Origin of the sequence: Tsuneonella deserti (assembly GCF_014644315.1) — a bacterium.
Classification (GTDB): domain Bacteria; phylum Pseudomonadota; class Alphaproteobacteria; order Sphingomonadales; family Sphingomonadaceae; genus Tsuneonella; species Tsuneonella deserti.
In genome coordinates, this window is record NZ_BMKL01000001.1 from 2175551 (window position 1) to 2231614 (window position 56064).

At 63.8% G+C, this 56064-nt stretch carries 54 protein-coding genes, 1 tRNA gene and 3 pseudogenes (2 of these 58 only partly in view); 32 read left to right on the plus strand and 26 right to left on the minus strand.

Features of this window, described 5'->3' with window-relative positions:
- From IEW58_RS10720 to IEW58_RS10740, 5 genes are all read left to right on the plus strand, one after another.
- Positions 1 to 1454 carry the 3' portion of a DUF305 domain-containing protein gene (locus IEW58_RS10720; protein WP_188645109.1) on the plus strand. 790 nt of this gene lie to the left of the window's left edge, so 1454 of the gene's 2244 nt are visible here — the last part of the coding sequence; its start codon lies off the left edge, out of view; the stop codon is at positions 1452 to 1454.
- Positions 1455 to 1597: 143 nt separating this feature from the next.
- The gene (locus IEW58_RS10725; protein WP_188645110.1) at positions 1598 to 3094 is read left to right on the plus strand and encodes a flavin-containing monooxygenase; all 1497 of its coding nucleotides are present in this window, start codon (positions 1598 to 1600) and stop codon (positions 3092 to 3094) included.
- An 81-nt stretch (positions 3095 to 3175) separates the two neighbouring features.
- Complete coding sequence (locus IEW58_RS10730) at positions 3176 to 3448, plus strand: hypothetical protein (protein ID WP_188645111.1); 273 nt, start codon at positions 3176 to 3178, stop codon at positions 3446 to 3448.
- 52 nt (positions 3449 to 3500) lie between these two features.
- Positions 3501 to 4265: a competence/damage-inducible protein A gene (locus tag IEW58_RS10735; protein WP_188645112.1), complete on the plus strand. Its 765-nt coding sequence runs from the start codon at positions 3501 to 3503 to the stop codon at positions 4263 to 4265.
- A gap of 69 nt (positions 4266 to 4334) precedes the next feature.
- Complete coding sequence (locus IEW58_RS10740; protein WP_188645113.1) at positions 4335 to 5363, plus strand: polysaccharide deacetylase family protein; 1029 nt, start codon at positions 4335 to 4337, stop codon at positions 5361 to 5363.
- A 77-nt stretch (positions 5364 to 5440) separates the two neighbouring features.
- Here IEW58_RS10740 and rplA read toward each other — a convergent pair whose 3' ends face one another.
- Both rplA and rplK read right to left on the minus strand, forming a co-directional pair.
- Complete coding sequence (gene rplA, locus IEW58_RS10745; protein ID WP_188645114.1) at positions 5441 to 6136, minus strand: 50S ribosomal protein L1; 696 nt, start codon at positions 6134 to 6136, stop codon at positions 5441 to 5443.
- 4 nt (positions 6137 to 6140) lie between these two features.
- Positions 6141 to 6572 carry a 50S ribosomal protein L11 gene (rplK, locus tag IEW58_RS10750; RefSeq protein ID WP_188645115.1) on the minus strand — a complete coding sequence of 144 codons (432 nt, stop codon included), beginning with the start codon at positions 6570 to 6572 and terminating at the stop codon, positions 6141 to 6143.
- A 299-nt stretch (positions 6573 to 6871) separates the two neighbouring features.
- Between rplK and IEW58_RS10755 the strand changes: the two genes are divergently transcribed.
- Complete coding sequence (locus IEW58_RS10755; protein WP_188645116.1) at positions 6872 to 7927, plus strand: aspartyl protease family protein; 1056 nt, start codon at positions 6872 to 6874, stop codon at positions 7925 to 7927.
- A 13-nt stretch (positions 7928 to 7940) separates the two neighbouring features.
- Here the strand turns inward: IEW58_RS10755 and nusG are convergent, their stop codons facing one another.
- From nusG to IEW58_RS10770, 3 genes are all read right to left on the minus strand, one after another.
- On the minus strand, positions 7941 to 8477 hold the full coding sequence (nusG, locus tag IEW58_RS10760; protein ID WP_188645117.1) for a transcription termination/antitermination protein NusG: 537 nt from the start codon (positions 8475 to 8477) through the stop codon (positions 7941 to 7943).
- Positions 8478 to 8502: 25 nt separating this feature from the next.
- Positions 8503 to 8697, minus strand: a complete 195-nt coding sequence (gene secE / locus IEW58_RS10765) for a preprotein translocase subunit SecE (protein ID WP_188645118.1) — start codon at positions 8695 to 8697, stop codon at positions 8503 to 8505.
- 560 nt (positions 8698 to 9257) lie between these two features.
- A tRNA-Trp gene (locus IEW58_RS10770) sits at positions 9258 to 9333 on the minus strand.
- Positions 9334 to 9409: 76 nt separating this feature from the next.
- Here IEW58_RS10770 and aat point away from each other — a divergent pair.
- Positions 9410 to 10108 carry a leucyl/phenylalanyl-tRNA--protein transferase gene (gene aat, locus IEW58_RS10775; RefSeq protein ID WP_188645119.1) on the plus strand — a complete coding sequence of 233 codons (699 nt, stop codon included), beginning with the start codon at positions 9410 to 9412 and terminating at the stop codon, positions 10106 to 10108.
- Positions 10109 to 10143: 35 nt separating this feature from the next.
- Here aat and IEW58_RS14035 read toward each other — a convergent pair.
- The 4 genes and pseudogenes from IEW58_RS14035 to IEW58_RS10795 form a co-directional block, all read right to left on the minus strand.
- Positions 10144 to 10539 (minus strand): annotated as a pseudogene (locus IEW58_RS14035) (DUF2155 domain-containing protein); the annotation flags it as partial.
- Positions 10540 to 10541: 2 nt separating this feature from the next.
- Complete coding sequence (locus IEW58_RS10785; RefSeq protein ID WP_188645120.1) at positions 10542 to 10955, minus strand: NADH:ubiquinone oxidoreductase subunit NDUFA12; 414 nt, start codon at positions 10953 to 10955, stop codon at positions 10542 to 10544.
- A gap of 40 nt (positions 10956 to 10995) precedes the next feature.
- Positions 10996 to 11496 (minus strand): DUF192 domain-containing protein, encoded by a 501-nt coding sequence (locus tag IEW58_RS10790; protein ID WP_188645121.1) that lies wholly within the window; start codon positions 11494 to 11496, stop codon positions 10996 to 10998.
- A complete protein-coding gene (locus IEW58_RS10795; RefSeq protein ID WP_188645122.1) occupies positions 11497 to 12057 on the minus strand; it encodes a regulatory protein RecX in 561 nt (186 codons plus the stop codon).
- 133 nt (positions 12058 to 12190) lie between these two features.
- Between IEW58_RS10795 and IEW58_RS10800 the strand changes: the two genes are divergently transcribed.
- The 4 genes from IEW58_RS10800 (at position 12191) to IEW58_RS10815 (ending at position 16597) form a co-directional block, all read left to right on the plus strand.
- Positions 12191 to 13930 carry a fatty acyl-AMP ligase gene (locus tag IEW58_RS10800; RefSeq protein WP_188645123.1) on the plus strand — a complete coding sequence of 580 codons (1740 nt, stop codon included), beginning with the start codon at positions 12191 to 12193 and terminating at the stop codon, positions 13928 to 13930.
- A gap of 378 nt (positions 13931 to 14308) precedes the next feature.
- On the plus strand, positions 14309 to 15511 hold the full coding sequence (locus IEW58_RS10805) for a toxic anion resistance protein (RefSeq protein ID WP_188645124.1): 1203 nt from the start codon (positions 14309 to 14311) through the stop codon (positions 15509 to 15511).
- 10 nt (positions 15512 to 15521) lie between these two features.
- Positions 15522 to 16292 (plus strand): hypothetical protein, encoded by a 771-nt coding sequence (locus IEW58_RS10810; protein WP_188645125.1) that lies wholly within the window; start codon positions 15522 to 15524, stop codon positions 16290 to 16292.
- Entirely contained in the window at positions 16292 to 16597 is a 306-nt protein-coding gene (locus IEW58_RS10815; RefSeq protein WP_188645126.1) for a polyhydroxyalkanoic acid system family protein, read from the plus strand. Before IEW58_RS10810 ends, IEW58_RS10815 begins: the two co-directional genes overlap by 1 nt.
- 21 nt (positions 16598 to 16618) lie before the next feature.
- On the opposite strand, the gene IEW58_RS10820 is transcribed toward IEW58_RS10815, so the two are convergent.
- Complete coding sequence (locus tag IEW58_RS10820) at positions 16619 to 17059, minus strand: DUF2721 domain-containing protein (RefSeq protein ID WP_188645127.1); 441 nt, start codon at positions 17057 to 17059, stop codon at positions 16619 to 16621.
- An 87-nt stretch (positions 17060 to 17146) separates the two neighbouring features.
- Between IEW58_RS10820 and ku the strand changes: the two genes are divergently transcribed.
- From ku to ligD, 3 genes are read left to right on the plus strand one after another with little or no spacing between them, the layout of a single operon-like run.
- Complete coding sequence (ku, locus tag IEW58_RS10825; protein WP_188645128.1) at positions 17147 to 18019, plus strand: non-homologous end joining protein Ku; 873 nt, start codon at positions 17147 to 17149, stop codon at positions 18017 to 18019.
- Positions 18019 to 18489, plus strand: a complete 471-nt coding sequence (locus IEW58_RS10830) for an MgtC/SapB family protein (RefSeq protein ID WP_188645129.1) — start codon at positions 18019 to 18021, stop codon at positions 18487 to 18489. The genes ku and IEW58_RS10830 overlap by 1 nt, the downstream gene beginning before the upstream one ends.
- Positions 18486 to 21047 (plus strand): DNA ligase D, encoded by a 2562-nt coding sequence (ligD, locus tag IEW58_RS10835; RefSeq protein WP_188645130.1) that lies wholly within the window; start codon positions 18486 to 18488, stop codon positions 21045 to 21047. The genes IEW58_RS10830 and ligD overlap by 4 nt, the downstream gene beginning before the upstream one ends.
- A 4-nt stretch (positions 21048 to 21051) precedes the next feature.
- Here ligD and IEW58_RS10840 read toward each other — a convergent pair whose 3' ends face one another.
- A complete protein-coding gene (locus IEW58_RS10840; RefSeq protein ID WP_188645131.1) occupies positions 21052 to 21843 on the minus strand; it encodes an SDR family oxidoreductase in 792 nt (263 codons plus the stop codon).
- 58 nt (positions 21844 to 21901) lie between these two features.
- Here IEW58_RS10840 and IEW58_RS10845 point away from each other — a divergent pair, with 58 nt between their 5' ends.
- Positions 21902 to 22648: an SDR family NAD(P)-dependent oxidoreductase gene (locus tag IEW58_RS10845; protein WP_188645132.1), complete on the plus strand. Its 747-nt coding sequence runs from the start codon at positions 21902 to 21904 to the stop codon at positions 22646 to 22648.
- 66 nt (positions 22649 to 22714) lie between these two features.
- Here the strand turns inward: IEW58_RS10845 and IEW58_RS10850 are convergent, their stop codons facing one another.
- Complete coding sequence (locus tag IEW58_RS10850) at positions 22715 to 23878, minus strand: acyl-CoA dehydrogenase family protein (protein WP_188645133.1); 1164 nt, start codon at positions 23876 to 23878, stop codon at positions 22715 to 22717.
- 93 nt (positions 23879 to 23971) lie between these two features.
- On the opposite strand from IEW58_RS10850, the gene IEW58_RS10855 reads away from it, so the two are divergent.
- Together IEW58_RS10855 and IEW58_RS10860 are read left to right on the plus strand one after the other, a co-directional pair.
- Positions 23972 to 24862 carry an alpha/beta fold hydrolase gene (locus IEW58_RS10855; protein ID WP_188645134.1) on the plus strand — a complete coding sequence of 297 codons (891 nt, stop codon included), beginning with the start codon at positions 23972 to 23974 and terminating at the stop codon, positions 24860 to 24862.
- A gap of 113 nt (positions 24863 to 24975) precedes the next feature.
- Positions 24976 to 26013, plus strand: coding sequence for a PAS domain-containing protein (locus tag IEW58_RS10860; protein ID WP_229658550.1), 1038 nt, complete (start codon positions 24976 to 24978; stop codon positions 26011 to 26013).
- Here the strand turns inward: IEW58_RS10860 and IEW58_RS10865 are convergent.
- Genes IEW58_RS10865 through IEW58_RS10875 form a run of 3 tightly spaced genes read right to left on the minus strand, consistent with a single transcriptional unit; the run spans position 25993 to position 28359 of the window.
- Complete coding sequence (locus tag IEW58_RS10865) at positions 25993 to 26394, minus strand: response regulator (RefSeq protein WP_188645135.1); 402 nt, start codon at positions 26392 to 26394, stop codon at positions 25993 to 25995. The two genes, IEW58_RS10860 and IEW58_RS10865, sit on opposite strands and share 21 nt — an antisense overlap.
- Before the next feature lie 53 nt (positions 26395 to 26447).
- Positions 26448 to 27596 carry a CaiB/BaiF CoA transferase family protein gene (locus tag IEW58_RS10870; RefSeq protein ID WP_188645136.1) on the minus strand — a complete coding sequence of 383 codons (1149 nt, stop codon included), beginning with the start codon at positions 27594 to 27596 and terminating at the stop codon, positions 26448 to 26450.
- Between the two features lies 1 nt (position 27597).
- Positions 27598 to 28359: a crotonase/enoyl-CoA hydratase family protein gene (locus IEW58_RS10875; RefSeq protein ID WP_188645137.1), complete on the minus strand. Its 762-nt coding sequence runs from the start codon at positions 28357 to 28359 to the stop codon at positions 27598 to 27600.
- Between the two features lie 100 nt (positions 28360 to 28459).
- Between IEW58_RS10875 and IEW58_RS10880 the strand changes: the two genes are divergently transcribed.
- The 3 genes from IEW58_RS10880 (at position 28460) to IEW58_RS14100 (ending at position 30832) form a co-directional block, all read left to right on the plus strand.
- A complete protein-coding gene (locus tag IEW58_RS10880) occupies positions 28460 to 29728 on the plus strand; it encodes an acetyl-CoA C-acetyltransferase (protein WP_188645138.1) in 1269 nt (422 codons plus the stop codon).
- 266 nt (positions 29729 to 29994) lie between these two features.
- Complete coding sequence (locus IEW58_RS10885) at positions 29995 to 30567, plus strand: hypothetical protein (RefSeq protein ID WP_188645139.1); 573 nt, start codon at positions 29995 to 29997, stop codon at positions 30565 to 30567.
- A 1-nt stretch (position 30568) separates the two neighbouring features.
- Positions 30569 to 30832 carry an HGGxSTG domain-containing protein gene (locus IEW58_RS14100; RefSeq protein ID WP_373284754.1) on the plus strand — a complete coding sequence of 88 codons (264 nt, stop codon included), beginning with the start codon at positions 30569 to 30571 and terminating at the stop codon, positions 30830 to 30832.
- 38 nt (positions 30833 to 30870) lie between these two features.
- On the opposite strand, the gene IEW58_RS10890 is transcribed toward IEW58_RS14100, so the two are convergent.
- Positions 30871 to 31092 (minus strand): hypothetical protein, encoded by a 222-nt coding sequence (locus IEW58_RS10890; RefSeq protein ID WP_188645140.1) that lies wholly within the window; start codon positions 31090 to 31092, stop codon positions 30871 to 30873.
- Between the two features lie 957 nt (positions 31093 to 32049).
- On the opposite strand from IEW58_RS10890, the gene IEW58_RS13970 reads away from it, so the two are divergent.
- Both IEW58_RS13970 and IEW58_RS14205 read left to right on the plus strand, forming a co-directional pair.
- A complete protein-coding gene (locus tag IEW58_RS13970) occupies positions 32050 to 32178 on the plus strand; it encodes a hypothetical protein (RefSeq protein ID WP_268237112.1) in 129 nt (42 codons plus the stop codon).
- A gap of 359 nt (positions 32179 to 32537) precedes the next feature.
- A pseudogene (locus IEW58_RS14205) lies at positions 32538 to 34532 on the plus strand (acyltransferase family protein).
- 115 nt (positions 34533 to 34647) lie between these two features.
- Here IEW58_RS14205 and IEW58_RS10905 read toward each other — a convergent pair.
- On the minus strand, positions 34648 to 36708 hold the full coding sequence (locus IEW58_RS10905) for a hypothetical protein (protein ID WP_188645142.1): 2061 nt from the start codon (positions 36706 to 36708) through the stop codon (positions 34648 to 34650).
- 167 nt (positions 36709 to 36875) lie between these two features.
- On the opposite strand from IEW58_RS10905, the gene IEW58_RS10910 reads away from it, so the two are divergent.
- The 5 genes and pseudogenes from IEW58_RS10910 to IEW58_RS10930 all read left to right on the plus strand — a co-directional run bounded on the left by IEW58_RS10910 (position 36876) and on the right by IEW58_RS10930 (position 41057).
- Positions 36876 to 38039 (plus strand): acyltransferase family protein, encoded by a 1164-nt coding sequence (locus IEW58_RS10910; RefSeq protein ID WP_268237113.1) that lies wholly within the window; start codon positions 36876 to 36878, stop codon positions 38037 to 38039.
- A 112-nt stretch (positions 38040 to 38151) separates the two neighbouring features.
- A complete protein-coding gene (hppD, locus tag IEW58_RS10915; protein WP_188645144.1) occupies positions 38152 to 39246 on the plus strand; it encodes a 4-hydroxyphenylpyruvate dioxygenase in 1095 nt (364 codons plus the stop codon).
- Positions 39243 to 39818 carry a VOC family protein gene (locus IEW58_RS10920; protein ID WP_188645145.1) on the plus strand — a complete coding sequence of 192 codons (576 nt, stop codon included), beginning with the start codon at positions 39243 to 39245 and terminating at the stop codon, positions 39816 to 39818. Before hppD ends, IEW58_RS10920 begins: the two co-directional genes overlap by 4 nt.
- Before the next feature lie 36 nt (positions 39819 to 39854).
- Positions 39855 to 40248, plus strand: a pseudogene (locus IEW58_RS10925) (UDP-N-acetylglucosamine 2-epimerase); the annotation flags it as partial.
- A 113-nt stretch (positions 40249 to 40361) separates the two neighbouring features.
- Complete coding sequence (locus IEW58_RS10930) at positions 40362 to 41057, plus strand: hypothetical protein (protein ID WP_188645146.1); 696 nt, start codon at positions 40362 to 40364, stop codon at positions 41055 to 41057.
- Between the two features lie 7 nt (positions 41058 to 41064).
- On the opposite strand, the gene IEW58_RS10935 is transcribed toward IEW58_RS10930, so the two are convergent.
- The 4 genes from IEW58_RS10935 to IEW58_RS10950 form a co-directional block, all read right to left on the minus strand.
- Entirely contained in the window at positions 41065 to 41214 is a 150-nt protein-coding gene (locus tag IEW58_RS10935; protein WP_188645147.1) for a hypothetical protein, read from the minus strand.
- A gap of 268 nt (positions 41215 to 41482) precedes the next feature.
- Positions 41483 to 41686, minus strand: coding sequence for a hypothetical protein (locus IEW58_RS10940; RefSeq protein ID WP_188645148.1), 204 nt, complete (start codon positions 41684 to 41686; stop codon positions 41483 to 41485).
- Between the two features lie 250 nt (positions 41687 to 41936).
- The gene (locus IEW58_RS10945; protein WP_188645149.1) at positions 41937 to 43124 is read right to left on the minus strand and encodes a L,D-transpeptidase family protein; all 1188 of its coding nucleotides are present in this window, start codon (positions 43122 to 43124) and stop codon (positions 41937 to 41939) included.
- A gap of 43 nt (positions 43125 to 43167) precedes the next feature.
- Complete coding sequence (locus IEW58_RS10950; RefSeq protein ID WP_188645150.1) at positions 43168 to 43980, minus strand: universal stress protein; 813 nt, start codon at positions 43978 to 43980, stop codon at positions 43168 to 43170.
- A 103-nt stretch (positions 43981 to 44083) separates the two neighbouring features.
- Here IEW58_RS10950 and IEW58_RS10955 point away from each other — a divergent pair, with 103 nt between their 5' ends.
- The gene (locus IEW58_RS10955) at positions 44084 to 44425 is read left to right on the plus strand and encodes a protein tyrosine phosphatase family protein (RefSeq protein WP_188645151.1); all 342 of its coding nucleotides are present in this window, start codon (positions 44084 to 44086) and stop codon (positions 44423 to 44425) included.
- Between the two features lie 31 nt (positions 44426 to 44456).
- Here IEW58_RS10955 and IEW58_RS10960 read toward each other — a convergent pair whose 3' ends face one another.
- From IEW58_RS10960 to IEW58_RS10970, 3 genes are read right to left on the minus strand one after another with little or no spacing between them, the layout of a single operon-like run.
- Positions 44457 to 44720, minus strand: a complete 264-nt coding sequence (locus IEW58_RS10960) for a DUF5985 family protein (RefSeq protein WP_188645780.1) — start codon at positions 44718 to 44720, stop codon at positions 44457 to 44459.
- Between the two features lies 1 nt (position 44721).
- Complete coding sequence (locus IEW58_RS10965) at positions 44722 to 44997, minus strand: DUF5985 family protein (protein ID WP_188645152.1); 276 nt, start codon at positions 44995 to 44997, stop codon at positions 44722 to 44724.
- Between the two features lie 2 nt (positions 44998 to 44999).
- Positions 45000 to 45371 (minus strand): hypothetical protein, encoded by a 372-nt coding sequence (locus tag IEW58_RS10970; RefSeq protein ID WP_188645153.1) that lies wholly within the window; start codon positions 45369 to 45371, stop codon positions 45000 to 45002.
- Positions 45372 to 45576: 205 nt separating this feature from the next.
- On the opposite strand from IEW58_RS10970, the gene IEW58_RS10975 reads away from it, so the two are divergent.
- From IEW58_RS10975 to IEW58_RS10990, 4 genes are all read left to right on the plus strand, one after another.
- Positions 45577 to 50382: a HAMP domain-containing protein gene (locus IEW58_RS10975; RefSeq protein WP_229658551.1), complete on the plus strand. Its 4806-nt coding sequence runs from the start codon at positions 45577 to 45579 to the stop codon at positions 50380 to 50382.
- The gene (locus IEW58_RS10980; protein WP_188645154.1) at positions 50379 to 52262 is read left to right on the plus strand and encodes a response regulator; all 1884 of its coding nucleotides are present in this window, start codon (positions 50379 to 50381) and stop codon (positions 52260 to 52262) included. Before IEW58_RS10975 ends, IEW58_RS10980 begins: the two co-directional genes overlap by 4 nt.
- 335 nt (positions 52263 to 52597) lie before the next feature.
- Positions 52598 to 54370: an SLC13 family permease gene (locus tag IEW58_RS10985; protein WP_229658552.1), complete on the plus strand. Its 1773-nt coding sequence runs from the start codon at positions 52598 to 52600 to the stop codon at positions 54368 to 54370.
- 141 nt (positions 54371 to 54511) lie between these two features.
- Positions 54512 to 54763 carry a hypothetical protein gene (locus IEW58_RS10990; RefSeq protein WP_188645156.1) on the plus strand — a complete coding sequence of 84 codons (252 nt, stop codon included), beginning with the start codon at positions 54512 to 54514 and terminating at the stop codon, positions 54761 to 54763.
- A gap of 103 nt (positions 54764 to 54866) precedes the next feature.
- On the opposite strand, the gene IEW58_RS10995 is transcribed toward IEW58_RS10990, so the two are convergent.
- Both IEW58_RS10995 and IEW58_RS11000 read right to left on the minus strand, forming a co-directional pair.
- Positions 54867 to 55244 (minus strand): hypothetical protein, encoded by a 378-nt coding sequence (locus IEW58_RS10995; protein WP_188645157.1) that lies wholly within the window; start codon positions 55242 to 55244, stop codon positions 54867 to 54869.
- 68 nt (positions 55245 to 55312) lie between these two features.
- Positions 55313 to 56064: the 3' end of an NADP-dependent malic enzyme gene (locus tag IEW58_RS11000; protein WP_188645158.1), read on the minus strand. It continues 1510 nt past the right edge of the window; only the last 752 of its 2262 coding nucleotides appear in the window; its start codon lies off the right edge, out of view; its stop codon occupies positions 55313 to 55315.

Below are 56064 nucleotides of genomic sequence, written 5' to 3' on the forward strand. Positions count from 1 at the left end.
AGGAAGCAGGCAAGGCCGGGGAGAAGCCGAAAGAAAAGGCCCAAAAGGCGGCCGATCCGCGTGACGAGGAAGGCGACGAAAAGGACAAGCCGCAATTCAGCGAGCGCGGTTCGCTGCTCGATTTCGGCATTACCGACATGGCGTTCTCGGGCGATCGCATGGTCGTCGGCAGCTACCACGGGTTCAACATCTACCGCCTCGGTGCGGACGGGGTGCCGGCGCTGGTAAGCTCCACGGTCTGCCCCGGCGGCCAGGGCGATGTGTCGGTCGTCGGCAATCTGCTGATCATGAGCGTCGAGGAAAACCGCGGACGCACCGATTGCGGGCTGCAGGGCGTTTCGGAAAAGATCAGTCCGGAGCGATTCCGCGGACTGCGTATTTTCGACATTTCGGACATCACCCGCCCCCGCCAGGTAGGCCAGGTCCAGACCTGCCGCGGCAGCCACACTCACTCGGTGGTCAGCGCGGATGACCGGCGCATCGTGGTCTATGGCTCGGGCACCAGCTACGTACGAGACGAGAAAGAACTTGCCGGCTGCGTCGATTCTCCCGGCGATAGCCGCACGGCCCTGTTCTCGATCGACGTAATCGAGATCCCGGTCGCCCATCCGGAACGCGCGACCCTGATCGATCGCCCCCGCGTGTTCGCTGCGGACGGCCAGATCGCCGGTCTATGGCGTGGAGGCGATCACGGCGATGGCACGCAGGAAACATACCGCACCGACATGTGCCACGACATCACCGTGTTTCCGGCGAAGAACATCGCCGCGGGAGCCTGTTCGGGCAACGGCATTGTCCTGGACATCTCCGATCCCCTGAAGCCGAAGCGCATCGACGACGTAACCGACAAGGGGTTCGCGTACTGGCATTCGGCAACTTTCAACAACGATGGCACCAAAGTCCTTTTCACCGACGAGTGGGGAGGCGGCATGCGTCCCCGCTGCCAGGCGGGCGACCCGTCGAACTGGGGCGCCGATGCGTTTTACGGCATCGAGGACGGCAAGCTGGTCTATCGCGGCCACTTCAAGCTTCCGGCCCCGCAAGGCTCGAAGGAGAATTGCGTGGCGCACAACGGTTCGATCATCCCGGTTCCGGGCCGCGATATCTTCGTCCAGGCGTGGTATCAGGGCGGTATCAGCGTGATCGACTTCACCGACCCTGCCAATGTGCGGGAGATCGCCTATTTCGATCGCGGACCGATCGACAAGGACCAGCTGGTCCTGGGCGGGTACTGGTCGGCGTATTGGTACAAGGGCCGCATCTACGGCACCGAGATCGCGCGCGGCGTGGACGTGTTCGAATTGCTGCCGAGCGGCGATCTCACGGCCGAGGAAATCGCAGCTGCTGCCAGCGCCCAGTATCCGGGAGACGGGTTCAACCCGCAGACGCAGACGCAGGTGACCTGGCCGGTCGCCGCGGTCCGGGCTGCCGAGGCCAGCCGCAAGGGCGGCTGATTCGCGGCCCCGTCGCCCGTACGGCGGCGCTCTCTCCCCTCGGCTATCGGCTCCGTTCGCGTCACCTCGCTGCCGTTGGAAAACTGGTTGCGGGGTGCAACGGAACTCCATAGGCTCGCACCCGGCTGGAGAGAGAGATTGCTATGGGCCTGACGGCTTGTGACCACGACGTATTGATCGTCGGTGCCGGAATTTCCGGCATCGGCATGGCGGCGCACCTGGAAATGATGTGCCCGCACCGCAGCTACGCGGTGCTTGAGCGCCGCGAGAACCTCGGCGGCACGTGGGACCTTTTCCGTTATCCTGGCATCCGCTCGGACAGCGACATGCACACCCTTGGCTTCAAGTTCGAGCCGTGGAAACACGAGAAGTCGATCGCCGATGGACCGTCGATCCTCGAATACCTCAACCGCATCGTCGACGAGCGCGGTATTCGCGACAAGATCGTATACGACACGAAGGTCATCTCGGCCGATTGGGACTCCGGCGAGGCATGCTGGCGAGTAACAGTAGAGCGCGCCGGCAAGCGGGAGACGAAGACCGCCAACTGGCTATATCTCGGCACTGGCTATTACGATTACGACGATCCCTACGATGCCGGGTTCGATCTGTCCGCATTCGAAGGCCAGGTCATCCATCCCCAGTTCTGGCCCAAGGATCTCGACTATCGCGGCAAGCGGGTGGTGGTCGTCGGCTCGGGCGCAACCGCGGTAACCATCGTCCCCGCCATGAGCGATCAGGCGGCCAAGGTCACCATGCTTCAGCGCACGCCGACCTGGATGTTCTCGCGCCCCGCGAAGGACGCGATCGCCAATACCTTGCGCAAGTACCTGCCGGAAGAGCTCGCTTACCGGATCACGCGCTGGAAGAACGTGCTGTTGCAGGACGTGGCCTTCAAGCGCGCGCGGTCGGCTCCGGAAAAGGTCAAGGAGGTGCTGCACAAGCGGATCAAAGACGCCCTTGGCGACCGATACGACGCGGCAACCTGGACCCCGCCCTACAATCCTTGGGACCAGCGTCTTTGCCTGGTGCCCGACAGCGATCTGTTCGAGGCGATCCGCCGCGACAAGGCGGATGTCGTCACGGGTCATATCAAAGCGTTCGACAAGGACGGCGTGGTGCTCGAGGACGGGCGTCACTTGCCGGCCGACATCATTGTGACGGCCACCGGCCTCAAGCTTGCGGTCGCGGGCAAGATCGCGGTCAGCCAGGACGGCGCGCCTGTCGCCTTCAACGAGCGGTTCTATTACAAGGGCTGCATGTTCTCGAACCTGCCGAACTTCTCGGTCGTGTTCGGATATCTCAATGCAAGCTGGACGCTGCGGGCCGACATCAACTCGGAATTCGTGTGCAAGGTCTTGAACCACATGGAAGCGATCGGCGCCAATGTGGCCGATCCCGTCCTGCCGGATAATCATGGGCTGGAGGAAGACGACCTGTTCGACTTCTCTTCGGGATATATCCAGCGCGGCAAGCATATCATGCCCAAGAGCGCGACGACCCTGCCGTGGCGGCTAAACCAGGATTACCGTTTCGATCGCAGGGCACTCGCCACCTCTCCGGTCGACGACGGAGTTCTCAAGTTCGATCGGGTCGACATCATGCCGCACCGGGTTGAGCAACTCGAGGCGGCGGAATAATAATTTTATGCCGCGGGTATCGCGGCCGCGCCCAACGGGTCTAGAACTGCTGGGACGAACAGAACCAGCGAGGACCGACCGATGCCGACACGCCGGGAAAAGGCGGCCCAGGACTTTCGCCGCATCATGCGGTGGATTTTCCTGATCGCCGTCCTGATGGTGATCGGCGCCCTGGTCTTCATCGGCAGCACGACTGAGCTCACGCCCCACATGGTCGTGGCCACCGTGCTGGGCGTGTTCTTTGCCGTGGTGCTCGGGACGGGGCTCTTCGCGCTGGCCTTCTTCAGCGACAAGAGCGGTCACGATGAAGCGGTAACCAATGCCACGAGGCACAGCGAGCGCGACGCGGAGTGATGCCGCGGTCGGGCCTTTCGCAATCGCCCTTCCTCGCCTAGCGCGTCCGACAATGGCTGCCTCCGATCGAATCTGGACCGCCGCACTCGTCGTCATCGGAGACGAGATTCTTTCAGGCCGCACGCATGACAAGAACATCGCTCAGATCGCCACCTGGCTGCAGGTCCAAGGCATCCGGCTGGCCGAAGTACGGGTGGTGCCGGACGTGGAGGACCGCATCGTCGAGGCGGTGAACGCCCTTCGCGCGCGCAACGACTATCTCTTCACCACCGGCGGAATCGGCCCAACGCACGACGACATTACCGTGGATGCGATCGCACGCGCGCTTGGCGTCCCCGTGGTCATCCACCCCGAAGCGCGCGCTATGCTTGAGCGGTACTATAGCGGTCGGGGAAGCGCGCTGACCGACGCGCGGCTACGCATGGCGCGCGTGCCCGAGGGCGCGGAACTCATTCCCAACCGCATGTCGGGCGCACCCGGCATTCGCATCGGCAAAATGTTCGTGATGGCAGGGGTGCCACACATCACGGCGGGCATGCTTGACGCCCTTACCGGCACGCTCGAAGGCGGTGCGCCCCTGCTCAGCCGCACGATCGGCTGCTGGGTAGCGGAAAGCGAGGTAGCGGACATCTTGCGCAACGCCGAACAGGCCCACGACGGCGTCCAGATCGGCAGCTATCCTTTTTTCCGTGAAGGCAGGGTTGGCGCGAACTTCGTCGTCCGCTCGACCGATGCCGATGTGCTGGATCGCTGCCTCGGCGAACTGACGCATGCTCTCGAATCCGCTGGCTACAGCGTACATCCGGGCGAGATCTAGGCAGCCAACCGGGCCTTAACCTTCCTTCGCTAGGGCTGATACGATCAGCGCGAGGAAGGACCGCGGCGTTTGACGGCCGTATATCTCACCATCGATACCGAATATGCCGCCCACCTCCCCGGTGCGAACGGCACCCCCGGCACGCGCGCGGAAAATTTCGACCGCTCGATCGCGTGCGTCACGCCTTCCGGATCCGTTGGCATTTTTCACCAGATGGATGTGCTCGACCGTCACGGGCTCAAGGCGGTGTTCTTCGTGGACCCGATGCCTGCCCTTCTTTGGGGGGTCGATGCAATTGCCGACATCGTGGGTCCGATTGTCGCACGGGGCCATGACGTCCAGCTCCATTGCCATACGGAATGGCTGGACCATGCTGAGGGTACGCCGCTGGACGGCCTGGGACGCCGACGCAACCTCAAGGACTTCAGCCTCGACGACCAGCGCATGATCCTTGCCTTCGCCCGGGACACCCTGGTCGCGGCGGGCGCCCCTTCGCCAGTTGCTTTTCGTGCCGGGAACTATGGCGCCAACGACGACACTCTGGTGGCGCTCGCCGGCCTTGGCATCGCCTACGACACCTCCCATTGCCCGGCACTTGCCGGCCGGGGCGATTGTGCCATCTCGCTTGGCCCGGAAGACTTATGCCCTCTGGAGCACCGTGGTGTTACCGAAGTGCCGACAGCCTGTCTCGAGAGCTTTCGTGGTCGGCTGCGGCACGGGCAGCTAACGGCGCTATCCTTGCAGGAACTGATCGCGGCCGTGCTGCACGCACGTGATGCTGGACTGGCAAGCCTTACCCTGGTCTCCCACAGCTTCGAACTGCTGAGCCGCGACCGGCGACGGATAAACCGGGTCGTCGCGCGGCGCTTCGATCGGCTTTGCGCCGCGCTCGCCAGCATGCCTGGTGTTTCGACCGCAACTTACGCCGACGCCCCTCCAACGGCCGAGTCGCTGCCAGGCGCCGGGGCGAGGCTACCGCACGACCTGCTGCGCGGAGGCATGCGCGTGCTCGAACAGGCGATTTCGAACGCGCTCTACAGCCGCGGGATGCGCTCGGGTGCGCAAGTCCTCGCTCTCGGCACTACGCTGCTCACCTGACTTCAATGTAGCCAAGGAAAAAGGGCCGGTGGATCGCTCCACCGGCCCTTGATCGGTTTAACCGGGGAAAGTGCCGATCAGGCGCCTTCCACCTCGGCAAGGTCGACCTTGAGGCCGGGACCCATCGTGGTGGTCAGGGAAACCTTGCGCACGTACTTGCCCTTGCCGCCGGCAGGCTTGGCCTTGACGATCGCATCGGTGAATGCCGCGAAGTTGCGCTTCAGGTCCTCGTCCGAGAACGACAGCTTGCCGAGCCCGGAGTGGATGATGCCCTGCTTTTCCACGCGGAACTCGACCTGGCCGCCCTTTGCGTCCTTAACGGCCTGCTCGACGTTCGGAGTGACCGTGCCGAGCTTCGGGTTCGGCATCAGGCCCTTGGGGCCCAGAACCTTGCCGAGACGGCCAACGACACCCATCATGTCGGGGGTCGCGATCACGCGGTCATAGGCGAGGTTGCCGGCCTGCATGTCTTCCATCAGGTCTTCGGCACCAACCTTGTCAGCACCGGCGGCAAGCGCCTTTTCGGCATTGTCGCCGCGGGCGAACACCGCCACGCGCACGGTCTTGCCCGTACCGGCAGGCAGCGACACCATTCCCCGGACCATCTGGTCGGCGTGGCGCGGGTCGACGCCGAGGTTCATCGCGACTTCGAGAGTCTCGTCGAACTTCTTGCTGGCGTTGTCACGCAGCATCTTGAGCGCATCGTCGAAGCTGTAGAGCGTATCGCGATCGATCTGGGCGAGAACCTTCGCCTTCTTGGTCAGCTTGGCCATCGGATCAGCCCTCCGTCACTTCGAGGCCCATCGAGCGCGCGGAGCCCTCGATGATCTTGGTTGCCTGGTCGAGATCGTTGGCGTTGAGGTCGGCCATCTTCAGCTCGGCGATCTTGGTCAGTTCGCTGCGGGCAATCTTCCCCGCAGTCACCTTGCCCGGCTCCTTCGAACCCGACTTGAGGTTCGCTGCCTTCTTGATCAGGAAGCTCGCCGGCGGCGTCTTCGTGACGAAGGTGAAGCTGCGGTCGGCAAACACGGTGATGACGGTGGGAATGGGCATGCCCTTCTCCATCTCGCCGGTCGCCGCGTTGAACGCCTTGCAGAACTCCATGATGTTCACGCCGCGCTGACCCAGTGCAGGACCGATGGGCGGTGACGGGTTGGCGGCGCCCGCGGGCACCTGCAGCTTGATGTAGCCGTCGATCTTCTTGGCCATTATAGGCCTCCTTTCTCACTGTCGCCCCGCCTCTCGATGCGTCGAAAAGGCGAAGCTCATGGTAAGCGGTTCGACGAGCCGCCACATGGCGACTCTCCCGCATGGTTTCCCGGTTCGGAGCTGGGAAGGCGCGCGCATAGTCGAGTGGCTGTCATATTGCAACCGGGATGCCAGCTGGCCGAAGCCTCGGCGCTGCATCCGGATAGGCGACGCATGTTGTTGGTCGATTATGTCTATACGCCTGCGTCTCTGCGTAATATAATTTCAGCATCATGAAGCAGGGCTCATCTGGCGCTCCCGTGATTTCACCAGGCCGCAAGCTGATGCACGTGGCCGCGGCGCTGGCGCTGCTGTCCCCCGGGGCTGCCCAGGCGAGCGGAAGCCCATCCCCCCTTTCCGCTGATCCGCCAACGAACCTGCCTAGACCAGGCGAGGCGGAGATCGACGATGCACTCGCTATCTCCGGAACCGATATCGCCGCCGAGAAGCTGCGCACCCGCATGACTGTGCCGGTCATCGTCAACGGGCGCGGTCCATACCGCTTCGTGGTCGACAGCGGCGCAGATACATCGGTTGTCGGTGAGCGGCTCGCCAGCGCCCTTGCGCTTCCTTCGGGCAGTCCGGCCTTCCTGATCGGAGTAACCGAGAATGCGTGGATCAATCGGGCGATGGTCGATCGATTCGATCTGGGACCGTCGTCGGTCTCGAATCTCGAAGTTCCGGTGCTGAAGGACCTGGACATCGGTGCCGAGGGCATGGTCGGGCTCGATGCGCTGGTCGATCAGCGGCTGGTGCTCGATTTCGAAAGGCGGACGATCAGCATCGACGATCGAACCCGTCCGGCGGCGATGATGGACGGAGAGATCGTCGTGACCGCCCGGCTTAGGCGTGGGCAGCTGATCCTCACACGGATAAGGGCCGGGTTGACGCCGGTCGAAGCGGTCATCGACACCGGCTCGGAAGCGACCATCGGAAATCTCGCGCTAAGAAACCGGCTCCGCAAACGCTTTCCGGACCGGTTCGGTACGATTGAACTCCAGGGTGTGACCGGGGTGGCAAGCAAGCTCGAGGCCGCTGTGATACCCGAACTCAAGATGGGCCAGGTAACGCTGCGGAATGTACCGATTGCCTTTGGCGACCTGCCGCCGTTCAAGGTGTTCGGAATGAGAGACCGGCCCGCATTATTGCTCGGCACGGATCTCATGGAAACATTCCGCAAGGTCTCGCTCGACTTCGCCGCGCGGAAAGTTCGGTTCCAGTTGCGCCAGTGCGAACCGCATTCCGTCGTCGTGAAGGCGGCAGTTACGCGAACGATGAAGCTGAGCGCCGATGGGGGCGCAGTCTGCGCCCGCTAATGCAGCGCGCAGCTTACTTGACGAGTTCGACTTCCTCGAAGCCGAGTTCGACGGGAGTGGCACGGCCGAAGATCGACACGCTGACCTTGACCCGCTGCTTGTCGAAATCGAGTTCCTCGACCACGCCGTTGAAGCTTGCGAACGGCCCGGCGTTGACCTTGACCTGGTCGCCGATTTCATAATCGACACTGACCTGGCGCTTGGGCGCAGCCTTGGCTTCTTCCATGCCGCCGAAGTAGCGGGCGGCCTCACGCTCGGAGATCGCCTGCGGCTTGTTCCCCGAGCCAAGAAAGCCGGTCACCTTGGGAGTGTTCTTGACCAGGTGGTACACGTCGTCGGTCATGTTGAGCTTGGCCAGAACATAGCCTGGCATGAACTTGCGTTCGACCTGCACCTTCTTGCCGCGCTTGACCTCGGTCACGGTTTCGGTCGGCACCTCGACGGCCTCGACCGCTTCGGACAACCCGAGACGTTCAGCCTCCGAGATGATCGCGTCGCGAACCTTGTTCTCGAAGCCGGAATAGGCGTGGATGATGTACCAGCGGGCCATGATTGCGTTTTCTATCCAGTGAAGATCAGGCGAGCGACAGCAGCCAGGCCATGATGGCGCCGAACAGTGTGTCGATCCCGAGGAAGAAGACCGAGAGGATCAGCATCATGATGGCCACGAAGATCGCGGTGCGAACCGTTTCCTCGCGGCTCGGCCAGACGACCTTGCGCCCTTCGGCGCGCACCTGGTTCAGAAATTCCGCCGGGCTCGTCTTTGCCATTGTACCGTCAGCTCTCGCGTGCAGTTGATTGTGCCGGTCCCCTGGATGGAGCCCCCGTGACAAGTAGGGGGCCGGGCCGCCCCGGTTCAAGTGCCGGGAGGGCTGGCAGTGCTCCATCTGTCGGAAAAAGCGGCACCGCCATTAGGACGCGTATCATCCAAAAGCAAGCGGGCCGGCCAACCCCGCGGGGTGCCGGCCCGTTGCGGCTTCGGTATCTCGAGCGCCGTGACTGCTTACCGCCGCCCGAAGATGCGGGCGAGCAGGCCAGGTTCTTCCATAGGCCGGATCGGTCCGTGGATTCTCATGCGCGTGGAGGCGTCGTGATACGGACGAGGCTGCACCCATGCATCGGGCCGGCTGCTGCGAAAGGAAAGACCAGACATGAATATGTTCCCTGAACCGATTTGCCCCACCGGCTTTCACTCCAAACGAATGCTTCGGCGGCGCGGTTCCCCGCTTAACTAGTGCTAATGCGCCGGCCATGGCGAAGCTCTTGCCTGCGCAGGCAAGAAATGGGCGCCCCCGAAGGGGTAGGCTAACGGTTGCGAACGGAAGAAAGTTGGCAGGGGCGGAGGGACTCGAACCCACGGCCCTCGGTTTTGGAGACCGATGCTCTACCAGCTGAGCTACACCCCTGCGCTGGAAGGGGCGCGCTTTAGGTGCAAAAGCGATGCATCGCAAGCGGCCAAACCCTGCTAAAAGTGCTCGATCTATGCATCCCCCCGGACTACCGCTCGTTCCCAGCGAATTGCTGATGCTCGCATATCGCAGCGGCATCTTTCCAATGTCCGATGGCCGCGACGATCCAGAAGTGTTCTGGGTAGAGCCCAAGCGTCGCGCGATCCTGCCGCTTGCCGGCTTCCATCTCTCGCACTCGTTGGCCAAGGCGATTCGCAAGGATCGCTTCCGAGTGAGTTGCGACCAAGCGTTCGATCAGGTGATGGCGGAGTGTGCCGCGCCCAGGCCCGATCATCCCGAAAGCTGGATCAGCAGGCGGATAATGGCAAGTTATCGCGCCCTGCATTCGGAAGGGCACGCTCATTCGATCGAATGCTGGCAGGGCGATGAGCTCGTCGGCGGGCTCTACGGCGTAGGGTTCGGCGGGGTGTTCTGCGGCGAATCGATGTTCAGCCGGGCTGACAACGCCAGCAAGGTGGCGCTTGCCTGGCTCGTGGCGCTGCTCCGCCGGGCTGGAGCGCGCCTGCTTGATTGTCAGTTCATGACCGAACATCTCGCCTCGCTCGGTGCGGTCGAAATTTCCCAGGCGCGCTATGTCGCCTTGCTGGCGGACGCCGAAGGCATCGGCGCAGCTTCGCTGCCGGAAGCTTTTGGCGCGCTCGAAGACGAAGCCTCCGGCTTGGGCTTGCCCCCGTCGAAGCTCATTTTGCAGTCCTTGACCCAGACATCGTAGATCGGATGCTCGACTACATTGAGGCTTGGCGATTCCTTGAACAGCCAGCCTGAAAAAACCTTGTTCCAGCTATCGTTGTCGCGGGCACCGCGCACGAACACCTGCGCGAAGGCTCCGGTCTGGCGCGGGAACTCCCACGGTGCGGTCCGCTCGCACGCAGCGAGGCGGACGATGACATCCCCCCAGCGCTTCGCCTCCCCGGGCTTCATCTGGAAGTCCTGCGACAGGTTGTTCCGCTTGTTGAGAACACCGATCACCGCGATGCGGTCCTTCATCGGCGTGCCTTCGCCCGCGTCGACGGGGCGAACGGTGGTCGGGGCACGCAGGTTCTCGGGAATCTCCGTCTCCACCGCACGGGGTGGCGGTGGGCCCTTCGAGCAGGCTGCAAGCGCAGCCAGCGCCGGGATCAGCATGGTGGCACCCGCGCGCATTGTCAGGCGTCCGGGCTCCAGGCTTCGTAGTCGCCAGTGGCGGCTGCGCGCCTTCCACCCCGCTCGAGCGCGCCCTGCGGCCGGTGGGCGGCAGCGGTCCCGGTGGCGTTGGGGATATAGTCCGCCTCCCAGATGCGCGCCGGCGGCAACCGGCTTTCGGGCACGCCATCAAGCGATCCGTGCAGCCAGCCATGCCATTCCGGGGGGACATTGCTGGCGTCGTTCGAGCCGGCGTAGATGACCCAGCGCCGCTCACTGCCGGCGAAGGGCTGCCCCGCCTTCACGCGCTTCTTGGCGCGAAAATAGCGGTTGCCGGCCAGATCGGTGCCGACCTGCTCGCCGTTCATCGCGCTCCAGAGCGAGGTGCCGATGGTCGCGCCGTCCCACCAGGTGAAGATCTTGGAAAAGAAGCCCATGGGCCGCGCGGTTAGCCGATTCCCCCGGCAGCGCCAAGCGCTACCAATCGACCCTCGCGCCAGGGACGATGCCCAGTTGTGCTGCGCGGCCGCCGGGAATCTCCAGCACTGCCGTAGTCAGGCCGGCGGCACTTACGGGCGTGAGCGAATAGGGCACCGTGTTCGCGGCGATATTGAGGATGCGGCGATCCGCCCCGATGAAGATGATGTCGAGAGGAAGCGGCGTGTTCTTCATCCAGAAACTGGCCAGGTCGGCTGGCTCGCGCGGGAAGATCATTCCCTCGTCCGCGCCCAGTTCATTCCTGAACATCAGTCCGCGCGCCTGCTCTTCGCTGCTGCGGGCAACTTCCACGCGGAAGGTGTGCTTCCCTTTCGGCGTCGCCACCGAGAGCGGGATCACCGGCAGCCCCGAAACCGGATGCCGCTGGCTGACCGCCGCCGCCGTTGGTGTGGCTTCCGCGGCAGGCTGCGGAGAGCACGCGCTGAAAGCGCCGAGCGCGGCAAGGGCAAGGAAAGTCATTGCGGGGCGAAGGTGGGTCATTCAGGATTCCTCGGATTCGGCAGCCCATTCTTCGGCCGCCGTTACGCTGTCGGCCTCGATTACAGCCCGCGCCGCCTCAAATCCATGCCCTGCCCGCAGCATCGCGGCGAACTGCTTCTGGCGCGTGTCCCGGTCGGTCTCCCTGCCCGAACGGCTCCAGGGGCCGAGCTTGCGGCGGGAAGCGAAAGCCACAGCGGCGCGGCGCTCCTCGGCTTCGGTGGCGCGGACTGCCTCGCGCACCTCCTCGGTTATGCCGGCAGCGCCGAGCGCCTGTGCGACGCGGCGCGGACCGTAGCCCCGGCGAAGCAGGCCGCCGCTCCGGGCGCGCGCATAGACCTCGTCGTCGATATAGCCGGCGGCGATGAACCTTTCCACGACTGCTCCGGGTTCCGGGGGGCGGTCTCCTGCCCACCCGCGTTCGCGCAGCTTGCGAATCAGGTAACTTTCCAGTTTCGCGCCGCTCGTCGCGAAGCGCGCGACATAACCCAGGGCCAGTTCCTCGAGCTTGACCGCATCGAGCGGAGGAGGCTTTCGCCGGGGGCGGGATCGATCGACGGCCATGCTCGGCCATAATCGTGCCACACTGTGTAACGATTGGGAAACCCTGGACCAACGTGCTATTGGACGCGCACGACCGAACTGCACGCAACAAGCGCCTGACAGAGGCGCGCAGAGGACGGGTTTCGCTCCACACATGACCGAACTGCAATTGACGCCGACTCCGAACGACTGCTCGCTGCCGCGTCGGCGGGCCGACTTCGCGACCTTCGCCGAGGCGATCGACTATGCCGCGCGCAGCGAGAAGGGGCTCAACTTCCACGACATGCGCGGCGATCTAGAGCGCGCATATTCCTTTGCTGAGATGCGGGAGGATGGCCTTGCGATGGCGCGCCGCCTGGTCGCCGCGGGCATCGGCAAGAGCGACCGGGTAGCCCTCGTCGCCGAGACGAGTCCCGAATTCGCCGCTCTGTTCTGCGGCTGCATCTACGCCGGCGCATGGCCGGTCCCGCTGCCGCTGCCGACGACTTTCGGCGGGCGCGATAGCTACATCGACCAGCTCGTCGTCCAGCTTGAAAGTGCGGATCCGATCATCCTGCTCTACCCGGCCGAGATTTCCGAAATGGCTCTCGCAGCGGCGGCGAGGCAGGGCTGCAAGGGCATGAGCTGGGAGGATTTCGCCGCCACCGGAGCGCCGGAATGCGAGCTTCCCGAAGCGCAGCCGGACGATATCTGCTATCTCCAGTATTCCTCTGGCTCCACCCGCTTCCCGACGGGCGTCGCGGTGACTCACCGGGCGCTGCTGCACAACCTGTACGGGCACGCTACCGGGGTCGACCTCGGCACCAACGACAGGGTGGTGAGCTGGCTGCCGTGGTACCACGACATGGGCCTTGTCGGCTGCCTGCTGTCGCCGATCGCCAACCAGGTGAGCTGCGACTACCTCAAGACCGAGCATTTCGCCCGCCGTCCGCTTGCCTGGCTCGACCTGATCAGCCGGAATGCGGGCCAGACGCTGAGCTACTCGCCGACGTTCGGATACGACATCTGCGCGCGGCGGATCTCCTCGCAGAGCCATGTCTCGGAGCGCTTCGACCTGTCGCGCTGGCGCACCGCGGGCAATGGCGCCGACATGATCCGGCCCGACGTCATGCAGAACTTCGTCAACGCGTTTGCCGAGGCCGGATTCCGCGCCAGCGCGTTCACGCCGAGCTACGGCCTCGCCGAGGCGACCCTTGCGGTCACCGTGATGCCTCCTGGCGAAGGCATCCGGGTCGAGCTGGTCGAGGAGGAGCGCCTGTCGGGCACCCCGCGCGACCTGTCACGCCCCGCGCGCTACCGCGCGATCGTCAATTGCGGCAAGCCGCTGCCGGGCATCGACGTCGAGATCCGGGGCGAGCACGGCGAGATCAAGGGCGACCACCAGATCGGCAAGGTCTGGTGCCGCGGGACGAGCGTGATGCACTCGTACTTCCGCAACGAGGAAGCGACCAACGACTGCCTGGTCGATGGCTGGCTCGACACCGGCGACATGGGCTACCTCGGCGACGGCTACCTGTTCATCGTCGGCCGGGCGAAGGACATGATCATCATCAACGGCAAGAACCACTGGCCGCAGGACATCGAGTGGGCGGTGGAGCAGCTCCCCGGCTTCAACCACGGCGACATCGCGGCGTTCTCGGTCGAGGCCGACAACGGCGAGGAAGTGCCCGCGGTGCTGGTCCATTGCCGAGTGTCCGACCCCGAAGAACGGGTCCGCCTGCACGACCAGATCCGCGACAAGGTGCGCTCCATCACGGGGATGAACTGCGTGGTCGAGCTGGTCCCACCGCGCACATTGCCGCGCACGAGCTCGGGCAAGCTCAGCCGTGCGAAAGCCAAGCGGCTCTACCTCTCGGGCGAGATCGAGCCGATCAAGCTGCTTGAGGCCGCCTGACGGGCGCGAGCAGTATCCCAACAGGGAGTTCCCGCGCACGCGTGGACCACTGACCGGGGTATTTGGCGAAATTCCGTTTTCTCCGAAACTCGTCTTTAATTAGATGGTTATGGCCGAGAATCGTGTCGCACTTGTCACCTTTCGGCTTCCATCTCGAGGCGGACAGATTCCGCGCGGCCGTGCCAGGAGCATGGAGGGGCTGACGATGGGAAGGAGCCGGAAAGAACTTCTACCAAGCGGCAGCCGTGTAGGAAAATTGCTCGGCCCTCCCTCCTCCGGCGATGGCAAATCGTGTGCACCGACCGCCCGGCCTGCTAGACGGGCTTGAAACGTGCGCCGACTGTCTTATCATTATAACACAGCGTCCTGAGAGGTAACATGGCCGAAACGCAGACCAAGACCGCGACCGAGCTGGAGCTTACCCCCCCTGACCCCGTGCCGGTGGTCAGCGCGGACAAGGCCGCCGGCCTCGTGCCGATCGGCGACGAGAAGAAATCGAAGCTTGAGGAGAAGGCCGACGCCTTCGTGGCGGACCTGGTGGCGCAGGACGCCAACTCGCCCGAGTTCGGCCGCAAGGTGGACCAGATTACCAACATGGGCCGCAAGGAGATCATGGCGGCCGCGGGCATGTCCAACCGCTTCCTCGACCGGCCGGTGCGCGCGATGGACAAGGACGAAGGCGTCGGCGCCAACCTCGCCGAGCTGCGCCGCGTGGTCGAGGATCTCGATCCGGGCCGCCGCGGCGCCAAGAGCGGACCGCGCAAGATCCTGGGCATCATCCCTTTCGGAAACAAGCTGACAAACTATTTCCGCAGCTATCAAAGCGCGCAGACACACATCCAGTCGATCCTCGGGAACCTTGCCAGCGGCAAGGACGAACTGCTGATGGACAACGCGGCGATCGACGTCGAACGCCAGAAGCTGTGGGAGGCGATGGGCAACCTCGAGCAGATGATCCACATCTCGAAGACGCTCGACGAGAAGCTGGAAGACAAGGCCGCCGAACTCGACGCAACCGATCCTGCGAAGGCCAGGGCGATCCGTGAGACAGCCCTGTTCTACGTCCGCCAGCGGACGCAGGACCTGCTGACCCAGATGGCGGTCAGCGTGCAGGGCTATCTCAGTCTCGACCTCGTCAAGAAGAACAACGTCGAACTGGTGAAGGGCGTCGATCGGGCGAGCACCACCACCGTGGGGGCATTGCGCACGGCTGTGACGGTGGCCGAGGCGATGACCAATCAGCGCCTGGTGCTCAATCAGATCACCGCGCTCAACTCGACCACCGCGGGCATCATCGACAGCACCAGCAAGTTGCTGCGCGAGCAGACCGGCAAGATCCACGAGCAGGCCGCCGCCAGCACCATTCCGCTCGAGACGCTGCAGCGGGCGTTCCAGAACATCTACGACACGATGGACGAGGTGGACGCGTTCAAGCTGCGCGCGCTCGATTCCATGAAGCAGACGGTGAACACGCTCTCCGGCGAGGTCGAAAAGTCGAAGGGCTATATCGCCCGGGCCGAAGGCCAGGCGCGCGCATCGACGCAGGTGACCGAATCGAAGCTCCTGAGCCTGGAAAGCTGAGGGACGCTGCGTGGCCGACCTGACCCGCGACAGCGACCGCGTTCTGAGCGAAGCGCGCCGCCTTCGCGACGACAACCGCGCGGGCGGGCGGCACCGCCGCGTCGCTGCGCAATCGATCGGGCGCGAATCCCGCAAGCTCAAGACCCGTCACTGGGCGGTGAAGCTGCGCAACATCGTCATCGCGCTGTTCGCCATCTGGGTCGCCGCGGGGGTGTTCGGCTGGATCGTCAGCGGCATCGGCTTCATGGGCGTCATGGCGCTGATAGTCGCGAGCATCGTCGCCGTGGCGGTGCTCGGCAACTACCCCAAGCTCAAGGTGCCGCAGCGCGCCGACCTCACGCGGGCGACCGATGCGCGGCAGCTCGTGGGGCGGACCGAGCTTTGGCTGGAGGCACAGCGCCCTGCCCTGCCCGCGCCGGCGGCTGACATGGTCGGAAAGATCGGCGTTCAGCTCGATGCGCTCGGCCTGCAGCTCGAAGGCATCGACCAGAATCACCCGGCTGCCCGGGAAATCCGCACGCTGGTTGGCGAGACCCTGCCCGAGATGGTCGACAGCTATCGCCGCATCCCCACCCACTTGCGCAGCGAGGAGCGCGCCGGCGCGACCCCCGACGATCAGCTCGCCGGCGGCCTGGGCAAGATCAGCGACGAGCTTGGCCGCGTGACCCGTCAGCTTGCCGAAGGCAGCCTAGACGACCTGGCCGTCAAGACGCGCTACCTCGATTACAAATATGGCGAGGACATCGCCCTGCCCTCCCCTTCGATCAAGGATCCCGCCTGATGCGCGTCGCCATTCCGCACACCCTCGACAACGACACCGTGCGCGAGCGCCTGCGGAGCAAGAGCCACGAGATCGGCGACAGCATCCCGGGGGGCGGCAATGTGCGCACGGCCTGGCCGAACGAGGACCGGATGACGATGGACATCATGGCAATGGGCCAGAACCTCCACGCGCACGTCGATCTGGAGCCTGGCCAGCTGGTGTTCGAGGTGCCCCTTCCGCCCGCGCTGTCCTTCATCGAGCCGATGGTCGCAGGGGCGATCCAGAAGGGCGGTCAAAAGCTGCTCGCCCCGCCCAAGGACTGACTTTCGCATCGCCCGGAAGGTCTAGACGTGCCGCCCGTGCTCGAGGAATTCGACCGGGATCCGTAGGGCTGCCGAGGCGATGCGGGTTTCCTGCAGGAACAGGACCAGAGCCCAGATCAGCAGGCCGACCGCGACGATAAAGGTGCCTGCGACGACCCGCTGCAAGTTTGCGCCAGCCAGTTCCTCGATGAACAGAAGCGTCACCGTGATGCCGACGGCGATGCCGCTGATGACGAGCAACAGGATCGCGCGAATGATCAGCCGGATACGCCGGTCGACCAGCCGCATTTCGCGCACCACCAGGTCATGCTCCTCCCCCACCGTCTCGCCATGCTCGCGCTGCAAGGCCCGGCTGCGATCGACGATGCGCCCGAGGCGGGTGGACAGCAGGTTCATGATGTTGCCCATTGCGACGAGGACGAACACCGGTGCGAGCGCGAGCTGGATCGTTTGTGCTATCATGACCCTGGGTGAAATAGCGCCTGACGGGGCGATTGGAACCGAATCCGCCAATGAATCGCTGACTCCCCCGAAGCAAAGGGGAAGACCATGGCCGCACGCGCCTACTGGACGGGTCAGATCAGGCTCGCTCTCGTTTCGATACCGGTCGAGGTGTATGCCGCCACCAAGAGCGGGGCCGCGATCAGCTTCCACCAGATCCACGAACCGACCGGCAAGCGGATCAACTACGAGAAGGTGGTCCGGGGCATCGGACCGGTGGACCGGGACGAGATCGTCAAGGGCTACGAAATTTCGAAGGGCAACTACGTCCTGCTCGACGATGACGAGATCGAAGCGGTCAAGATCGAAAGCAAGCGCACGCTCGAGCTGGTCCAGTTCGTCGACACCAACGAGATCGACGTGTTCTACTTCGAAAAGCCTTATTACGTGGTGCCGCAGGACGAACTGGCCGAGGAAGCGTTCGTCGTCCTGCGCGAAGCGTTGAAGGCGAGGAAAAAGATCGCCCTCGGCCAGCTCTCGGTGCGCGGGCGCGAGCAGCTCGTCAGCCTGAAGCCGTGCGGCAAGGGAATCGTGATGGAGACCCTCCGCTACGAGGACGAGGTCCGCAAGGCACAAACCTACTTCAAGGATATCCCGGCGACCAAACCCGCCAAGGAGATGCTCGAGCTGGCCGGATCGCTGATCGACCAGAAGACCGCTCCGTTCGATGCGGGCGAGTTCCACGACCGGTATGTCGATGCGCTCAAGAAGCTGGTCGAGAAAAAGGCCAAGGCGAAGGGTAAGAAAGTGCTCGAGGACGTCGAGGAGCCGGACACTCCACGCGGCTCGAATGTCATCGACCTGATGGCCGCGCTCAAGAAATCGGTCGGTGGAGACAAGCCCGCGCCCGCGAAAAAGACCGCGTCCAAGAAAACGCCTTCGAAGAAGGAGAGCGCGCCCAAGGCGAGGAAACGCGCCTGATGGAGCTCAATCCGCCAGTCCTGATGCACTGGATGGATCTTGACCTAGTCGCTCGCCTTGGGATCGCGGCGCTGCTGGGGCTGCTGCTGGGTCTCGATAGAGAATTGCGCGGGCTGGCGGCGGGGATGCGCACCCACGGCCTTATCTGCTTTTCCTCTGCCGCGATGACCGTCTCGCTCATCTCGCTGTTTCACCAGATGGATGGCCAGCGAATGGATCCGCTGCGCATCTACGAGGCGACGGGCGCCTTCATCGGCTTCATCGGCGCGGGGCTGATCGTGTTCAGCAAGGGCCACGTCAAGAACCTCACCACCGCCGCCAACCTGTGGCTCGCGGGAGTGATCGGGATCGCCTGTGGTTCCGCGCAGTGGCCGCTGGTCGCGATCGCATCGGCCATCTCGTTCGTGATGCTTACTGTCCTGCGCGCCGCCGAAAGACGCTTCTTCCCTGACGAGGACGCCACCCCATGACTACTCGCACCGCCAGGAAGGCAGACCCTCTCAAGGAATACAACCGCAAGCGCGACTTCAAGAAGACCGCCGAGCCTGCCGGCAAGCGCGCCAACAGCGAAGGCGGCAATCGCTTCATCGTGCAGAAGCATGATGCCACGCGCCTGCATTGGGACTTCCGCATCGAAGCGGACGGAGTGCTCAAGTCATGGGCCGTTACCAAGGGCCCCTCGCCCGATCCGGACATCAAGCGGCTGGCGGTGCGAACCGAGGACCACCCGCTTTCCTATGCCGAGTTCGAAGGGACCATCCCCAAGGGCGAGTACGGCGGGGGCACGGTGATGCTGTGGGATCGCGGCACGTGGGAGCCGGTCGAAGGCAAGAGCTGGAAGGACATCGACAAGGGCCATCTCCATTTCTGCCTCAAGGGCGAGCGCATGAACGGCGAGTGGCTGCTGATCCGGCTCAAGCCCCGGCCGGGCGAGAAGCGCGAGAACTGGCTCCTGCGCAAGATCGACGACGAATATGCGGCGGAAGGCGATCCCCTGGTCGAGCATGGCCTGACCAGCGTGCTGACCGGGCGCAGCATGGCGGAGATCGAGGCCGACGTCGAAGGATCGCACTCGCTCAAGGGCAAGAATGGCGATGCCTTCGTGAAGGAAATGGCCAAGGCGGCGAAGCACAACGCAGGCAAGGCGAAGACCAAACCGAAGACGAAGGCAAAGACCGGCAAGCCACCGAAATTCCGCGAGCCGCAGCTCGCCACGCTGGTCGACAGCGTCCCGGCGGGCAATCGCTGGATGCACGAGATCAAGTTCGATGGCTATCGCGCGCTGGTCGCCGCCGCGGGCAGCGACGTGCGGGTCTACACTCGCAGCGGGAAGGACTGGAGCGACAAGTTCGCGCCCCTCGTCGAAGCATTCGCCGCGCTAGACCTGCCGCCGTGCCTGATCGATGGCGAAATCGTCGCCTACGATGCAAACGGCAACCCGGACTTCTCCTCGCTGCAGGCGGTGCTGAAGCGCGGGCACGGTTCGCAGAAAAAGACCGACGCACTCTCGTTCCATGCTTTCGACCTGCTGGAAGCCAATGGCGAGGACCTGACCGGACTTAGCAACATCGAGCGCAAGGAGCGGCTCGAAGCTCTGCTCAAGGTCGCGCAGCCGCCGATCCATGTAACCGATCATGTCATCGGCGCGGGTGAAAAGCTGTTCAAGGCGATGTGCGACGCCGGACAGGAAGGGATCATCTCCAAGGCGATCGACGCGCCGTACAGGAGCACGCGGACGAAGAGCTGGGTCAAGGTCAAATGCACCCGGCGGCAGGAATTCGTGATCATCGGATGGAAGAAGTCATCCGCCAAGGGGCGACCGTTCTCCTCCATCTTGCTGGCGCAGAACGAGGGCCGCAAGCTGGTTTACAAGGGCAACGTCGGCACCGGCTTCAAAACGGACACCCTGCACGACCTGGCCGAGCGGTTCGCGAAGATCGAGCGGGAGGATGCTCCGGCGGAAGTCGACCGCGCTTCGCGCCGCGGCGTCACCTGGGTTGAGCCTGAACTGGTGGCAGAGGTAGCCTTCGCCGAATTCACCGGGCCGACCAGCAAGAGCGGTGGCGGCAATATTCGGCACGGGAGCTTTCTCGGCCTGCGCGGGGACAAGGATGCGGCCGATGTCGTGCCCGAAGTCCCGCAGGATGCGCCTGCCGACGATCCCGTCGCCGATGTGAAGATTTCCAACCGCGACCGGGTGATCTTCCCCGAAACCGGCGAGACGAAGGGTGAGCTCGCCGATTACTACGCCGCCATCGCGCCGCTGATGCTTCCATGGGCAGCCAACCGCCCCGTAAGCCTGGTGCGCTGCCCCCAGGGACGCGGCAAGAAATGCTTCTTCCAGAAGCACGACAGCGGATCGTTCGGCAGCCACGTCCACCATGTGCCTATTACCGAGAAGGACGGGCACGCAGAGGACTACCTCTACGTCGAGGACGCTGCCGGGCTGCTGACCTGCGTGCAGATGGGCACGATCGAGTTCCATGGCTGGGGGGCGCGCACCAGCGATGTCGAGGCTCCCGACCGGCTGGTGATCGACCTCGATCCCGACGAAGGTCTCGACTTCGAGGACGTGAAACGCGCCGCGAAGGATTTTCACGATCACCTGCAGGACCTCGGGCTGGCGAGTTACGCCATGCTGTCGGGCGGCAAGGGTGTGCATGTCGTGGTGCCGCTCACGCCGGGCCATTCATGGGACGAGCACAAGGACTTCGCCAAGCGCTTCGCCGAGGCGATGAGCATGGCCGAGCCCGACCGCTTCGTCGCCAACATGAGCAAGGCCAAGCGGGTCGGTAAGATATTCATCGATTACCTGCGCAATCAGCGCGGGGCGACAGCGGTGCTGCCGTATTCGGCGCGGGCCCGGGCCGGGGCGCCGGTGGCGGTGCCGGTGTCATGGGACGAACTGGACGGCTTCCCTTCGGCGCACGAGTTCTCGATCCGCGATTCGGCCAAGCTGCTGGAACGGGCGAAAAGCAAGGCTCTCGCCGGATGGGGCTTCGCGGAGCAGTCTCTGCCGAACCTCTGAAGGTTCAGCCGATCCCTTTTGCCATGTCCATCCGTCCGGCGTCCCCGACCGAGCTGCCACCGTCGACATCGAGAATCGTGCCGGTGATGTAGGCCGCTGCGGGCGAGCAGAGAAAAACGGCTGCTTCTGCGATCTCTTCGATTTCGCCCCAGCGCTTCATCGGAATTCGGCTTTCGCTCGCTTCGCGCATGCCGGCCATCGGGGCCAGGCGGTCCATCCCCTCGGTACCTGCGATGGGGCCCGGCGAGATCCCGTTCACCCGCACGTCCGGCCCCCATTCGATGGCCAGGGTGCGGACCACCTGGTTGACCCCGGCCTTGGCCGCGCAGGCGTGGATCTGCAGCGCCATCGCCTGGTCCGCCTGCCCGGCCGTAATGGCGATCAGCGAGGCGCCGGGAAGCTTGAGCAGATCGTGGCACGCGCGCAGCGTGTTGAAAGTCCCGAGCAGGTCGATGTCCACCACGGTCTTGAACGCGTTTGCCGACATGCCGAGTGCGGGGGCGAGGAAGTTGCCCGCCGCTCCGGCGACCACGATGTCGAGCTTGCCGAAGCGGTCCACCGCGGTCTCCAGCGCCCCCCGGATGGCGCCGAAATCCCGGACGTCAGCCGACAGACCCAGCGCGCGTCCGCCGATCGCTTCGGCCGCGCGCTGCGCCTTCTCGGGATCGCGGCCGCATACGGCGACACTGGCACCGAGCTGCGCAAACCGCTTAGCGATCCCGAGGTTGATCCCACTTGTCCCACCGGCGACGAACGCCACTTTGCCTGCCAGCAACCCGTCGCGAAAAGTCGTCATCGCCATCTCTCCCTTGCGCGCGCCCTGAGGGAGCGTAGCGTGAGGAAAGGAGGATGCAATGACGCCCGATCCGCTGTTCGATTTTACCGGCAAGGTTGCCCTCGTCACCGGCGGCAGCCGCGGGCTCGGGCGCGAGATGGCGATCGCGCTCGCCGAGCGCGGGGCCGACGTGATCATTGCCAGCCGCAAGCTGGACGCGTGCGAAATCGTCGCCTCGGAAGTGCGCTTGATGGGGCGCCGCGCGCTTGCCCATGCCGCACACTGCGGGCGCTGGGCCGAAGTCGATGCGCTGGTCGAGGCTTCCTACGCCGAATTCGGACGAGTGGACATCCTGATCAACAACGCCGGCATGGGACCTGCCATGCCCAGCCACGAGGTGTCGGAGGCGCTGTTCGACAGCGTGCTCAACCTCAATTTCAAGGGCCCTTTCCGCCTTGCCGCGCAGGTCGCGCACCGGATGGCGCAGGGCGATGGCGGGGCAATCGTCAACGTCAGCAGCACCGCCTCGATCAGGGCGATTCCCGGCGTGGTGCCTTATGCCGGAGCGAAGGCCGCGGTGAACGCGATGACCGTCAGCCTGGCCGCCGAGTACGCGCCCAGGGTTCGGGTCAACGCATTGATTCCCGGTCCTTTTCTGACCGATATCGCGCAGGCCTGGACCGAGGAGGCACGGCGCGAGCAGCCGGTCGCCATGGGGCGTCCGGGAGAGCCGGCGGAGATCGTCACCGCCGCACTGATGCTCGCGAGCCCGGCGTCGAGCTACACCACCGGCGCGCTGGTGCAGGTGGACGGCGGGCCGCGGTAAGGCGTCAATGAAGCGCTCGATCGGGCGCCGAAACACCCGAGCGAACACCGCCCGAACACGCGCAGATCACATCGAACGGGCGATCAGCATCTTCATGATCTCGTTCGAGCCGCCGAAGATGCGGGTGATGCGGCTATCGCGGAACATCTTCGCGATCGCGTATTCGTTGATGTAGCCCCAGCCGCCGTGGAACTGGAGGCACTTGTCGACCACTTCGCCCTGCAGCTCGGTGCACCAGTACTTGGCGATCGAGGCGGTGGTGACGTCGAGCTCGCCCTTCAGGACCTTGGCGATGCAATCGTTGACGAAGACCTTGGCGGCGGTCGCCTTGGCCTTGAGGTCGGCGAGCACGAACTGGGTGTTCTGGAAATCCCAGATGGTCTTCCCGAACGCCTTGCGCTGCTTGACGTATTCGACCGTGGTGTCGAGCGCCTTTTCGATCGTGGTCATCGCGCCGATCGCGATCACCAGGCGTTCCTGCGGCAGTTCGCCCATCAGCTGGTAGAACCCGCGCCCCTCGACCCCGCCGAGCACGCTGTCGGACGGCAGGTAGACGTCGTCGAAGAACAGCTCGGAAGTATCGGCGGCGTCCTGGCCGATCTTGTCGAGCTTCTTGCCCCGCCGGAACCCTTCCGCGCCTTCGGTCTCGAGCACCATCAGGCTGATGCCCTTGGCGCCTTCCTTGGGATCGGTCTTGGCGACGACGATGATGAGGTTGGCAAGCTGGCCCGACGAGATGAAGGTCTTCGCGCCGTTAAGGCGGTAGCCGTTGCCGTCCTTGATCGCCGTGGTAGTGATGCTCTGGAGGTCCGAGCCCGCGCCGGGCTCGGTCATCGCGATCGCGCTGATGAGCTCGCCCGAAACGAGCCTGGGCAGCCACTTCTTCTTCTGCTCCTCGGTCCCGTGGCGGACGATGTAGGGCAGGATGATCACGTTGTGCAGCGATGCGGCAAAGCCGTCGACGCCCTTTTCCGCCTGCTGGTCGAGCACGACAAGGTCGTGGCGGAAATCGCCGCCATGGCCGCCGTATTCAACCGGCACCGTCATGCCGAGCAGGCCCGCCGCCCCGGCCTCGCGCCAGAACTCGGCTTCGACCTGCCCGTCCTCGCGCCATTTTTCGACCCGCTTGGCCGGCGCGTGCTGTTCGTAGAACTTGCCGACCGCATCGCGGAACATGGCAATTTCCTCGTCCTGCATGAACTCGGGATCGGGAACGTCGATAACGGGCATGGCTGGTCCTCTCGGCCTTTATGTGGTTGGAGGCGAACGTATCAGGCGGGTAGCGATCCGCAACTGAAATTCACGCTTACGTAAAGGGCAGGCATGATCGCCGAGAACGGACTGGGGAGCGGCCCCACATCCCAAAGCTACATCTCCCAGCGGACCAAGCTGCACTACGCCGATTGGGGCAATCCGGACGCGCCGCCGCTGATCCTGCTTCACGGCGGGCGCGATCACTGCCGCAACTGGGACTGGACCGCCGAAGCGCTGCGCGGAGACTGGCACGTGATCTGCCCCGACCTGCGCGGGCACGGCGACAGCGAGTGGAACAACAACGGCTTCTACACGACGATGGGCTACGTCTATGATCTCGCCCAGCTCGTCCACCAGCTCGGCCTCGCGCCGGTGACGATCGTCGCGCACTCGCTGGGCGGCAATATCGCCACCCGATATACCGGACTCTATCCCGATAATGTGCGGCGGCTCGTTGCGATTGAGGGCCTGGGGCCCAGCCCGAAGATGGTCGAGGAACGCCGCCAGCGCCCCTTTGGCGAGCAGTGGACCAAGTGGATCGACAAGAAGCGCGAGGCCAGCGCGCGATCGGTGCGCAAGTACGCGACGTTCGAGGACTGCCTCCAGCGCATGCGCGAGGCGAACAGCTACCTTTCGGAGGAACAGGCCCGTCACCTGACCTTGCACGCGGTAATGCGCAACGAGGACGGGACGTTCTCGTGGAAGTTCGATCCCCACCTTCACGCATGGCCGCCCGAGGATGTGCCCACCAAGGGCCAGCACGCGCTGTGGGGAGCGATCACCTGCCCGACGCTGATGATCTACGGCGCCGATTCGTGGGCCAGCAATCCCGAGAAGGACGGGCGGCTGCAGTACTTCGGGCCGAACGTGAAGGTCAGCGAATACGAGCGCGCAGGCCACTGGGTCCACCACGACCGGTTCGACGATTTCATCGCCGAGGTACGGGAATTCATCGCCTGATCATCTCCGCAAGCCGAGGGCGTGGAACCTTGGGCGAACAGGGAACTTGATAAAAGGTTGCAATTTGGCGTCGGCACGCCACTTGGCGCCCCTGGCTGCTGCGGAGAGACTGCTTGGAAGACCCCATCGCCGATACCGCGGGCTTCGCGGCCGGCCAGATCACCTTCCGCCAGCTTGCGGACGCGATGCCGCAGATGATCTGGTCCACGTTGCCCGACGGGTCGCACGATTACTACAACGCCCAGTGGTACGCCTTCACCGGGGTGCCCGACGGCTCGACCGATGGCGAAGGCTGGAACGGCATGTTCCATCCCGACGACCAGGACCGGGCATGGGCGCTGTGGCGAAGCAGCCTTGCCAGCGGCGAGCCGTACGAGATCGAGTACCGCCTGCGCCATCATTCGGGCACATACCGCTGGACCCTGGGCCGTGCGCTTCCGGTCCGTGACCAGGACGGCGAGATAGTTCGCTGGGTCGGCACCTGCACGGACATCGACGAACACAAGCGGACGGCAGAGCAGAACGAGATCCTGAGCCGCGAACTGAGCCACCGGATCAAGAACATCTTCGCGGTGGTCAACGGCCTGATCGGCCTGACCGCCCGCCAGTTCCCGGCGACCAAGCCGCTGGCCGCCGCGCTCCAGGCGCGCATCGCGGCGCTTGGTCGGGCTCACAACTATGTGCGGCCCCATAGCGAGGAAAGCGCCCCTCATCCGGGGCCGCAGACCCTCACCAGCCTGTTCGAGCAGATTCTGGCGCCCTACCCGGCTCTCGACGAGGGAAGAATGGTCATCACCGGGACCGATCTGGCGGTCGACGACCGCGGAGCAACCCCGATCGGGCTCGTGATCCACGAACTGGCGACCAATTCGGCGAAGTACGGGGCACTCTCGGTGCCGGATGGCCGGGTCGACCTCCATACGGTGGTGAACGGGGGTCAGGTCACGATCACCTGGCAGGAAGCCGGTGGGCCACCGCTGAGCGGCGAACCCGCTCAACTGGGTTTCGGAACGCGCCTGTCCGACATCAGCATAACCCACCAGCTTGGCGGCCGGCTGGCGCGGACCTGGGCGCCGGAGGGCCTGCGGGTAGAGATGGAAGTGGCGGCCGACCGGCTCAGCCGCGAGAAATTACCCGAAACAGCGAATTGACGGGGGCGCTTCGGCGTCGGCGTCCTCGCGCCGGCGAAGCGCGAACCGGGTGGCCGCGAGGAGCGTTTCCTCGTCGGTTGGCTTGGTCAAAACCCCGATCGTGCCCGATATCCCGTCGCCCAGCAGGCGGGGGTTCGCGGTCACGAACAGCACGGCCGCGTTATATTCGTTGGCAAGTTGCTCGCCGATCTGCGGGCCGGTCAGGCCGTCCCGCAGGTTGAGATCGACCAGCGCAAGGTCGATGGACTGCTCCGCGTAAGCCAACGCGCCTTCGAGGTCGGCAGCGATGCCGAGCACGCGGTAGCCGTTTTCTTCCAGGATTCCCTCCATCTCGAGAGCCACCAGGAATTCGTCTTCGACGATGAGGATGGAGGCGGACATGCCGGTTCCAATTTATGCAGGGGGCTTACGTTCCAGTGAGACAACGATGGCGGTCAGGCAATTGTTCCGGCCACGCGGAGTCTTTCGATCTCGTCCTCGTCCATCCCCAGCCCTTCGAGGATATCGTCGGTGTCGTCGCCGGGTAGAGGCGCGGGCGCGGGAACGGCGGTGCGGGTGGCGGAGTAGCGCGGGGCCGGTGCAGGCTGGAGCGCGCTGCCGACCTCGACGAACGTGCCGCGCGCCATGTTATGCGGGTGATGCGTCGCCTCGCTGATCGTCAGCACGGGCGCGTAGCAGACGTCCGAGTGCTCCATCAGGGCGTCCCACTCCGCGCGGGTCTTGCTCTTGAACAGGGCCGTCAGCTTGTCCTTCAGCGCGGGCCACTGCTTGCGGTCATGCTGGGCATCGAAATCGGCATCGCTCTCGAGCCCCGCGCGCTTGCGCAGCTCGGCGTAGAACTGCGGCTCGATCGAACCGATGGAGACAAACTTGCCGTCCGCCGTTTCGTAGGTGTCGTAGAAATGCGCGCCGGTATCGAGCATGTTGACGCCCAGTTCCTCCGACCAGACGCCCATGCTGGTCATGCCGTGGATCATCGCCATCAGCACGGCGGTGCCGTCGGTCATCGCCGCGTCGATCACCTGGCCCTCGCCGCCCCGCGCAACGCTCAGCAGCGCGGAGACCATCCCGAAGGCGAGCATCATCCCGCCGCCGCCGAAATCGCCGACCATGTTGATCGGCGGAGTCGGCTTGCCGCCGGCGCGCCCGAAGTGCGCCAGCGCCCCGGCGAGCGCGATGTAGTTGATGTCGTGCCCGGCGTAGGGCGCGTAGGGACCCGTCTGACCCCAGCCGGTCATCCGGCCATAGACGAGCTTGGGATTGTCCTTGAGCAACTCCTCGGGCCCCAGCCCCAAGCGCTCCATCACGCCAGGGCGGAAGCCTTCGATGATGCCATCGGCGCTGGCCGCCAGCTTGCGGGCCAGCGCGACGCCCTCGGCGCTCTTGAGGTCGAGCGCGATCGACTTGCGCCCACGCGCGAGCACATCCTTGCTGGTGACCGGCTGCGAGCCGCCGCGCGAGCCGCTCGCGCGATCGATGCGGATCACCTCCGCGCCGTGGTCGGCCAGCATCATGCCGCAGAATGGCCCCGGACCGATGCCGGCGAATTCGACGATGCGGATGCCTGCGAGCGGACCTGCCATGTTACTTGCCCTTCCAGTTGGGAGCGCGCTTTTCGGCAAAGGCGGCAGCGCCTTCGCGCGCGTCCTCGCTCATGAACACCTGCGGCATCAGCTCGCCCTGCTTCTGCCAGCGCTCCTCGTGGCTCCAGCCCGGCGATTCGTTGATCACCTGCTTCGACACCCGCACAGCGACAGGGCCATTGGCGGTGATCGCCTTGGCAAGCTCGAGCGCGGCGTCGAGCGCCGGACCGTCGGTCACCCGGTTGATCAGCCCCAGGTCATAGGCGCGCTGGGCGTCGATGAAGTCGCCGGTCAGCGCCAGCTCCATCGCGATCTTGGGCGGGATCATCGCCGGCAGCTTGACCAACCCGCCTGCTGCGGCGGCGAGGCCGCGCTTGGCTTCCGGGATGCCGAACTTGGCCTTCGAATTGGCGACGACGAGGTCGCACGAGATCATCAGCTCCATCCCGCCGGCGAGCGCATAACCCTCGACCGCGGCGATCAACGGCTTGACCGGGCCTTTTTCGGTAATCCCGCCGAACCCCCGACCCTCCACGAACGGCCGTTCGCCGCGCAGGAATCCCTTGAGGTCCATTCCCGAACAGAACGTGCCGCCCGCGCCGGTCAGGATCGCCACCCGGAGGCTGTCATCGGAATCGAGCCGGTCCATCGCCGCGGCAATGCCTTCGGCAGCGGCCTTGTTCATCGCGTTCTTTGCTTCGGGCCGGTTGATGGTGACGATCAGCACCCCGTCACGGACTTCGGTCAGCAGTTCCTCGCTCACGCCCACTCTCCCATTTCGCTTTGCAACTTGTCTTGTGCGGCTTGTCCCCAAGGTTTACGCTTGCGTCAACCTGATTCCCATAATGAGAGGATTACCGAGAATGGCCGAAGCCTACATCATCGATGCCGTGCGCACTCCCCGGGGCGTGGGCAAGGTCGACAAGGGCGCGCTGGCGCACATGCACCCGCAGCACCTCGCCGCTACCGTCCTCAAGGCGGTTGCCGCGCGCAACCACCTCGACACCAAGGACGTCGATGACGTGATCTGGTCCACGAGCACGCAGAAGGGCAAGCAGGGCGGCGACCTGGGGCGCATGGCCGCGCTCGACGCGGGCTACGACATCACCTCGTCCGGCATGACGCTCGACCGTTTCTGCGGCGGCGGCATCACTTCGGTGAACCTCGCGGCGGCGCAAGTGATGAGCGGCATGGCCGACCTCGTCGTCGCCGGCGGCACCGAGATGATGAGCTACACCTCCAGCTCGGCGCAGGAAGAAATGCAGGCCGGCATCCGCCCGCTCGGCATGGGCGCGGGTAACGCGCGGCTGCAGAAAGTCCATCCGCAGAGCCACCAGGGCGTGTGCGGTGATGCGATCGCGACGATCGAGGGCTTCACCCGCGAGGAGCTCGACGACCTCGCGCTGCGCAGCCAGCAGAACGCCGACCGGGCGATCAAGGAAGGCCGCTTCGACAAGTCCGTCGTACCGGTGACCGACGAGACCGGCAAGGTGGTGCTCGATCACGAGGAATTCCCCCGTCCGCAGACCACCGCCGAAGGGCTCGCCGAACTTCAGCCCAGCTTCGCCAAGATCGCCGATGCCCCGCTCGACGAACAGGGGACGACCTTCAGCGGCCTGATCAAGCAGAAATATCCCGATCTCGAGATCAAGCACTTCCATCACGCGGGCAACAGCTCGGGCGTGGTCGACGGCGCTGCCGCGGTGCTGCTCGCCAGCAAGGACTACGCCAAGAGCCACGGCATGAAGCCGCGCGCGCGCATCGTCGCCACCGCCAACATGGGCGATGACCCGACGCTGATGCTCAACGCGCCCGTCCCCGCGGCCAAGAAGGTGCTCGAAAAGGCCGGCCTGACCAAGGACGACATCGACGTGTGGGAAATCAACGAGGCGTTCGCTGTCGTCGCCGCCAAGTTCATCCGCGACCTCGACCTGCCGGTGGAGAAGGTGAACCCCAACGGCGGGGCGATCGCGCTGGGCCATCCGATCGGCGCCACCGGCTCGATCCTGATCGGCACCGCGCTCGATGAACTGGAGCGCACCGGTGGGCGCTACGGCCTCGTCACCATGTGCGCCGCGGGCGGCATGGCCCCGGCAATCATCATCGAGCGGGTCGAGGACTTCGTGGATTAATCCCAGCCGCCAATAGCAAGGTAGGGCCGGGCAGCCGCTGCCCGGCCCTTTGTTAAATGCAGCTGCGCCACATGTGCGGTGACAACTCAATCAAATCAGCCGTCACACCTTCACCCACGGGCTTGGCGTTTCCCCCGGGGGGGCGGGGGCCGACTCTAAAAATCAACCCTATGCAAAGTGAAGTCTGCAGCTAATCGAGCCGAATCCAGTTTTCAAACTTGCGACAAGGTCCTGTCATCGATCGCTGAGATACCAGTTGGGCTGGCATGCCTGACCCAACCTATCTACAATCGAATATCAAGCCCACCGCCCCTCGGCGAGCAGTTCGTCCACGCGACAATTGGTCGGGGATTTCGCAGCTTCCTGAAGAAATTGCCGAACAGGTCCGCCTTGAGCGGCAAATTGAAATCGCGCCCGCTGTCGCCTTTACGGATGGATACCCCGAAGAAGGTATGCAGGCGCGCTTTTTGTCGGCGCTGGACCGACTTGCAAATATCGAAGCAACTAACCCGACAGCAAGCATGTTGGCCATCCAATTGGTGAATATCCACGAGCTTTATTTGGATTGCCATCGGCGTTCCGTCGCCAGCACAAATAACCCATTGGCGTTCAAATCACATATGCTCAATGTTGAACGCCTCAGTAATTTGTATATGCGGCAACTTGCAGCACTCGACAGACACCGTGGGCGCGGAAAACAGCAAGTTAGAGTCGAGCACGTGCATGTTTCTGCTGGGTGGCAAGCAATTGTCGGACACCTCAGTATAGATGATGCAGAGCGGAGGTCCAAGCAGCCTTCCGAAACCGATGCGTTGGGTGGATCTACTGGGAAGTCATGATATGATATCGCATCGGAACTATGCCGCAACGCACGAAGCACCACGCTGTAGCGCGAAAACAAGGCGCGGAAGCGTGTGCAAATCTCCTGCGGTCGCCGGAAGATCGAGATGCAGAATGCATGGAGGCGCGCATGGATCTGGCGCACCCCTCCTGAACCAAAACGCTCTCAAACACGGACTTCACACTCGAGAGGAGCGTGAACATCGATTGAAGGTGAGGTCGCATGTTCGACAGTGCCGCGAGGCACTGAACATGCTAAACTGATCGCCTGCTTGTCGTATATCCAAGAGGCGGCCGAATATTTACCCGACAGCTATGATGGGAGGGAGGGGCTGCAACTCGCTATAGTAAACGCATTCGGTCACGGTAGCGTCCGCCCTGCGGTTTCGAACAGGATGGACCCGACAGGCATCTTCACCATCCACATCATACACAACAACCCTTTCGCCCGGCTTCAGATTGCCGTCAAAAAGGTCCTCGTAACCAACGAAAATAGCCTGCTTACCAATAGGAATGCGGCTCATCTGCGTTCTCCTTCGGTCAAGTGATCTACCCCCCCTCTCCGGCAACATGTAAACCCTTTTCTTCCAGTATCTTACACGTGCAGCCTCCCATTCAGGCTGACTTGGGGATTGCTTTGCCTGGATGGGGCGCGTCGTTTGGCCATACGACGCGATGTGAGAGATTCAGCATCAGATGGGCCAACCGTGCGATAGGCGTCCAACTCGATAGAGGGTGGACGTTGCATTGGCCCAACCGGCCGAAATTGCTCTTGCGTAACACCCCCTCACGCTGGCCATAGGCGACGGTGGCATGAACATGCCGGCTTTTGAACTGCATGGGTAGAATCTCGCCGAGACACCCCTTTAGCGGTTCGTGTCGAGGAAGAGTTTGTTGAATCGCTGCCTGCTAAGAGCATTGGATGTGAGAGCCAAGACGGCATAGATACTGATGCCACGGCCTTTTGGACTGCGACGGATCCGCCAATCGCTCAGTGGTGTCCCTGTTGCTTTTCAAGATGAGAAAACAGGGGCACCACCCAGTGCGCGATATTCGTTGCGACATTGTTGCAGCGACGTCTTGTCGCGGGGACGGCTGGTGGATGGATGAATGTCGTTGTTCTGCCACATAGCTCAAGACGAGTAGAGGTCGCGGAAGACCGCAAGGTCGCTGTGATCCAAGTCTTAAAGGCGCTTGCCGCGCTCCATTCGGGACCACAGCTGGACCAACCAGTCATGGTCAATCGGCAGGGCGAGGCCTTCGCCGGCCACGGCCCGGTTGCTCGCCGCCGCCAAGCTTCGTAGCGGCGAGATACCAACGAACTGCCTGGGTCACTAAAGCCAGCGCACAAGTGCCTTCATCATCGCCAACCACCACTTGTGCGAAGTCGGCGGCACTGGAACTGCTGCCTGGGCCCGAGCACGAGGCGATCGGGCTGTTCAATCCGAAGTCGCTCTCACCGCCATGACGACATCGAGACTATGATCGACACTCCGCAGGAAGTGGGCGACTGTGCCGCGGCTGAGGCCGACCGTTTCCGTGAGGCTGTATCGCGCGTGATGGCCTCTGGCGGATACTACACGCTGCGCTTCGTGATAGGGCTGCTGTAGCCTCTTTGTTCACCTACCGTTGGTGAGTTGGCCCGCTGTTCTCCCCATTGTGGGGGCCCCTCACCTATCCCCTCGCTGTCTCGCGTACCGACATACAGCAGTGCCAGAAAAGCGACGGTACAGAGGCCGAAGAACAATCCGATCACCAACAGGGTTGTCACGAGCGAGAGCGCGTCCTTAGCTATGGCCCTTTCGGGTGGGTTTGTAAACTGCACAATCGCCTATCCAATCGTTTGGCGCCGCGCTTATGACTTCCCTGTAGGTCCCCAGAAGGACGTCGTGGCTTGCGATTGCTCGCGCGGGGGCGCCCTGACCTCAACCTATTGCCACGATGCTGCGTCGAGCACTAAGTCGCTCTGATGGGCAAGGCCGCACATCGCACAGACATCGATGGTTTGCGCAGCCTCGCAATCCTGCCGGTAGTGTTCAATCACGCTGGATTGCCATTTGCACCGGGAGGTTTCGTCGGAGTCGACATATTTTTTGTAATCTCAGGGTTTCTGATAACCGGAATCGTTGCCCGAGAGATCAACAACGGAAATTTCTCGATCCTGAACTTCTACGACCGTCGGATTCGACGGATCATGCCCGCGCTGCTCACGATGATTGCAGTGTGCTTCGCCGGAGGTTGGCTCATTCTGCTGCCAACCGAATTTGTAGCCTTCGCGAAGTCCGCAGTCTCGGCCTTGCTATTTTCCTCGAAAATTTAGTTTTATCGCGCCGTTGGAGATTACTTCGGTGATGGCGTAGTTGGCGCTCCGCTCCTGCATACTTGGTCGCTAGCTGTAGAAGAGCAGTTCTACTTATTTTTTCCGCTCCTTATGCTAGTTATGGCAAGACGCAAAACGCTGTGGACCTGGATGATTGGTGTCATCTCGGTGGCGTCACTGGCGCTCTCGATTGCCGTCACCTACTCCCACCCGACGGCGAATTTCTACCTGTTGCCGACCCGGGCTTGGGAACTGGGGTTAGGGGCGCTCATCGCCCTGGGCGCAGTGCCCGCCGCGAAAGGCGCAACATTCGGCAACGCGGCTTCTCTCGGGGGACTTGTGCTCATTTTCGTCAGCGTTGGCATGATTGACGAAACGACGCCATTTCCCGGACTGGCGGCCGTCCCACCATGTCTGGGCGCGGCTGCGATCATCTGGTCGGGCCAGCTACAGGTAACGACCGCTGGCAAGGTTCTCAGCAACCCTGTGCTCGTGTGGTTCGGCCTTATCTCATACTCGCTCTATCTTTGGCATTGGCCTGTATTGGCGGCGGCGCGACTGATTGGGGGCAGCCCCACCATCGACATGAACACGGCCCTGTTGTGCATGGCCCTGTCAGTCCTGCTTGGTTGGTTGAGTTGGCGTTTTGTCGAAAGGCCGTTCCGAAGAGCCCGCAATGACTCACCCGCGGCCCGGCGTCGCGTCTTCCTTGCAGCAGCAACGGCGACCGGAAGCTTGATACTTGTCTCTGGCGCTGTGATGCTGAGCGACGGTGCATCGGGACGGATCCCGGCCGAAATGAACGCTGTGCTTCGCGAAGCCTCTGATCGCGGCGCTCTGGAACGGAAGTGCATGTCCCGAGGTATCGGCGAACTTCCGTGCAAATTGGGATCGGCAAGCGAACCGGTCAGCTACGTGATTTGGGGTGATTCACACGCGGGAGCGATGCTGTCGGCATTCGACAATGCGCTGTCCGAATCCGGAGAATCGGCCGTTGCCTTCGCAAAGTCTGCTTGTCCTCCCCTGCCGGGGTTGTGGCGCGTAGACCTAGGAAAAAGGCACAATTGCGACGGTCACAACGCGGACGTGTTGCGTCTGATAGACCGAGAATATCCATCAGCGACGGTAGTTCTCGTCGCGCGGTGGGCACTCGCGACCCAGTCGGCCCGCGCGGCGGGTGAAGCAGGGGAAGCGGCCGTCCTGGCAAGGTCCGGCCAGCGACCGCATGCAAATGAGAGCAACGCAATACTGGTAAGCGAATCCCTTACCCGCTTGGCGTCTCACTTACGTTCGCGGGGGCATCAGGTGGTTATCCTCACCAGCATCCCTGAACAGGGAACCAATTTTCCCAAATTGATAGCGCGCTCGGAACTCCTGGGACAGAGTGGGGAACACTTCATTCAGCGCCGGACCAGCCGAGAAACTTACGACCAGCGAAACTCGAAAATCACCCCGATATTCCGAAACGTGAGCGCGCGGTACGGTGTCCAGGTGTTAAGCGTGCGAGACCAGATGTGCGCAGATGTCTGCATGACCGAACTTGGAGGGAAGCTGCTTTACCGCGATGACGATCACCTTAGCGCCTTCGGCGCGCACTGGCTGGTCGAGCGGATTATGCCCGTCATGCATCAGAGGCAGCGTTGAAGGCCATTCGGTACCACCAGTCTTTGAAAACGGACGCTCCCGAAGACCAAAGCAACAGTCAGCCGTAGAAGCCGTCTGCGAACACGAGATTCATCGGCCGCCGGCCCCATCGTCCTCAATCCGATACGGCTCCGACCGGCGCCAACGCGGCGCGCTTGGTTCCGTTCAGATCATGCCCAATTACCGGCGGCTTGAGCTTGGCCAGCAGCGGCCCGGTCGGCGAGAAGTTTCCTGCCGAGGGGTCGACGAACAGCGAACGCTTGTCCCCGCCCCGCGTGGTCCCCTTGCCGAAGCGGGCATCCTCGTCCCGGGCGTTGGCCATCAGATGATTGTTGGCGATCCTCGCCTCGTCGCCCATCCGGAAGCCGCCCCAGCTTTCGACCACGTTGTTGGCGATCAGTGAATGGGCGTCGATCTCGGCGCGCAGGTTGAGCGGCTGGGTGATGTCGTTGTGGGCGATCACCACGTGGCTCAGGGAGGCGACCAGCTGGCTTGCCTTGCCGGTTCTGTCGGTATTGCCGAACGCATTGTTGATGATGAGGTAATCGCGCGCCTCGTCCCCATTGATGAAAATATTCGCGACCTGGTCCAGCCGGGTAGAAACGTTGTTCGCGATGACGACGTTTTCGAGCTTGCTCGCAATCGGTTTCTGCCACCAGTCGACGTGGAAATCGAAGATCGTGACGGCCGTCCAGGGAGCGCTCTTCACGTCCTGGTCGACGAGGGCCGCACCGGCCGTCCCCACGACCCCGGGCGGACCGCAATGGGTCGCATCGCGGGTATCGTCGAGCAGGGTCGCGCGCCAGTCTTCGAGGGTATTGAGCCAGTTGGCGATGTCACCCACGTTATAGGTCGGCAGCGCAGGGTCGGCGTTCTGCACGGTGAACGTGCCCACGATCTTTCCATCGACCTTTGCGGTCCACGTCCGCATAGGGGCGCCGTTGTTTCCGCTGATCGAGATGGTCGCGGTCCGGCCCCCGCCAACATAGTGGACCGCAAGCCCGGGGATCTGCCGCTTGTAGAATTCGCTGGACCAGTCGTCGATCCGGTTGTCCACTAGGCATAGCGTGCCAAAGGCGAAGTCGCTCGCGCCCGAGCGAATGTGGCAACCGCGCACGAGCGCTGCCGAGGCGAACGGCAGGACGATCCCGCTGACAGTGCATTCGGTGTAGAACGGCCGGTTGCGCGCCAGGGTGAAGATATCGCGAGCGCGCTTGTCCCAAAGAGCATTGCGGCCGGCGCTGTTGACGATCGTACAGCCGTCGAACCAGAAACCCCCGGTCTTGGTGGAGTGAGGACGAAACTGCGAAATGAAGCGCATATCGAGGGTGAGGTTCCGCCCGCGAAACCGGATGCGGTCGACCTGCGGGCGCACTTGGCCCTTTGTGGCGGCCGTCTTGCCGATGACCACTCCGGGCACGTCCGCGCTGATTTCGAGCCACCCGCTGTGTGACTTGTAAGGGCGGCCCATCTTGCCAATGTCGTACGTACCGGCGGTGACGAAGCGCAGGCGCCCGCGATGCCTCGCATCGGAGCCAAAGCGCGAGATCGCGCCTGCGGCGGAACGATAGTTCACATCCTCCACTTCGGGCGCGTCAGGGTCGATGGTCACATCAAAATCGTACAGCGCTTCCGAAGGCAGGAAGGAAAAAGGCCCCTCGGTCCGGCGCTGCATCGCAGGGTCCTTGGGAACAGCTTCGAAGTAGAGATTGGCCTCGCCATGAGTTCCGTTGTGGCGCAGCCGGATCCACCAGCCGAAGTAGGTGACGGCATTGCCGTTGACGTCGTCGAACGTTTCGAAACCGGGCTTCAAAATGTCGACGCTGCGGCCTTCGTAGTGAGCCGTGACCTTTTCGAGCCCCATGTTGTCGAGCAATGTGCCATTGAAATTGGCCCCGGCGAAGACACCGACGAGAAGCTCGTCGGTATAAGCCTGGCGGGGCGGAACGAGCATGCGCAGCGCCGGCTTTGCGGTCTTGCGGACAGGGTCGCGCGGTGGGGCCGCGAATCCGGAACCCGCCTTGCCGTTCCACCGCGGACCCGGTTCGATCGGCGGCGCGGAGCTGGTGCGCAGGGCAGGTGCGACAGTGAAAAGCCTTGTCCTGCTGGCGAGTGTGGCTGCCAGCGCGGTCACCGCCGCGCCTCCGGCGGCCTTGATCGCAAACCGCCGGTTCATCCGGCCGCCGCCTCGATCGTCAGTACATCGCGGATCCTCATGCGGACGACGTAACATGGGCTCCGCGCGACCGCATCATCGAGAAGCGGTTAACCCGATCTGGAGCCTCCCCGCATCCCGAAGGTTCAACAGTCTTCAACTCGGTGCCGATCTGCTAACGGATTCGGGTGGGATCATCGAACCAGCACCTTGGCCCGGATTGCGAGCACGCTCCATCCCGTCCCGCACGGACGGCGTCCGATCAAGGGGGCGCGCGCCCGGAGGGTGGCAAGCTTCCGGCGATCCAGGCGCTGCGCGCGGTGGCCGCTCTTTCCGTTGCCGTGGTGCACCTTTTCTCGGGCTTTGCCGTCCACATCGACCGGCGGCTGGACGGACTGCCGCAAGGCGACCAGCTGGCCCAGGCCGCGGTGGCCCTGTTCTTCGTCATATCGGGCTGCGTGATGGTCCTGTCGTCGGGGCGGCTGTTCAGCTCTGCGGGCGCAACCGTGCACTTCTGGCGGCGGCGCGCGGTGCGCGTGCTTCCGCCGTACTGGATCGCCACCGGCGTGATGGCCGCGGTCATGCTTGCGCTCGGCCTGGCGGTGGACACGGGCTACCTCGCGCGGTCGCTTGCGTTTGTTCCAACGCCGAGGGCGGGCGGTCGAAGCTTCCAGCTTTTCCTGTGGCCGGGGTGGACGCTGCTTTACGAGCTGATTTTCTATGCCCTGTTCGGCGCATTCGTCGGGTTTGGCCGAACGCGGGCGGTGATCCTGACGGCGCTCGCCATCGGGGCCCTGGTCGTCGCGGGCGCGTTGGCGAACCCTTCCGGCCTGCCTGGCTTCATCGTCACCCGGCCGATCCTGCTCCTTTTCATCGTTGGCATGGTGGCCGGCCTTGCCCTCCAGCGCGGACTCGCGTCTCCTGCCTGGGTGCGCGCGCTTGCCATGGTTGCAGCACTGGCGGCGTTCGCCCTGCCCCAACCGGCCGACAGCCAGCTTGGCGTCGGATACCTCGGCTGGGCCGGACTTCCGGCGATCCTGACGTTTGTGACGGTCATGGGCGGGCCGCTAAGAATCCCCTTCATCGCGCTGTGGGAAGCCTTGGGAGACGCAAGCTACGCCATCTATCTGATCCATGTGCCGTTTGCTCTCGTGTGGATGCGGATATTCCACCACGGCCTCGATCATCCCGGGGGCTCGCTGGGCTACATGGCGTCGGGCGTCCCGTTGCTGATCGCGCTGTCGCTCGCCTTCTATCGCTGGATCGAACGGCCGATGACGATGCGGCTGAACGTCCTCCTCGGCGGGCAATCGTCGCGAAAATCGGGTCCGATCGGCGACCTGGCGCCATAGATGGGCTGACGTCCGGCGGGGTCGGAACGCGCCTGGGCGCCGCCAGCCGGCTTTGACAGAAACGGCGATTGCTGATAGATAGTTACACAAGAAACCTTCTAGGAGAATCGTAGTGGCCGACCTGTTCGAAAACCCCATCGGGCTCGACGGCTTCGAGTTCGTGGAGTTCTGCGCTCCGGAAAAAGGCGTGCTCGAGCCGGTTTTCTCGGCGATGGGGTTCACCCACGTGGCCAACCACCGCAGCAAGGACGTCCAGCTATGGCGTCAGGGCGGCATCAACCTCATCGCCAACTACGAACCGCGCAGCGCGGCGTGGTTCTTCGCGCGCGAGCATGGCCCGTCGGCCTGCGGCATGGCCTTCCGCGTCCGCGATGCGCGCAAGGCTTATGCCGAGCTGCTCGATCGTGGCGCGGAGCCGGTGCAGGTCGAAACCGGTCCGATGGAGCTGCATATCCCGGCGATCCGGGGCATCGGCGGCGCGATCCTCTACCTCGTCGATCGCTATGAGAGCCAGGGCGAAGGCCTTTCGATCTACGACATCGATTTCGAGTACCTGCCCGGCGTGGACCGCCATCCTGCTGGCGCGGGTTTCAGCCACATCGATCACCTCACGCACAACGTCTATGGCGGGCGGATGAAGTTCTGGGCGGACTATTACGAGAAGCTCTTCAACTTCCGCGAGATCCGCTACTTCGACATCAAGGGCGAATACACCGGCCTGACCTCCAAGGCGCTGACCGCGCCCGACGGCAAGATCCGCATCCCGCTCAACGAGGAAGGCGAAGGCGGCAAGGGCCAGATCGAGGAGTTTCTGCGCGAATTCAACGGCGAGGGCATCCAGCACATCGCGCTCATCTGCGACGACCTGTGCGCGTCGTGGGATCGCCTCAAGGCGCTCGGGGTGCCCTTCATGACCGCGCCGCCGGAAACCTACTACCGCATGCTCGACGAGCGCCTGCCGAATCACGGCGAGGACGCCGAGGCGCTGAAGGCGCGCGGCATCCTGCTCGATGGCACGACCGAGGGCGGAAGCCCGCGGCTGCTGCTGCAGATCTTCGCTCAGGCCCAGGTCGGGCCGGTGTTCTTCGAATTCATCCAGCGCAAGGGCGACGAAGGGTTCGGCGAAGGCAACTTCAAGGCGCTGTTCGAGAGCATGGAGCGCGACCAGATCGAGCGCGGCGTGCTGCAGGTGGAGCCGGCCCAATGACCGGCGCGCCGGTCAGGCTCGGCGGCATCCACCACGCGGCCTATCGCTGCAAGGACGCCAAGGAGACCGTCGAGTGGTACGGCCGTGTCCTCGGCATGGATTACACCACCGCGTTCGCCGAGGACCACGTGCCCTCGACCGGCGAGTACGATCCTTACATGCACGTCTTCCTAGACGCCGGTAACGGCAACGTGCTGGCATTCTTCGAACTGCCTAACCAGACCGACATGGGCCGGGACGAGAACACGCCCGCGTGGGTCCAGCACCTCGCCTTCAAGGTCGGCAGCGAGGACGAACTGCTGGCGGCAAAAGAGCATATCGAGGCGCAAGGGATCGAAGTGCTCGGCCCCACGCATCACGGCATCTTCAAATCGATCTACTTCTTCGATCCGAACGGTCACCGGGTGGAGCTCGCCGCGGACATCGGCACGGCCGAACAGTATGCCGAACTCAGACGCGTCGCGCCGATGATGCTCGACGAGTGGTCGCAGACCAAAAAGGCTCCGCGCCACGCCGACTGGCTGCACGAGATCGCGCGCGAGGAACACGCAAAGGCGAAGACCGGGGCTTAACGCCTTCGCAGCACGAAAGTGCTAGCCGCTGGGCGCATGACGGCCCCGCGCAAGATTCTCAGCGTCTTCGGCACTCGCCCCGAAGCCATCAAGCTGTTCCCGCTGGTACGCGCGCTTGAGGCCGACGAACGCTTCGAGAGCCGCGTTTGCGTGTCGGGACAGCATCGCGGGATGCTCGACCAGGTTCTCGAGATCGCCGGGGTGACGCCGGATCACGACCTCGACCTCATGCGCCCCGACCAGTCGCTCGACGCGCTGACCGCAAACCTGCTGACGGGCATGCCGCGTCCTCGATGCCGAGAAACCAGACTGGGTGATCGTCCAGGGCGATACCGCCACCGCGATGGCGGGCGCGCTCGCGGCCTACTATCGCAAAATCCCCGTCACCCACGTCGAAGCCGGGCTGCGTAGCGGCAACATTCACCACCCACAATCGCTCCTTGCCTTTCCCTTGCGAAGCCAGGCCATGTTGTGCGTGGGCGCCTTGGCAATCGTGCTGCTCGCACGATCTCCCGCCGTCAGGTCGCCCACCGGGGCCCGCCCATGATGCGCTGGATCGTGAGAGTGATGCTGGCAGCCATTGCCGTGATCGCCGTGTGCGCGCAGCTCGATCGAGCGAGCTACCTCAAACCGCAGCTATCTGTCGTCGTTCCCAAGCCATTCCGCAGCTTTGCGCAGCCGACCCTTGCCCTCATCGCGTTGGCAGGAGGAGATACGGCGAGCGCGGAGATCGAAGCCCGCAGGCTGGTCCGCCGTCGGCCGATGCCGGCCGAACACCTTTTCACCCTCGCGATGGCGGACTTGCGCAGCGGCCGCCCTGCGGCATTTGCCGCGACATTCCGCGCTGCTTCGACCCGGGGATGGCGCTACGCACCGCTTCAGGTCACCGCCGCACAGGCTGCGCTGGCCAGCGGGGACCTGGCAGGGGCGGCGAACCGGATTGCCGCGCTGTGGGCGGAAAACCCCACCCACCCCTCCTCAGTTCCGCTGACGAGGCAACTGCTCGCCATGAAAGGGGGACCGGAAGCCTTCGCGATCCCACTCGCCAATACGCACGTATGGTCGTCTAACTTCGTACGCCGCGCCGCCAGCCTGGCGCCCCCGGCAAACACGGTAAAGACGGTTGCGGCAGCTCGCCGCGCCGGTGCCGATTTCGACTGCCGTGCTCTCAAGGTTCTTGCATCCGCGTACGCCAAGCGCGGTGAGCAGGTCGCCAGTTCTGAACTTACCTGCAAATAAGGGCGGATCAGCTTTCGGTGCAGAGGAAGATCGCAAGTGCGGCAACCACCAGCGCGAGCAGCGCGAAGTCGCCGCCCGGGATTTGCCACTCGCCAGCTGGGTGGGCCGACGCAGCCGATGCAATCACCGGGCGAGCCTGGCTGGATTCGGCTCCCATCGGTCTGGCGCTTTACATCGGTCTTGTCGGAACACGCGGCGACAAGCGCCGAGACAATCAGAAGCATACCCACAGCAACGGATGCCTCGGATCGACGGCCTCGCCCCATACGCACCTCTTACGACCCCGATCTTGGGGCGACCCGGTGCATCAATCGCGGGCCGTCATTATGGTTGCTGATTATACGCGAGGGCGCATTATTTCATAAGTCGGGCTATCCGTCTATGATATTCGATAATTAACCGCCGGCGTTCTTAGCGGTTGACTGTCAAATCATGGCCGCAAGATCGTCAAGTGGTTCCGGCTCGTCGATCTCGCCCGGCACTTTATCCGGAGACGCCGCAGGCTCGCCGAAGTCGGGGCTTGCGGGCTCGGTTTCCGGAGAGTCGGATATGAACGGCTCGGCGAGAGGCTCGCGTGGTTCTGGAAGGGGACCTGTCCTGTCGGGCTTGGTAGGGGGCACCGATGCCATGGCTGCGCTCCTGTATCGGCGACCAATTTCGCCGGGTCCGCATAATGCGCACCTTAGGTCAGACCCGTCCATCCGGAGTGTGCCTGGCCAGGGCGGGTTCGCAAGAGCGGGCTCTCCGTAGAATTCCGCATACCTCGCGCCCTTTGTGAAGGCCTAGAACGCACTCTGCAGGCGCCTTCCACCAGGTAGCCCGTCCCCCCGTCCCCCGGTGAAGACGCCTGCTTTCTGCCTTGTCATGATCTGACGCACCCTAGTCGAACTGGGAGGCCAGCGACCCATCGAGCTTGTAGGGATCCTTGGCGTAGGCGATCGTTCCGTCCGGCTGGGGGATCGCTGTCATATATACGACATAGACGGGCACGGGCATATCCAGCGCCACCCTCGTCGTTTGCCGGCTCGCCACCACCGCGTCGATCCACGCGCGATCCCAACCCACCTTGCCCAGCAGGATTTGGGCCAGGTCGAAAGGCTTGTCGGTCCGCATGCAGCCGTGGCTCAGCGCCCGGTCTTCGCGCGCGAACAGCTCCTTGGACGGGGTGTCGTGGATGAACATCGACAGCGGGTTGGGCATGTCGAGCCTCATCTGGCCGAGAGAGTTGCCTGGCCCCGGCCCCTGGGTCACGCGCAGCCCGCCGGCGTAGGTCCAGGTATAGCCGCGCCTCCGCGCTTCCGCCGGACGGTTGCGGACCAGGCTGCCGACGCTTTCGCGGATGATCGAGCTGGGCACATACCAGGATGGATTGAGGATCACGCCCGTCACGTCGGCATGGAACTGCGCGGTGGGAGTCGACGGTTTGCCGACGATCACACGATGGCTGGCGACTTCGCGACCGCCCTCATACAGACGCAGCCGGTACTCGGGAATATTCACGACAAGGTACCGCTGGCCCATATCGCGCGGCAGCCAGCGCCATCGCTCGAGCGTCGCGAGAAGGTGACCGCGCGTCTGCTTGTTCGATGGACCACGACGGAGCTCCTGCTTCAGCGCGGCATAGGCAGGATCCTGCGGGGCGAGGGAATCGAGCACGGTCCCCACCTGCCCCGTGCGCATGGCTTCGCGCGCAAGCTGCTCTACACGCGGCGGATCAAGCGTATTGGCAGGAATGAAGTAGCGTCCCCGCGAACCGGGACGGACGTGGCCGCCCGCAAGATCGCTTGCGAGAATGCGGAAGCTTTCCGCGGCCTGATCATCCAGCCTTTGCGGATCTTGCGACTGAAGCGCAGCGCGCAGTGCGTCCGCCTCGTAGTCCGCCGGCCGGAGGCCCTGATTACCCGCATCCTCGATATACGAAAGCAGACTGCTTGCGGTTGCTGTGTCCCAGCGCTCTCCATCGTCCCCCCGCCCCCCGGCTAGTGCGGGTGTGCCGAGCAGCGCCGCGAGCACCGGGAAAATTACGGCCAGGGCCGGAAGGCGCTTGGTGGCGCCGGCGATATTCATGGGCGTATCCTTGCAGGCGCCGTCTCGCCCCGGGCGCACCAAACTAGTGGGCGGCGAAGATCGGCAATGGCGGACGTGCTAGAAGCTGGCGGGTGACTCCGCCGAATGCCCATTCAAGCGATCGGGAATGCCCGTAAGCGCCCATCACCAGGAGCCCGGCCTTGCGGACGCTCGCGGCGTCCGAAAGCGTTTCCGCAACCGATCCCTCCTGGCTGATCGCGACGATCTCGCAGCGGACATCGTGGCGGGCGAGATATTCGGCACCCTCAAGGGAAGGCAGCGCAGGTTGTTCCTTCGGTTCGGGATCAGTCACCTCCACCAGCACGACGCCCGCCATCTCGCGCAGAAGCGGGACCGCAGCCCTGAGCGCGTGAGCCGACTCCAGCGAGCCATTCCACGCCACGATCGCGGGCCGGTCGAACTCGAAGGCGCGAGTCTCTTCCGGGACCAGCAGCAAGGGGGTCCGCGAATGAAGCGCAACGTCACTGACCAGCGGAGACGGTGCGCCCTTGGCGTCGAAGGGTTGGTGCGGCCCCAAGACCACCAGATCGGAAAGCGCCGAGCGCCGGTTGACGATCACCTTCGACCAGCCATCGAGTTGGCACCAGTCCCAGGCCAGGTCCTCTCGCGCCAGACGTGCTTCGAGTTCAGAGCGAACCCGGTCAGCCGCTTCCTGGAAAGCGACCGCCGCCTCCGTAATCATCGCTCCATAAGCGTCGCCGGGAACTCCCAGCTCATACGGAATTGCCTGGAGGAAGGTGACGTGCGCCTGGAAGGCTCGGGCGAGGTCGAGCGATGTCTGGACGCGCGCCTCGAATGCGTGGTCACTATCGACGTGAATAAGTATTGAGCGCACGTTACCGGTCCTTGTTGCCCTGGCCAGGCGACCAATGACGCTATGCAGTCAGTTGGTAACTTGGTAGATTTCCGTAGGCGCAGACTCGACAGGAAGGGCAGACATGGAACTGAAACAGCTGTCATGCCAGTTCGCCGTGACGGGCCAGGTCGCGCCGGGCGATATGGCTGTTGTGGCAAGCCAGGGATTTCGCACTGTTGTCTGCAACCGCCCGGACCACGAAGGCTCAGACCAGCCGGAGGCGAGCCAGCTTGAAGCGGCGGCCGCGCGTCAGGGCCTGCGGTTCGAGTACCTCCCGATCGTTCCGGGCCAGGCGACGGACCTGGACGCCCGGCGGTTGGCCCGGATCCTGGACGAGACGCAAAGCCCCGTGCTTGCCTTCTGCCGCTCCGGTGCGCGGGCCGAAAGCTTGTGGCGCCGGGCGCGGGAACTTTCAGGCGACTGAGCGCACGGAGCTACTGCTCCGCACCAGCGGCTTATCGCGTCGATGATGGCCGGTTCGATTGAACGATCGCGACGATGATCATAGCAAAGGCCAGCAATCTGATCAGGAAAAGCGGGCTGCGCTCCTCGACGGGTATCAGGGTAACAGCCAGCCAGGTGTAGTTCACCGCCAGCAGGAAGAAGCTGAGCGCGAAGGTCAGGAACAGGCGCTGGCGCAGGCGCCGCCAATACGAGAGGAACAAGAGGCCCGCTACCGCGAAGCCCATTGCGACCGCTCCGGAGAGAAACTGCTCCATGTCAGTCACGCTCCACTTCCCAAATGAACCCGAACAATAGCACGGAAACTGCCATCAGCGTCAGAACCAGCCGGGGAGTGCGGAAGCTGACTTCGGTCAGGACCATCTGATCGACCACCACAAGCAGGTTGGACAGGGCCAGAAACACGAAGCAGGCCGCGCTCCAAAGGAGGATCGGCGTGCTGGAAACGGCGTAACGACGCACCAGCAGTGCCGCGCACAGTGCGCTGGCGAAGAAGCACAAAAGATATACCAGATCGGCGAAGGTCGTGATCATAATCAGTCCTTTCGCAGCCGGAATGCATCGGCGAATGCGTTGAGCCCCGGCGAATGGCGCGACACCAGCAGCCTACGGGCCCGCCCCGGAAATCGCCGGTAAAAATCGCATGCCTGCCGGGCGCAAACGGCTGCGTCCGCATTGACCGGAGAAAACTTGAGGGCGCCCTCCTCGACGAATGCCGCCAGACCCGACGCCACGAGCGCCTGCGCTCCCTGGGTGACGACAAGTTCGCTCGACCGCATTCGCTCAACCAGCTGGGCGTGCGTCAGCGCAATCTCCTGATGGTCTAACAGTGTGCACAGAAGCTCAAGGTCCCAGACAGAGGAAAAGCTGTCCAAAATAAAGGTCTCGATTGCAGAGTCGGTGGCCATGCCGACGGATTTCCCCTCATTCTGCAGGTGTCCCGGCGCGCCCTAGGGCACTTGCCGGCGAAGTGTAAACTCCTCTGGAGTCATTCACGAATCTTCGAAAAGACCGCGGGAACCGATTCGCCCCTCAGGAATTCTCCGACAGGGACGGTTGCGCTTTTCTTCCTGCGTTCGGGAGCAGCCACGGACTCGCCTGGAGGGATACGCAGTGTCGAAATACGAATCAGCCCACGGTTGCGATGAACTGCGCGACAGCCTCATCGAATCGCTGACCAGGCTGCGCGAAGGCGACTTCTCGGTTCGGCTCGATCTGCAATCCGGTGATCCGCGGGACCAGGAGATTGCAAGGCTCTTCAACCAGGTCGTCAGTCTCAACGACGCGATCACCGACGAAGTGAACCGCGTCGCGCAGGTCGTCGGCAAGGAAGGGGAGATTACCCAGCGCGCCAAGGTGCGCGCCGCGGAGGGTGGCTGGCAGGTCAAGCTCGACGCGGTCAACGGCCTGATCGACGACATGGTCCAGCCGACTACCGAAGTCGCGCGCGTGATCGGCGCAGTGGCGGAGGGCGACCTGTCGCAGCACATGACCGTCGAGATCGACGGGCGTGAGTTGAAAGGGGAATTCCTGCGCATCGGCAGGGTGGTGAACACCATGGTCGACCAGCTCGGCTCGTTCGCCAGCGAGGTGACGCGCGTGGCGCGCGAAGTGGGCACCGAAGGCAAGTTGGGCGGCCAGGCGCAAGTGCGCGGTGTCGCGGGCACGTGGAAGGACCTCACCGAAAACGTCAACCTGATGGCCGACAACCTCACCGGCCAGGTTCGCAACATTGCCGAAGTGACCACCGCGGTGGCCCGCGGCGATCTCTCCAAGAAGATCACCGTCGATGTGAAAGGCGAGATCCTCGAGCTGAAGAATACCATCAACACGATGGTCGACCAGCTCAACGGCTTCGCTTCCGAAGTGACCCGCGTGGCGCGCGAAGTGGGCACCGAGGGCAAGCTCGGCGGCCAGGCCGAAGTGCCCGGTGTCGCCGGTACCTGGGCGGATCTGACCGACAACGTGAACCTGATGGCGGCGAACCTTACCGGACAGGTCCGCAACATCGCGGACGTGACGACCGCCGTGGCCCGCGGCGATCTCTCAAAGAAGATCACCGTGGAGGTGCGCGGCGAGATCCTGGAACTCAAGAACACCATCAACGTCATGGTGGACCAGCTCAGCAGCTTCGCTTCCGAAGTGTCGCGCGTGGCCCGCGAAGTGGGTACCGAGGGCCGTCTCGGTGGCCAGGCGAAGGTGGAAGGCGTCGCCGGCATCTGGAAGGACCTCACCGACAACGTGAACGAGCTGGCGGCGAACCTTACGGGCCAGGTCCGCAACATCGCCGAAGTCACCACCGCGGTGGCGCTCGGCGACTTGTCGAAGAAAATCACCGTCGATGTGAAGGGCGAGATCGCCGAGCTCAAGAACACCATCAACACGATGGTCGACCAGCTCAACTCGTTCGCCTCGGAAGTGACCCGCGTGGCGCGCGAAGTGGGCTCGGAAGGCAAACTGGGCGGCCAGGCGCAGGTGGAAGGCGTTGCGGGTACCTGGGCCGATCTCACAAACAACGTGAACGAACTCGCGGCCAACCTGACGGGCCAGGTTCGCAACATCGCCGAAGTCACCACGGCGGTGGCCTCGGGCGACTTGTCGAAGAAGATCACCGTCGACGTGAAGGGCGAGATCGCCGAGCTCAAGGGCACCATCAACACGATGGTGGACCAGCTCAACTCGTTCGCCTCGGAAGTGACCCGCGTCGCGCGCGAAGTGGGCACCGAGGGCAAGCTCGGCGGTCAGGCGGCCGTGCCGGGGGTCGGCGGCACGTGGAAGGACCTGACCGACAACGTCAACCTGATGGCGGACAACCTGACCGGCCAGGTCCGCAACATTGCCGAAGTCACCACCGCGGTGGCAAAGGGCGACCTGTCGAAAAAGATCACCGTCGACGTGAAGGGCGAGATTCTCGAGCTGAAGAACACCGTCAACGTGATGGTGGACCAGCTCAACGGCTTCGCATCCGAAGTGACCCGCGTGGCGCGCGAAGTCGGCACCGAGGGCAAGCTCGGCGGTCAGGCGGCCGTGCCGGGGGTCGGCGGCACGTGGAAGGACCTGACCGACAACGTCAACCTGATGGCGAGCAACCTTACCAACCAGGTGCGCGGCATCGCCGACGTCGTAACCGCGGTCGCCCAGGGCAACCTGAATCGCAAGCTCACCGTGGATGCGAAGGGCGAAATTGCCGCTCTCGCCGAGACGATCAACGGGATGATCGAGACGCTTTCCACCTTCGGCGACCAGGTGACCAACATGGCGCGCGAAGTCGGTGTGGAAGGCCGGCTTGGCGGCCAAGCGCGCGTGCCGGGCGCCGCGGGTCTCTGGCGCGACCTCACCGACAACGTGAACCAGCTTGCCGCGAACCTTACCAACCAGGTCCGCTCCATCGCCGAGGTGGCGACCGCGGTGACCAAGGGCGATCTTACCCGATCGATCTCGGTGGAGGCCCTGGGCGAGATGGCCGCGCTGAAGGACAACATCAACGAGATGATCCGCAACCTGAAGGATCAGACGCTCAAGAATGCCGAACAGGACTGGCTCAAGACCAACCTGGCCCGCTTCAGCCGCATGCTGCAGGGCGAGCGCGACCTTGCGACAATTTCCAACCTGATCATGAGCGAGCTCGCGCCGCTGGTAAACGCTCAGTACGGCGTGTTCTACGTCGCCAATGCCAACGATACCGAAGAGACTACACTCGACCTTGTCGCGAGCTACGGGGCCGGCAGCCGCGACGCCATGAAGCCGCGCTTCGCGCTGCGCGAAGGATTGATCGGCCAGGCCGCGGCCGACAAGCGGCCGATGCGGCTCGATAAAGTGCCCGGCGACTACGTCCGCATTGCGTCCGGCCTGGGTGACGGGCGTCCGGCGCACCTCAATATCCTGCCCGCGCTGTTCGAGGACGAGGTCAAGGCAGTCATCGAGCTCGCAAGCTTCGAGGAGTTCAACGAGACGCACCACAGCTTCCTCACCCAGCTGATGGAGACCGTCGGCATCGTGCTGAACACGATCGCCGCGACCATGCGGACGGAAGAGCTGCTCAAGGAATCGCAGCTGCTGACCCAGGAGCTGCAGGCGCGCCAGACGGAACTCACGACCAAGCAGGAAGAACTGCACGCGACCAACGAGGAACTGCAGGAGAAGGCGCAGCTGCTCGAGAACGAGAAGCGCCAGGTCGAAGCGAAGAACTTCGAAATCGACATGGCCCGCCGCGCGGTCGAGGAAAAGGCCGAGCAGCTCGCCCTCACCTCGAAGTACAAGAGCGAGTTCCTGGCCAACATGAGCCACGAGCTGCGCACCCCGCTCAATTCGCTGCTCATCCTGTCGAAGCTGTTGGCCGACAATCAGGATGGCAACCTCAATCCCAAGCAGACCGAGTTCGCGCGCACGATCCATGGCGCTGGCACCGATCTGCTCAATCTCATCAACGACATCCTCGATCTGTCGAAAATCGAATCAGGCACCGTGTCGATCGAGCTCGGCGATATGCCGCTGACCTCGCTTCAGCGGCACATGGAACGAACCTTCCGCCAGCTTGCGTCCGAGAAGGGCATCGACTTCGAGGTCCAGTTCGCGTCCGATCTCCCGGCATCGATTCACACCGACGAGAAGCGCTTGCAGCAGGTGGTTCTCAACCTGCTGTCCAATGCCTTCAAATTTACCGATCAGGGCAAGGTCCAACTCGAAGTCGGGATCGCCCGCTCGGGATGGAGCGCCGGCCACCCGGTCCTGCGGGACGTGAGCGAAGCGCTGGAGATATCGGTGACCGATACCGGCATCGGCATCCCGTCGGATAAGCAGAAGCTGATCTTCGAGCCCTTCCACCAGGCCGATGGCACCACCAGCCGCAAGTACGGCGGCACTGGCCTGGGCCTCTCGATCAGTCGCGAGATCGCCGGGCTTCTGGGCGGGGAACTGCAAGTCCGCTCGACGCCCGGTCAAGGCTCGACCTTCACGCTTTTTCTGCCGTTCCATGCCGCGGCAGCGCCGGCACTATCCCATCCCGTTGCATTCGAAACGGAGGAGCCGGCAAGCGACGCGGTTATCGCTCCGGAGCCGACCGACGACCGCGGCGATCTGGGACCGGATCCCTTCGTGCTGATCGTCGAAGACGATCCCACCTTCGCATCAATCCTGCTCGATCTCGCGCATGGTGCCGGGCTCAAGGGCGTGGTCTGCCCAACCGGCACGGGAAGCGCAGCCCTGGCGCGCAAGCTGCAGCCATGGGCGATCACGCTCGATCTCGGCCTCAGCGACATGAACGGTTTCGTCCTGCTCGACCTCCTCAGGCAGGAAAGCGAGACGGCGTCTATCCCGGTCTACGTCATTTCAGGACGCGACATGGCCGAAGATGCGCTGGGACTGGGCGCCGCCGAGGTGTTCGAGAAACCTGTCGAGCACGACCGGCTGAGCGCGATGTTCTCCGAAGTCGCCAAGCGCAAGCGGCGCAAGTCCCGCGCCACCGTTTCGCGTGGCAATACCGGCGGCGCAGGCCAGCTGGCCGGCAAGAAATTGCTCATCGTCGATGATGACATCCGCAATATCTACTCGCTCACCAGCGTGCTGGAGGCCCACGGCGCCGAAATCCTCTACGCCGAACGCGGCCAGGAGGGCATCGACCTGCTCGTTGCCCATCCCCAAGTGGACGCTGCCCTGATCGACATCATGATGCCCGAAATGGACGGATACGAGACGATGCGCCGCATCCGCTCCAATCCTGCGATCGCCGGCATTCCGCTGGTCGCGGTGACGGCCAAGGCAATGGCGGGCGATCGCCAGAAGTGCCTCGACGCGGGGGCGAGCGACTACATCGCCAAGCCGGTCGACATCGATGTCCTTCTCGCCCTCCTTCGCGTGACCACGGAGCGGGCGGGCATCAGCAAGGGTGAGCGGTCGGCGAGCGCCAAGGCAGCCGCATGAACCTCCTCGCGAGCGGCCGCGGCAGCAACGCGGCGCGAATACTCGTCGTCGACGATGATGAGCGAAACCTTCTGGCACTGACCGAGGTGCTTAAGCCGATTGCCGACGTAGTATGCGCTACTTCCGGTCGCGACGCGCTGCGCCAGCTCCTTCGCAATGAGTTCGCAGTCATCCTCCTCGATGTCTTCATGCCGGAACTCGACGGTTACGAGACCGCGGCCCTCATCCGCGAGCGTGAGCAGAGCGCGCGGATCCCGATTATCTTCCTCTCCGCCGTGAACAAGGAAACCGAGCACTTGATGCGCGGCTACGAAATGGGCGCCGTGGACTATGTCTTCAAACCGGTCGATCCGGTGATCCTGAAATCGAAAGTCGGCGTCTTCGTCGATCTATTCGAGATGCGCCGGCAGCTCGAAATCAGCGAGCGGCGCCAGGCATCGATCCTTCGCGCGCTGCCGATGGCGATCTACGAAGTCACCGAGAAGGATGGCGAGCTGCTGCGCCAGTTTCACGGCGGTGACCTGAGTCATTTCCTTGGCGACGAGGCAGACGCGGTCCTGAGGGGCGAGCGTGCCTGGGAAGAGTGGGTGCACTCGGACGACCGCGAGCAGCTTTACCGGGAGGCGGAACGCGGTGGCGACACGGTGACCGTCGAATACCGCTGGGTCGGCCCGGCGGGATCGCGTCACCATATCCTCGACCAGAGGATCGCGACCAGCCCGATAACCGGCCAGCGGCGTTGGGCGGGCTCCCTGCTGGACATCACCGAGCGCAAGGAACTCGAAGCCCGGCTCGTCCACGCCGGCAAGATCGATGCCTTGGGCCAGTTGACTGGCGGGGTGGCTCACGACTTCAACAATCTTCTTGCCGCGGTGCTCGGCGGCATCGGCATTCTGCAGCGACGCCTCGAACTGGGTGAGCGCGAGCAGCGCGTCATCGAGCAGATGCGCCACGCCGTAACCCAAGGGACCGACCTGGTGCGGCGCATGATGGCATTCGCCCGTCAACAGGACCTTTCTCCGGCAAGCATGGACCCGTCGGACCTGTGCGAATCCGTCGCGGGACTGGTTTCGCATACGCTCGGCGGAACCGTCACCGTCGCCTGGGAATGCCCCAAGACGGGCCTCAACCTCTATGTCGACCGGAGTCAGCTCGAGCTTGCATTGATGAACCTGATCATCAACGCTCGCGATGCGATGCCTTCGGGAGGGGAGATCCGGGTTTCGATCGCGCGCGACGAGGGTGCCGCGAACAACGACCCCAGGCTGCGCATCCGGATCGAAGACGAAGGCTGCGGGATTCCGGCGGAGGCGATCGAAAAGGTCACGGAGCCGTTCTTCACGACCAAGGAAACCGGCAAGGGCACGGGGCTGGGCCTTTCGATGGTCTCGGGCTTTGTACACCAGTCGGGCGGCGAATTGCGGATCGAGAGTGTCGTTGGCAAGGGCACCACCATCGACCTCGTTCTACCCGCGACCGAGGCCACTGCCGCTGCCCTTTCGAGCGATGACGCAAGCGATCTCGGGTGGCTGGCGGACAAGAGCCTCATGCTCATCGATGACGACGAGGCGGTGCGCACGATCCTGAGCGAGCAGTTTCGCGATGCCGGCGCCCGGATCGATGACTTCGCCTGCGGACAAGACGCGATCTCGGCTATCCGCGACGCCCCCCAGAAATACGACTACATCCTGAGCGACTTCGCAATGCCGGAGATGGACGGTCTCGAAACTCTGCGCACGATCGGCGAGATCGCACCCGAAGCGCGGGCGGTTTTGATGACCGGCAATGCCGATGATCTCAGGCTCGGCAGTCAGCATAGCATTCCGCTCGTCCGCAAGCCGCTCGACCCGGCGGCTCTCGCAAAGGCATTCAATCCGTGACGAGAGCCGGCTGAGCCGATCCTGTCATGTGTCCGAAAACTGGATAAGTCAGGATTCGGCAGGCCTGAACGCCCCAGAAGGACGAGGTCGATACGTTCGTCCTGAATGGCGCGGCCGGGCTACGGCAGGCTGCATCTCCTTGTGCCCTCCTTCAGCGAGTAAGGGCTGAACAGGTGCGGCAGCGTGTCTTCGGGCCCGATAAATTGCCCTGCTGCTGTCGATCAGGGTGAGGCACCGAACAACGATCAGTTCCCATCCTGTCGCCACGTGAAAAATTGATGGACGGCTCTGGAGCGTTTTTTCACCTGCGCGGTTCTGCGAACAAGGAGATCGTATTGAACTATCAACAGGGTCTGGCCGTCGCTGTACTGGCCGGCACGATGGCGTTGTTCGTCTGGGGCAGATGGCGCTATGACATGGTGGCGGTCGCGGGCCTGCTGGCAGGAGTGCTCGCCGGCGTAGTCCCCACCGACGAAGCCTTTTCCGGTTTCAGCAACGACATCGTCATCATCGTAGCGAGCGCGCTGGTGGTGAGCGCCGCGGTGGCACGCTCCGGTGTCATTGAACACGCTGTGCAGGCGATCTCGCCTCGCCTCAAGGGATTCCGGTCACAGCTGTTTCTCCTGATCGCGGCCGTCGCGCTCATGAGTGCGTTCGTGAAGAACATCGGGGCGCTGGCGATAATGATGCCGATTGCGATGCAGATGGCCAAACGGTCGGGCACATCGATTTCCTGCTATCTCATGCCGATGGCTTTTGCCTCGTTGCTCGGCGGCCTGATGACGCTCGTCGGCACCTCTCCCAACATCATTGTCTCGGGGATACGCGAAGACCTGACCGGCAAGCCTTTCCAGATGTTCGATTACGCGCCGGTGGGCGCGCTTCTGACACTTGCAGGGCTTGCGTTTCTCGCCGTGGGCTACCGCCTGCTCCCAGGAGGCCAGAAACCGGCCGCGAGCATCGGAGAGGCTCTCAACATCAACGCCTACGTGACGGAGGCCCGGGTCCCCGCCGGATCTGCGGCGGAAGGCAAGGACGCCGCAGAGATAGCCGCCGACGGCGAGGATGAGGTGACCGTAACCCGCGTCGTGCGCGAGGGGTCGCGTCGCGTCCGGCCCAGCGAGGCCGTTCTTGAAGAAGGCGATATCGTCCTGCTCGAAGGCGCGCCCGATGCGCTCGAGCGCACGATCGCGAAACAGAATCTGGAGCTGGAAGGTCAGGATCGCGTCTTTGCATCAGAACCCACCGACGAGATCGGCGTGATCGAGGCTGTAATCGCCCGCGGTTCGCTTCTGGAGGGCCGCGCTGCGGGCCGTCTGGAGCTGCACAGGCGCTTCGACATCAATCTCCTGGCGGTCGGCCGGAGCGGCGCGCGCCTGACCGATCGCCTGCGCGATATCCGTCTGCGGGCGGGCGATGTCATCGTGCTGCAGGGAGTTCTCAGCAGTTTTCCCGAACGGCTGCGTGAGCTTGGAGTGCTTCCGCTGGCAGAACGCGAAGTCCGCCTGGGTAGCGCCACGCGCACCATCGTACCGGTGTCGGTGCTCGCGGTTTCGATGGTGCTCACGGCGCTGGGCGTAGTGCCTGTCGAGATCGCTTTCTTCGCCGCCGCGGCGGTCATAGTCGCCCTGGGCGCCCTGCCCTTGCGTGAAGCCTACACGGCGATCGACTGGCCGATCCTGGTCATGCTCGCAGCTCTCATTCCGCTAAGCGCATCGCTCGAGCAAACCGGCGCCACCGATCTCCTCGCGCGCCAGCTTTCGGCGTGGGCCTGGGGAATGCCGCCAGTCGGCGCGCTGGCTCTGATCATGGTGGCGGCAATGGCGGTTACTCCATTCCTGAACAATGCGGCGACCGTGCTGGTCATGGCACCCGTCGCCGCCCTGTTCGCAAAAGAGCTGGGATACAGGCCCGATCCCTTCCTGATGGCGGTGGCCGTGGGCGCCGCGTGCGACTTCCTCACCCCGATCGGCCATCAGTGCAACACGCTGGTCATGGGGCCGGGCGGCTATCGCTTCGGAGACTACTGGCGCCTCGGGCTGCCCCTTTCGCTACTCGTCGTCGGGCTGGGAGTTCCGCTGATCGCGCTTGTCTGGCCGTTGCGATAGGCCGCCAAGGCCGGGCCGGGCCTCACAACATTCTAGCGCAAATGCTGCAGCTTATGCCGGAGCGATGGAACCGCCGCCTCCGCCTGTCGCTTCCATCCATGCGTCCGCATGAACGGACAGGTTCAACAAGAGGAAAGCATGATGGCAGACCAGAACGGAACCCCCGGCAACGCGCCGAACCAGTTCGCGCAGGTCGGTATGGGTGGAAGCCAGGGCGGCGGGCAGTTCGAGCAGGATGCGGGCCAGTCGGGTTCGCTACAGGATCAGCAGGGCGGCACTACCACCACCCGCTCCGTCCCGGTCGGCGAAGAGGCCGCCCGCCGCGCCGCCCAGCAGGAACAGGGCCAGTCGCATGAGCGCCTCGCGCCGATTCAAGCGACCACGAAAGAATGAGTGGCTCCGATCGCTCTCGGGACGAGCGGACCTCGGATATCTGACGATTGTTCGGCGCGGTCGTCTCGCATGAAGCAGGGACGACCGCCGCTTTGTCCGATGGTTAGGCTTCGGCCGCCCGGCGCCGCAGCGGGATCACTTGCGGAGGCGTCGACGGCACCGCTGTCCTCTTCGCCAGCGCCAGTTCCTCTGGCCCGAGCGGCTTTATGAAGGCAATGCCCGCGCTGCCGCGCTTTGCCCACCGCAGTCGCCCTTCGATCGGCCCGACATCCCCGAGCCAGACCTGCAGCACGTCAGACTTGGTCACCGCTGCGGTCACCCCCTTCACCCGGCAGCCGCGTTCGTCCAGGTCGAGGATCGCAATGTCCTCGCCGGCGCCCTCGCCCACGACACAACGACCTTCGAGCGAGACGAAGTCACGATCTCCCGCGCGCGGTCCGCTGTAATGAGTGGCAAGCTTGGGTCGGTTCAATTTGGCCATGGACCAGCGTTGCTCCGACCAGGGTTAAGGGTTCGCTTGCGGCAGCAAATATTTCCGTCTGACGCGAGCTAGCCGACCACCCCGGCTGCTGCGAGAACAGCCAGCGTGAGAATGTCGGGTGCAAGGGCAGTCATGGGAGCGATCTGTACCGGCTTTTCCATGCCGACCATCATCGGCCCGATCATCGTCTCTCCCGCGAGCTCACGCAGCAGCTTGGCCGACAGGTTGGCCGATTGAAGGCCCGGCATGATCAGGACGTTGGCGGGGGCCGACAGGCGGCTGAACGGATAAAGCTCCATCACTTTCGGGTTGAGCGCGGCGTCGGGCGCAAGTTCGCCTTCGTATTCGAAGTTGGGCTTCTCGGCGTCCAGGATCGCGACTGCATCGCGGATGTTGCCGAGCCATTGCCCCGGCGGATTGCCGAAGGTCGAGTATGACAGGAACGCCACTCGCGGTTCGTGGCCAAGTCGCCGTGCGACCGCCGCTGTCTCGCGCGCTATATGGGCCAATTGCTCGGCAGAAGGACGTTCGTTGATCGTGGTGTCGGCAAGGAAGACGGTCGAATTCTTGCCGATCATCAGGTGGACGCCGAAAGGAACCGCGCCCTTCTTGGCGTCGAGCACCAGGCTCACCTCGCGCATCGACTGGGCAAACGTGCGCGTGATGCCCGATATCATCGCGTCCCCATGGCCGAGGGCAACCAGCAACGCGGCGAAGACGTTGCGTTCCTGGTTGACCAGCCGGCGCACGTCGCGCTCGGTCCGGCCCCGCCGCTGGAGCCGCTGGTAAAGGTAATCCACCATCTGCGGCACCAGCGCGC

Excerpts from the sequence above, each read along its gene's own strand:
- IEW58_RS10920 (WP_188645145.1), top strand. The coding sequence starts at position 39,243 with ATGACCGGCGCGCCGGTCAGGCTCGGCGGCATCCACCACGCGGCCTAT.
- IEW58_RS10905 (WP_188645142.1), bottom strand. The coding sequence starts at position 36,708 with ATGAACCGGCGGTTTGCGATCAAGGCCGCCGGAGGCGCGGCGGTGACC.
- IEW58_RS10725 (WP_188645110.1), top strand. The coding sequence starts at position 1,598 with ATGGGCCTGACGGCTTGTGACCACGACGTATTGATCGTCGGTGCCGGA.
- IEW58_RS10845 (WP_188645132.1), top strand. The coding sequence starts at position 21,902 with ATGACGCCCGATCCGCTGTTCGATTTTACCGGCAAGGTTGCCCTCGTC.
- IEW58_RS10820 (WP_188645127.1), bottom strand. The coding sequence starts at position 17,059 with ATGATAGCACAAACGATCCAGCTCGCGCTCGCACCGGTGTTCGTCCTC.
- IEW58_RS10885 (WP_188645139.1), top strand. The coding sequence starts at position 29,995 with ATGCCTGACCCAACCTATCTACAATCGAATATCAAGCCCACCGCCCCT.
- IEW58_RS10955 (WP_188645151.1), top strand. The coding sequence starts at position 44,084 with ATGGAACTGAAACAGCTGTCATGCCAGTTCGCCGTGACGGGCCAGGTC.
- IEW58_RS10990 (WP_188645156.1), top strand. The coding sequence starts at position 54,512 with ATGGCAGACCAGAACGGAACCCCCGGCAACGCGCCGAACCAGTTCGCG.
- IEW58_RS10940 (WP_188645148.1), bottom strand. The coding sequence starts at position 41,686 with ATGGCATCGGTGCCCCCTACCAAGCCCGACAGGACAGGTCCCCTTCCA.
- IEW58_RS10890 (WP_188645140.1), bottom strand. The coding sequence starts at position 31,092 with ATGAGCCGCATTCCTATTGGTAAGCAGGCTATTTTCGTTGGTTACGAG.
- IEW58_RS10965 (WP_188645152.1), bottom strand. The coding sequence starts at position 44,997 with ATGATCACGACCTTCGCCGATCTGGTATATCTTTTGTGCTTCTTCGCC.
- IEW58_RS10995 (WP_188645157.1), bottom strand. The coding sequence starts at position 55,244 with ATGGCCAAATTGAACCGACCCAAGCTTGCCACTCATTACAGCGGACCG.
- IEW58_RS10730 (WP_188645111.1), top strand. The coding sequence starts at position 3,176 with ATGCCGACACGCCGGGAAAAGGCGGCCCAGGACTTTCGCCGCATCATG.
- IEW58_RS10865 (WP_188645135.1), bottom strand. The coding sequence starts at position 26,394 with ATGTCCGCCTCCATCCTCATCGTCGAAGACGAATTCCTGGTGGCTCTC.
- IEW58_RS10830 (WP_188645129.1), top strand. The coding sequence starts at position 18,019 with ATGGAGCTCAATCCGCCAGTCCTGATGCACTGGATGGATCTTGACCTA.
- IEW58_RS10795 (WP_188645122.1), bottom strand. The coding sequence starts at position 12,057 with ATGGCCGTCGATCGATCCCGCCCCCGGCGAAAGCCTCCTCCGCTCGAT.
- ku (WP_188645128.1), top strand. The coding sequence starts at position 17,147 with ATGGCCGCACGCGCCTACTGGACGGGTCAGATCAGGCTCGCTCTCGTT.
- IEW58_RS10735 (WP_188645112.1), top strand. The coding sequence starts at position 3,501 with ATGGCTGCCTCCGATCGAATCTGGACCGCCGCACTCGTCGTCATCGGA.
- IEW58_RS10945 (WP_188645149.1), bottom strand. The coding sequence starts at position 43,124 with ATGAATATCGCCGGCGCCACCAAGCGCCTTCCGGCCCTGGCCGTAATT.
- IEW58_RS10790 (WP_188645121.1), bottom strand. The coding sequence starts at position 11,496 with ATGACCCACCTTCGCCCCGCAATGACTTTCCTTGCCCTTGCCGCGCTC.
- IEW58_RS14100 (WP_373284754.1), top strand. The coding sequence starts at position 30,569 with ATGATATCGCATCGGAACTATGCCGCAACGCACGAAGCACCACGCTGT.
- ligD (WP_188645130.1), top strand. The coding sequence starts at position 18,486 with ATGACTACTCGCACCGCCAGGAAGGCAGACCCTCTCAAGGAATACAAC.
- IEW58_RS10800 (WP_188645123.1), top strand. The coding sequence starts at position 12,191 with ATGACCGAACTGCAATTGACGCCGACTCCGAACGACTGCTCGCTGCCG.
- IEW58_RS10870 (WP_188645136.1), bottom strand. The coding sequence starts at position 27,596 with ATGGCAGGTCCGCTCGCAGGCATCCGCATCGTCGAATTCGCCGGCATC.
- IEW58_RS10930 (WP_188645146.1), top strand. The coding sequence starts at position 40,362 with ATGATGCGCTGGATCGTGAGAGTGATGCTGGCAGCCATTGCCGTGATC.
- IEW58_RS10980 (WP_188645154.1), top strand. The coding sequence starts at position 50,379 with ATGAACCTCCTCGCGAGCGGCCGCGGCAGCAACGCGGCGCGAATACTC.
- IEW58_RS10850 (WP_188645133.1), bottom strand. The coding sequence starts at position 23,878 with ATGCCCGTTATCGACGTTCCCGATCCCGAGTTCATGCAGGACGAGGAA.
- IEW58_RS10880 (WP_188645138.1), top strand. The coding sequence starts at position 28,460 with ATGGCCGAAGCCTACATCATCGATGCCGTGCGCACTCCCCGGGGCGTG.
- IEW58_RS10840 (WP_188645131.1), bottom strand. The coding sequence starts at position 21,843 with ATGACGACTTTTCGCGACGGGTTGCTGGCAGGCAAAGTGGCGTTCGTC.
- IEW58_RS10805 (WP_188645124.1), top strand. The coding sequence starts at position 14,309 with ATGGCCGAAACGCAGACCAAGACCGCGACCGAGCTGGAGCTTACCCCC.
- IEW58_RS13970 (WP_268237112.1), top strand. The coding sequence starts at position 32,050 with ATGATCGACACTCCGCAGGAAGTGGGCGACTGTGCCGCGGCTGAGGCC.
- IEW58_RS10815 (WP_188645126.1), top strand. The coding sequence starts at position 16,292 with ATGCGCGTCGCCATTCCGCACACCCTCGACAACGACACCGTGCGCGAG.
- IEW58_RS10960 (WP_188645780.1), bottom strand. The coding sequence starts at position 44,720 with ATGGAGCAGTTTCTCTCCGGAGCGGTCGCAATGGGCTTCGCGGTAGCG.
- nusG (WP_188645117.1), bottom strand. The coding sequence starts at position 8,477 with ATGGCCCGCTGGTACATCATCCACGCCTATTCCGGCTTCGAGAACAAG.
- rplK (WP_188645115.1), bottom strand. The coding sequence starts at position 6,572 with ATGGCCAAGAAGATCGACGGCTACATCAAGCTGCAGGTGCCCGCGGGC.
- secE (WP_188645118.1), bottom strand. The coding sequence starts at position 8,697 with ATGGCAAAGACGAGCCCGGCGGAATTTCTGAACCAGGTGCGCGCCGAA.
- IEW58_RS10935 (WP_188645147.1), bottom strand. The coding sequence starts at position 41,214 with ATGGGAGCCGAATCCAGCCAGGCTCGCCCGGTGATTGCATCGGCTGCG.
- IEW58_RS10785 (WP_188645120.1), bottom strand. The coding sequence starts at position 10,955 with ATGGGCTTCTTTTCCAAGATCTTCACCTGGTGGGACGGCGCGACCATC.
- IEW58_RS10970 (WP_188645153.1), bottom strand. The coding sequence starts at position 45,371 with ATGGCCACCGACTCTGCAATCGAGACCTTTATTTTGGACAGCTTTTCC.
- aat (WP_188645119.1), top strand. The coding sequence starts at position 9,410 with ATGCATCCCCCCGGACTACCGCTCGTTCCCAGCGAATTGCTGATGCTC.
- IEW58_RS10855 (WP_188645134.1), top strand. The coding sequence starts at position 23,972 with ATGATCGCCGAGAACGGACTGGGGAGCGGCCCCACATCCCAAAGCTAC.
- rplA (WP_188645114.1), bottom strand. The coding sequence starts at position 6,136 with ATGGCCAAGCTGACCAAGAAGGCGAAGGTTCTCGCCCAGATCGATCGC.